Here is a 57671-nt window from a genome sequence, read left to right on the forward strand (position 1 = left end):
CGCGTGACTGTGCGTGGCTGAGGGTGTGCGGGCTGGGGGTGAATGGGGTGCCGGCCGAGGCGCGCGGGCGGGCCGAGACCGGTCAGACGGCGGCACGCTCCCTGGCGCGCAGGTCCTTGCGCAGAATCTTGCCGGACGCCGACTTGGGAATCACGTCGATGAACTCGACCATTCGCACCTTCTTGTGCGGAGCCACCCGCTCGGTGATGAAAGCCATCACCTCGTCGGCCGTGACGGCAGACTCGGCCACGACCACGATGAAGGCCTTCGGAATCTCCTGGCCGTCGGCATCCGCTACCCCGATCACCGCGGAATCCGCGATCTCGGGGTGGGTGAGCAGCAGCGCCTCGAGCTCGGCCGGCGCGATCTGGTAGCCCTTGTACTTGATCAGTTCCTTGCTGCGGTCGACAATGGTCACCTCGCCGCCGGCGCTGACCGTGGCGATATCGCCGGTGTGCAGAAAACCGTCGGCGTCGATGGTCTCCCGGGTGGCGGCATCGTTGTTGAGGTAGCCGAGCATCACGTTCGGGCCGCGCACGAGCAACTCGCCGGGTTCACTCACCCCGCTGTCGGGTATTTCGATCTCCGCACCGGTTTCGGTCGAGACGAGCTTGCAGTCCATGTTCGGCACGGTCACGCCGACCGACGCACGCGAGAGGTGCGGAGCGTCGATGGGGATAAGGTGACTCACCGGGCTGACCTCGGTCATGCCGTAGCCCTGCAGAATACGGCAGTCCAGCCGGGTGGCCACGGTAGTGGCGAGGGCGCCGTCCAGCGGCGCCGCCCCGGAGAGAATCGTGTGCACACTCGACAGATCGTAGCTATCGACGAGCGGATGCTTCGCTACGGCCACCGCAATCGGCGGCGCGATGAAGACGTAGCTGCAGCGGTGATCCTGGATCATGCGCAGAAACTCGACGAAATCGAACCGGGCCATGGTGACCAGGGCAGCACGCTGTTTGAACGCCAGGTTGAGCAGAACCGTCATTCCGTAGATGTGGTAAAACGGCAGCAGCGCGAGCACCTTGTCCTCGGGTACGACCCCGATCAGGTCGCGGGCCTGCTGCACGTTCGCCACGAGGTTGCGGTGGCTGAGCATGACGCCCTTGGGCGCCGCGGTCGTGCCCGACGAATAGGGGAGAACGGCCACGTGCGTGGCCGGGTCGATGCTCACGACCGGGGCTTGGACATCCGCTTCGAGCAAATCAGCCAGCGACGGATGCCCCGGTGCACCATCAATGACCACGATGCACTCGTTCGAGATTCCGGATGCGTGTGCGGCCGCCCGGGCTCCGTCGAGCAGCGGTGAGACGGTCACGAGCCAGGTCGCTCCGGAATCGGCGAGTTGGCGTTGCACATCGTCGGGGGTGTACATCGAATTGATGGTGGTGACCGTCGCGCCCGCCCGCAGAATGCCGTGGAAGACCGCCGTGAACTCCGGGGTGTTCGGGCAGAGCAACCCGACGACCGTACCAGGGCCGACGCCACGCTCGGCCAGGGCGCCCGCCACCCGGTTGATCTGATCGACCAGGCTGCGATAGCTCAGCGCCGCGCCACTGGACCCGTCGATGACGGCGGTGCGGTCGAGGTCGGCCTCGCTGAGGTCGCCGAACAGATAGTCGAAAATGCTCAGTTCGGGAATTTCAACGGGAGCGTAGGGGCTCGTGAACACGGGGGATCTCCTTTGATCGGGTGGCGCCTGCACACGCTACCCCGCGCCGCTGCGGCGAAACTGTGCATCCGATGCCAGTCGGGACTCGGCTGTTTCGGCAGCCGTTTCACCAGCCGCGACAGCAGTCGTCACCGGCCGTTCACCCGCCGGTTACCGTGGTCGCCTTCGTTGTTGGCGTGGTTTCCCTAGCGTGGCTGAACATAAAGCACCCGACTCTGGAAGGTTTCTCGTGGCACTCCGCTCCGCTTCTGCACACTCCGCTTCTGCACACTCCGCTTCTTCACGCTCCGCCTCCGCACGCGGCACCTCGTCACGCAGCACGGCCCTCGCCGCCAAGACGGCGCTCGCTGCCGGTGCCGCCGTACTGCTCACCCTGAGCCTCGCCTCCTGCTCCGCAGCCACGGCCGATGCGTCGGGCAACGACACGACCGGTGTGGGCTACGCGGCCGACGAGAACACCCTGGTCTTCGGCGTGGTTCCCGACTCCGTCGACACCCAGACCAACTACCAGCCGCTGATGGACTACATCGAGCAGGAGACCGGCAAGACCGTGGAATATCACGAGTCCACCGACTACGCTGCCCTGATCGAAGCCGCCATCGCCGGCAAAATCGATGTCGCATCCTTCTCCGGCTTCACCTACATCACCGCGACCAACAACGGCGCGGCCATCACCCCGATCTCGTCGATTGTGACCGAAGAAGGTGAGGCACCCGGATACTATTCGCAGGCGATCGTGCCGGCCGACAGCACCATCAGCTCCCTGGAGGAATTCGCCGGCAAGAAGGTCTGTTTCGTAGACCCGTCATCGACGAGCGGCTATCTGTTTCCGTCGTACAACCTGCTCGAAGCGGGCGTCGACCCGGTTGCGGACGTCACCCCGGTGTTCGCCGGAAAACACGACGTGAGCGTACAGAAGATCGGCGAGGGCAAGGAATGCGAGGTTGGCTTCGCCGAAGACAGTGAGGTCGCCAAGAGCGACAAGGTCAAGGTCATCGCCGAGACCATGGTTCCCGGTGCCCCGATCGTTGTCTCCGACACGCTGCCCGACGAGCTCAAGTCCCAGCTCACGCAGGCGCTGGGTGAGGTCACCATCAATGACATCATCGCCTCCGGTGTGGCCAGCGCCGACACCACGGCCTTTCGTGACACCTTCTACGCGACTGAGCCGGTCGATGACGCCTACTACGACACCATCCGCGACATTTGCGTGAAGACCTCGGCTGCCCAGTGCCAGGGCTGACACAGCGTCCTGGTGTACCCACCGGTTCCGCCCGCGCGGCGGAACCGGTGATCGACGTGCGCGGTGTGACGAAAACTTTCGGGCAGACCACAGCCCTGAATGACGTGTCGCTCACGGTGGCCCGAGGTGAAATCGTGGTCTTGCTCGGACTGTCCGGTTCGGGCAAATCGACGCTGCTGCGACACCTGGATGGTCTGGACCGACCCGACTCCGGATCGGTGACCGTGCTCGGCAGCGCGGTATCACGCCTCACCGGACGCCCCCTGCGTGCGCTGCGCGGGCAGGTCGGCTTCGTCTTTCAGCAGTTCGAGCTGGTCGGTTCGCTGACCGTGCTCGAAAACGTGCTGACCGGCGCCTTGTCTCGGGTGCGCGGGCCGCGCCTCGGCCTCTGGGGATACCGCCGCGAACTGAAGGAGGACGCGCTCGGCCATCTCGACCGGGTCGGCCTGCTCGCCCACAGCTACCAGCGCGCCGATACCCTCTCCGGCGGGCAGCAGCAGCGTGTGGGCATCGCCCGGGCGCTCATGCAGAATCCGCGCATCCTGCTCGCCGACGAGCCGGTGGCCTCGCTCGACCCGGAATCCAGTGCCCAAATCATGGCGCTCATCCGAGACATCGCCGTCGACACCGGCCTCACCGTGGTCTGTAGCCTGCACCAGGTGGACCTGGCACTGTCCTGGGGCGATCGCATCGTTGGGCTGCGCCACGGGCAGGTGGTACTCGACACCGAAACCCAGGGGCTATCGAAGCAAAACGTGATGGAGATCTACGGCCGCGTCACAACCTCGACCGGCGAACTCGATGCGATCGACACCGAACTGGTTACGCCGTTCGCGCAAGCTGGCCAACTGGAGAACGCTGGCCAACTGGAGAACGGCCGGCCGGAGGAGCAGGAGGAGCAGGAGGAGCAGGAGGAGCAGGAGGAGCAGGAGGAGCAGGACGAGCCCGATGAACTCGACGAACTCGACGAACTCGACGAACTGGACCTGGCGACCTTCAGCCTGGCGCGGGAGAACCGCCGATGACCCTGACGCTCGAGCGCCCGACGGCCGCATCGGAAGCCGCGACAGCTCCGACGCAGCCCCCGAAACCGCGCGCCCAACCCGAGAAAATCGCCGCCGGACTGACCCTTGTGGCGCTCGTGGTGGCATCCGTTCTGGCGCTGATCAGTGTGGATATCTCGCTGCCGCAAATGGCGGCGAGTTGGTCAAACGCCGCCCGCTTCTTTGACCGGGTCGGGGGCCTCAGCTTTCCGCCGCTGCCGGAGCTGCTCTATCTGACCGCGCTCACCGTGGGACTCGTGCTGCTCGGCACCCTGTTCGCCGCGGTGTTCTCGGTGCCTCTGGCCTGGCTCGCGGCCGCGAATACCTCGCCCGGCCGCGGCTGGATGGCCTTCGCCCGTTTTCTCGGCGTGCTGACGCGGGCGGTTCCCGACGTGGTGCTCGCCATGGTGTTCGTGCTGATGTTCTCGCTCGGCACCCTGCCGGGCATCCTGGCCATCGGCATCCACTCGATCGGCATGATCAGCAAAATGTTCGCCGATGCAATCGAGCAGATCGACGAGGGACCGCGATTGGCCATCCGCGCCGCCGGTGGTAGTCGCTCGCAAGAGTTCTTCTCGGGCGTGCTGCCCCAGGTGCTGCCGTCCTGGGTCGCGACCGTACTGCATCGCAACGACATCAACCTGCGCGGCTCGGTCATTCTCGGCTACGTCGGCGTCGCCGGGCTCGGGCTCGAAATGTCCTATGCGTTCAAGTCGCTCAATTACTCGCTCGGGCTCGGTATCGCCCTGGTGATTTTTGCGCTGTGCGTGGTGATGGAGATCGTATCCAGCGCCGTGCGTACTGTGATGCTCGGCCTCGCTCCGACCCGCCGTGGCCTCGGCGACCGAATGCTGCGCCGTTTCGGCGTGACCGGTCGCCGCCGTACAGCGGATGTCCCGGCCGCTCGGCTGCGCCGCCCGTTGGACTACTCTCGGGTGCGGAATGCCGTGTGGGGCGGACTCGCCCTGCTCGTCGTCGTGGGCAGCGTCTGGATCTGCGACATTCAGTGGGGAGACTTTCTCACCGTCTGGTCATACCTGCCCGACACCGCCGCCAAATTCTGGCCACCGAGCTTCGGCGCCTACGACGCCACGGTGATGGTCGCGGCAATGGCGGAAACCATCGCGATCGCACTGGCCGCGACGATTCTCACGGTGTTCGCCTCGATCGTGATCGGCTCGCTCGCCGCCCGCAACGTGGCACCGACACCGCGAGTGCGCGCCGCATTTCGGCTCATCCTGGTGACGATTCGCGGAATTCCCGAGATCATCCTCGCCATCGTGCTCATCGTCGTCACCGGCCTCGGCGCCCAAGCCGGCACGATCGCCCTCGCCATCGGCGGAGTGGGGCTGCTGGGCAAGCTGCTGGCTGACTCGCTCGAAGAGGTGCCCGCCGGGCCGGAACACGCACTCACGGCTGCTGGGGCCACCCGCCTGCAGGTCTACGCCGGAGCGACCGTGCCCCAGGGCATGAAGGCGCTCCTCGGCCACAGTTTCTACATGCTCGACACCAACATTCGGGCCGCCACCATTCTCGGTCTCGTCGGCGGTGGCGGGGTCGGTTACTACCTGTTGAACGCCGGGCAGGGATCACGCTACGACCTGGTCACAACCATCGTGCTGATGATTCTCGTCACGGTCGTCGTCGTGGAAGCCCTCGCCATGTGGATGCGCCGGGTGTTTCGGTGACCGGGGTGGACCTGGTGGTCGTCGGCAGCGGCATCGTGGGCCTCGGGCACGCGCTCGCCGCCACCGAGCGCGGCCTGTCCGTTGTCGTCGTGGACCGCGCTGCCGCCATCGGCGGGGCCTCAGTGCGCAATTTCGGGCACCTCTGTTTTTCCGCGCAAAGCGGCCTGGCCCGTGAATTCGCCCTGCGGTCGCGACCGCTCTGGCTGAAGCTGGCTGCGGATGCCGGAATCTGGCTGCGCGACTGCGGCACGTTGGTCGTCGCTCGGCATGATGATGAACTCGCGGTGCTGCACGAACTTGCGGCGCAGCGGGGGAGCGACTCGCTATTCGATATCGACCCGGTTTCTGATCCCGGTGCGGGGAACCAGGCCGCGCGGCCCGAAATTTCGCTGCTCAGCGCCACCGAGGTTGAGACGCGCCTGCCGCTGTCCCCCGGCACGGCGCGGGGCGGAGCCGTTCTGCCGTGGGACCTGCAGGTCAATCCCCGCCAGGCCGGTGCCGGACTGGCCGCACTACTGGCCCGGCGCGGTGTCGAGTTTCGCTATCGCACCGCCGTGACTGGGGCGCGATCCGGTCGGGTCATGACCACCCGTGGAAACATCGACACCGCAACGGTCATTGTGGCGGTCAATCACGATATCGACCAGCTCTACCCCGAGGTCGCCGAACGCGACGGTATTCGTCGGTGCGCGCTCGACATGCTGCGCGTGGATGCGGGCCTCGACGCGCCGCTACCCGCGCCCGTCCTCACCGGTTGGTCGCTGCTGCGCTACGGCGCTTTTGCGTCGCTGGCCAGCGCAACCGGTCTGGCTGAGCGGCTGCGGCGGGAGCATCCAGTTCTGGCCGAACTAGACCTCAACCAGATGTACACCCAGTTGCCCGACGGTTCCCTGATCGTGGGGGACACCCACTATCGCGGGGCATCCGTCTCTCCATTCCAGAATGAGCATGCATTCGACGAACTGCTGCGACTCACCGGCGAACTGTTCGGTGTGCCCCGTCCGCGCGTACTGGAACGATGGCAGGGCCTCTACGCGTCGGGGAGAAGCGACTTTCTCATCGACCAACCCGAACCGGGCGTGTACCTCGTCGCCGCAACCACCGGAATCGGCATGACAACCGGTCTGGGCCTTGCCGAACACGTTACCGCCAGCATCTTCGACTCTTCCCTCCCCTCCCTGAAAGGAACCCGATGAGCACCACACCCCTCCCCACCGATCTCGCCCTTGACCTTGACCTGGAACTCGACGATTTCGACACCGAAGATGTCGACGTGGAGCTCGTCGTGTTCGACATGGCCGGCACCACGGTGAGCGACGACGGACTGGTCGAGCGCGCGTTCGTGCTCGCCGCCGAGCGTAGCGGACTGGCCGACACCGCCGCCGAGCTGGCCGACGCCGTCGCCTTTGTGCGCGAAACCATGGGGCAGTCCAAACTCGACGTATTTCGTGAGCTCACCGACTCCGAAGAAGCGGCCGTGGCTGCCACCGCAGCGTTCGAGTCTGCCTATGCGGAGCTCATCGGACAGGTCGGGGTGACGGCGATTGCCGGTGCGGCCGACCTGTTTCAGGAACTCCATGACGCCGGAGTGAAGGTCGCGCTGGTCACCGGGTTCTCCCGCGCGACCCAGGACACGCTCATCGACGCGCTCGGCTGGAGCGACCTCATCGACGTCAGCCTCTGCCCGGCCGAAGCTGGTCGTGGCCGCCCGTACCCGGACCTGCCGCTCAGCGCCCTGTTGCGCACCGGGGCGTCCAGCGTGACAGCCATGGTCGTCGTCGGTGATACCGCGAGTGACATGCTCTCCGGAACGAGTGCGGGCGCGGGCCTGGTCGTCGGCGTGCTAACCGGCACGCACGACAGCGACAGGCTCGAAGAGGCCGGCGCTGACGTCGTCATCGCCAGCGTCGCGGATCTGGCCGAACTGCTCGGCCTGCGTGAGGATGAGATCGAGTAACCATGCCGGAACACGCTCACCACACCGCACTGCAGTCGTCAGCACTGCAGCCGTCAGCACTGCAGCCGTCAGCACACTTACCGACGGCCGCGCTCCCGGCCAGCGCCAGCCGGCGCGGCTTGTCGGTCGTCCTGCCGCGCACCGCGGAGGCCATGGTGTGGTCGGGGGTCGACCTGCCGTTGGAGCGTGTGGCGGTGCCGGGGGTGCTGCTCGAGCCCGGTGACGTGTTGGTCGAGGTTGAGCTGGCGACCGTCTGCGGTTCCGACGTGCACACGGCGCTCGGCCGGCGCCCGAGCGCGAAGCCGCTCGTGCTCGGCCACGAGCAGGTCGGCCGCATCGTCGCCGTGGGGGAGCAAGCGTATGCCGCAAATGGAATGCCTCTGCGGGTGGGGCAGCGGGTGGTCTGGTCGGTCATCGTGAGTTGCGGAACCTGCCCGCGCTGCCGCCGCGGGCTGCCGCAGAAATGCCTCGGTCTGGCCAAATACGGGCATGAGCGGATGCGGAGGGGCTGGGACCTCAGCGGCGGTTTCGCCACGCACGTGCAGGTGCGGGCCGGTACGGCGATCGTCGTGGTGGACGAACAGGTTCCAGCGTCGGTTCTGGCGCCGGCTTCCTGCGCGACCGCGACGGTCGTGGCGGCGCTCGGTGCGGCATCCGTTCTCGTGCCACTGGCCGGAGCGACGATGCTGGTGACCGGGGCCGGGATGCTCGGCGTGACGGCCTGCGCGATGGCGACGGATGCCGGCGCTCTCGTGGTTGTCAGCGATCCAGATGAGGGCCGGAGGCAGCTGGCGCTCGACTTCGGGGCCGCCGCCGTGGCAGATCCGGGCGCGCTGTGCGAGTCCGCGACCGAAATCACGAGCGTACTCGCCGCGCTGCAGGATGCCGGTGCGGCCGAACCGACCATCGCGCTCGAACTGAGCGGTGCCCGACCGGCCGTGCAGAGTGCTATCGACCTGATCGGCGTCGGCGGCGTGGTCGTACTGGTCGGCACCGTCTCGCCCGGGGAACCAGTATTACTCGACCCGGAATCGATCGTGCGCCGCATGGTCACGCTGCGCGGTGTGCACAACTACACGCCGGGAGATCTGCAGCAGGCGGTGACCTATCTCAGCGGAGCCTGGCACCGGCATCCGTTTTCGGCCCTCGTCGGTGCCACCTTTGCCCTCGAGCGGGCGGATGCCGCCCTCTCATCGGCGGCCACCGGCCGTCATCCCCGCGTCGGAATCACGCCACAGCCGCCCGCGACGCTCGGCTGACGCTCACGATTCGCTCCGCCGGTCAAGCTAGCTTGCGACGGACGGCTCTGCCGCGACGACGACCTTGCCGAGGGTTCGACCGGACTCGACCAGGGCATGGGCCGCGCGGAGGTTCTCCGCGGAGATCGGGGCCAGCGTCGTCGTGAGTGTGGTGCGCACGGTGCCGGCATCAACGAGGGCGGCGACGCGATCCAGAAGGTGATGCTGTTCGATCATGTCCGGGGTCTGGAACATTGACCGGGTGAACATGAATTCCCAGTGCCAGGAGAGGCTCTTGGTCTTCAGTGCCAACACGTCCATTTCGGTCGGATCGTCGATCGCGACGATCTTGCCGAATGGCTGGAGGATCTCGACGTAGGCCGTGAGCTGGCCTTCCGAGTTGGTGCTGAAAATGTAGTTGACACCTTCCGGGGCCACCTTCAATACGTCCTCCCGGAGGTGCTCCCCGTGCCGAACGGTGCCATCGGCGCCGAGGCCGAGAACCCACTCGCGGCTTTCCGGGCGGGTCGCGGAGGCAATGACCCGCACGCCGGGCGCGAGGGCCTTGGCGAGCTGGATCACCATGGAGCCGACGCCGCCGGCCCCGCCGATCATGAGCAGCGTTCCCGTGCTCTCCGCGTGCAGGCCGAACCGGTCGAACAGGCCTTCCCAGGCGGTGATGGATGTCAACGGAAGGGCTGCAGCCTGCGCAAAGTCCAGCGATGTCGGCATCGTGCCGACGATACGTTCGTCAACGGCGTGGAACTCGGAGTTCGTTCCCTGGCGGGTAACGTCACCGGCGTAGTAGACCTTGTCGCCGACGTTGAACAGCGTGACCTCGCCGCCGACGGCGTGCACGATTCCGGCGGCGTCATAGCCGAGCACTTTCGACGCGCCCTCGGGGTCGACGTTCGCGCGCATCTTCGCGTCAGCCGGGTTGACCGATACCGCTTTTACCTCGACCAGCAGATCGCGGGCGCCGATCTGCGGCAGCGGCAGCGTAACGTCTTCCTGGCTCGTCGGCTCGGATACCGGAGCGTTCTTCGTATAGGCAATCGCCTTCATGTTTTCAATCATGGTTCAACCATGACTCATCGATACTAGTTACCGTCAAGGGCCCTTAGTATCTTTTGGATACTATAGAGTCATGATGATCGCCAGCGCGGAGCCAGTCGTCCCGAACGCCTATCCGAATAATGTCTACGCCGCCAATTGCCAGTGCCGGGAGATGCTGGACCTGCTGGCGAGCAAGTGGGCCGCTCTTGCCATCGGAGCCCTCGAGAATGGGCCGATGAGGTTCGGGGTGGTGCGAAAGAAGCTCGAAGGCATCAGTCCTAAGGTGCTCTCGCAGACTCTGCGCAAGCTGGAGGACCATGGAATGGTCGACCGCACCGTGTTCCCGGCCGTGCCGTTGCACGTCGAGTATTCCCTGACACCGCTCGGTCAAAGCGCGAATGCACCCCTGGCTCACCTCCGCGACTGGGTCGAGGCCAACACCGGAATCACCTAGTTCGCCGGTCGATGCGCTCGGGATTTGCGATCGCGTCAGCTGGTGACGCCGTGAAGTACCGAAAACCCCATGAAGTAAAGAAAACCCCATGAAGCACCCAAAGGCACCCTTATGACTACCTTCCCCACTCTCGCCGTCACCGGATCTACCGGCGTCCTCGGCGGAATGGTCGCCCGCGATCTTGCCGAGCGCGGCATCGCCCAGCGACTGCTCGTGCGCACGCCGACCAAGGCGCCCGAGCTGGCGCTCGGCACGGTGCACCAGTTCAGCTACGGCGATCTGGAGGCCTCTCGCGTCGCGCTCGACGGCGTGGTTACCCTGTTCATGGTGTCCGGCCCGGAAGGCGCGGAGCGCCTCGATGACCACCGTACCTTCGTCGACGCGGCGGCCGCTGCGGGCGTGCAGCACATTATTTACACCTCGTTCATCGCCACGGCGCCGGACGCAATCTTCACCCTGTCGCACGACCACTACTTCACGGAGGAACACATTAAGGCCTCGGGCATGCAATGGACGTTCCTGCGCTACAACTTCTACATCGACTTCATGGAAGCATTCGTCGGAGAAGACGGGGTGATCCGGGGACCCGCCGACGACGGTCGCCTGGCGGTCGTCGCACGCGCAGACGTCGCACGCACGGCCGCCGTCATTCTCACGGATCCGGCACCGCACGCCGCGCGCACCTACGACCTCACCGGCCCCGAAGCGCTCACCGTCGCCGAAATCGCCGCCACCATCGCCCGGGTCCGCGGCACGAATGTGCGGTTCCAGAACGAAACGGTCGAGGAGGCCTATGCCTCCCGTGCCGGCTACGGAGTACCGGACTGGCAGCTCGACGCCTGGGTCAGCACCTACACCGCCATCGCCAGCAACGTTCTGTCCGGCGTGAGCGGCGACGTCGAAACGATCACCGGAACGGCTCCCCGGTCGCTTGGGACGTTCCTCACGCAGAACCCGCGCTGAATCACTGCCCCAAACCCGGCCTAGCTGGAGCCGCCGGGCGGGCCGAGTGTGAGCAGGGTGGCCATGATCGAGACCAGGGCGATGGCCATAATGCTGGCAAGCAGCACCGGGCGGGCCAACATCCAGCGCAGCAGGGCGCTGATCCGGGTGTCATCGCGCGGGTCAGCCGTGCGAGTGCGGCGCCATTCACCGTCCAACAGTCCGCGCTTTTCGAGCGCACGGTCGAGGGGGAGAGTCCCGAAGGGAACGATGGCCGTGATCACCGCGAGGGCGGTGAGCCGGGGCCCCCAATGTTGGTTTACGGCCAGGAGCACGGCCGTCATTCCGTAGGCGAGAAAGACGAGACCGTGCAGGAAACCGCCGATCTGCACGCCCCACTCGCCGGCCTGCACGACGTATTTCAGAAGCATGCCGATGATCAGCAGCGACCAGGTGATCGCCTCGGCGATGGACACAGAGCGGTACAACAAGCGGGGGGACACGAGGGCACTCCAAAAGTTCGGCGGGTGGCGGTAAGCCCCAGTCTTCCAGACCGCACGCAGCGAAGCTGGGAGCCCGCCGAAGAAATTGCAGTTGTGTAAAGTTGCAGTTGCGCAAAAACGCACTGTGCGCAAGAATTGCACTCGTGATAATCGACTCAAATCTGGGGCTGCGTGACCGCAAACGCCTCGAAACACGCCGGCGGCTCGAAGACGCCGCGGTGACTCTCGTGCTGCAGGGTGGACTCGAACACACCACGGTCGACGCCATCAGCGAGCTCGCCGATGTGTCGCCACGCACCTTCTTCAACTACTTCGAGAGCAAGGATGCCGCCATTCTCGGCCTGCGTCAGGTCGAGGTCGATGCGACCGAGCTTGCTGAGCAGTGCGCCCAGATGACCGAGCGCGGGCTGCTCGACTCCGTCGTTCACCTGCTGCTCACGGTTATGGGTCCGCCCTCGACCCGACCGACGATGCGGGAGGACCGGCTGGAGATTCTCCGTCGACACCCACACCTGCTCACCACCCAACTTGCCCAGTTCACCCAGCTGACCGCCGCGGTCACCGAAGCGGTCGCCGCCCTCGTGGCGAAAGACGCGCGGTTCGCGAGCGACTCACCCGCAGATCAGGCGGCATCCGCCGATCTGGTGCTCGCCCTCTGCGGCGGCGCGGTGCGCGTAGCCGTGCGGGAGTGGGCCGAAATGAACCCGACCGACGCCACCGACGCGGCCGACCAACTTGAATCACGGGCAATCTCGCTCGCCAGAGAGGTATCAGAAAAACTTTCATGACCACCACACTCACTCCGCGCGAGGCTGCGGCCTCGACCGCCAATCCCGGTAAGCGTCATATTCTGCTGGTTTTCGCCGGGCTCATGGTCACCATGCTGCTCGCATCGCTCGACCAGACCATCTTCAGCACCGCGCTGCCGACGATCGTCGGCGAGCTCGACGGTGTCGACCACATGCTCTGGGTCACGACCGCGTACATTCTCGCGTCGACCATCATGCTGCCGGTCTACGGCAAGCTCGGCGACCTGATCGGCCGTAAGGGCCTGTTCATTGGCGCCATCAGCGTTTTCATCCTGGGCTCCATCGTCGGCGGACTCGCCCCCGACATGACCTGGCTCATCATCGGACGCGCCGTGCAGGGCCTCGGCGGCGGTGGTCTCATGATTCTCTCGCAGGCGATCATCGCCGACGTCGTGCCGGCGCGTGAGCGCGGAAAATACATGGGCATCATGGGTGGCGTGTTTGCACTGTCCTCCGTGGCGGGGCCGCTGCTCGGCGGCTGGTTCACCGAGGGCATCGGCTGGCGCTGGGCGTTCTGGATGAACATCCCCCTCGGTGCCCTCGCCATCGTGACCGCTGTCTTCTTCCTGCGCCTGCCCAGGGTCGACCACGCCAAGCCGAAGCTCGATGTGGCCGGTATGGGCCTGCTGGCCCTGGCTTCAACCGGTCTCGTTCTGACGTCAACCTGGGGCGGAACGACCTACGACTGGGATTCCCTGCTGATCCTGTCCCTGATCGCGGCAACGCTGGTCGCCGCGGTGGCCTTCGTTCTGGTAGAGCGCCGCGCCGCCGAGCCGATCATGCCGCTGCACCTGTTCAAGGACCGCAACTTCAACCTCACGACCATCGCCGGCCTGATCACCGGTATTGCGATGTTCGGCGCCCTCGCTTATCTGCCCACCTATCTGCAGATGGTCACCGGGGCGAACGCCACCGAGGCCGGATTCCTGATGATCCCAATGATGGCCGCCCTGCTCATCAGCTCGATCGGTTCCGGCTGGCTGGTCAGCAAATTCGGCCGCTACAAGTGGATGCCCATTCTCGGTACGATCATCGTCGGCGTCGCCCTGGTGCTGCTCTCGACCATGACCCCGACCTTGCCGATCTGGATCCTGTGCAGCTATCTCGCGGTCATGGGACTCGGGCTCGGCTTGAGCATGCAGATCCTCATTCTGATCGTGCAGAACTCCTTCCCGAACTCGCAGGTCGGAACGGCCACCGCCTCGAACAACTACTTCCGCCAGATCGGTGCCTCCCTCGGAGCTGCCGTGGTCGGTAGCCTGTTCGCGGCCCGCCTGACCGAGCTGCTGGCCGAGCGGATGCCCGCCGGCGGCGCGGGAGCGGCGAATTCGTTCACCCCTGGCATGGTGCGCGACCTGCCCGATGCCGTGCGCGAGGTCATCATCGGCGGCTACAACGACGCGCTCACCCCGGTGTTCCTCTACATGGTGCCGCTCGTGATCGTCGCGGCCATCCTGCTCTGCTTCGTCACCGAGAAGCCGCTCGCCACGACAATCGAGAAGGACATTCTGCCGCAGTCACTCGAAACGGATGGTGGCACCTTCGTCACCCTCGAGACGCACGAGATCGACGTGGTCGACCCGGTTGACGGGGCCGCCCCGGTCGATGTGGCCGACGTGAAAACGCCCCGACCGCGTTAGCTCGACGGCGTGATGCCGGGAGATCGCCGGGGGTCACCCGGCGAGCTCCCGGCAACGATTAGCGGGCGACGAGCGCCCGGGCGATGACCGAGGTGAAGAAGGTGAGGCCGTCGATGCCGCTCGCCATGGCGTCGTCGGTGTCGGGGCCGAAACCGGCCTCGACGGCGTGCTCGGGGTGCGGCATGAGGCCGACAACGTTGCCGCGGGCGTTGGTCACACCGGCGATGTCGTTCAATGACCCGTTGGGGTTGCCGCGGATGTAGCGGGCCACGATGCGGCCCTCACCCTCCAGCTTCTTGAGGGTCTCGTCCGAGGCCATGAACGAGCCCTCGCCGTTCTTGAGCGGAATGACGATCTCGGCGTCGGCGGCGAAGCCGGTGGTCCAGTCACTCGCGTTGTTCTCGATGCGCAGGCCCTGGTCGCGGCAGATGAAACGGCCCTGCTCGTTGCGGATGAGTCCGCCGTCGAGCAGGTGGGCCTCGGTGAGCATCTGGAATCCGTTGCAGATCCCCAGCACGGGCATGCCCTTGTTCGCCGCATCGATGACCTCGGTCATGATCGGCGAGAGGCTCGCGATGGCACCGGCCCGCAGGTAGTCGCCGTAGCTGAACCCGCCGGGCAGCACGAGCGCGTCAACGCCGTGCAGGTCGTGGTCGCCGTGCCAGAGGGCTACCGCGTCGGCGCCGGCCAGGCGAACCGCGCGCGCAGCGTCACGGTCATCGAGCGAGCCGGGAAAAGTGACGACGCCGATGCGCATCAGGCGACCGCGCTCGACGGTGCGTCCTGCACGTGGATGCCGACGACATCCTCGATCACGGAGTTGGACAGCACGGTGTCGGCGAGCTCGCGCACGGCAGCGAGGGTGGCCTCATCCGCGGCGCCCTCGATGGAAATTTCGAAGCGCTTACCGACGCGCACACCGGTGACGTTCGACAGCGCTGGCTGGGTCTGACCGAGGCGACCGAGGGCGCCGGCAACGGCCTTGCCCTGGGGGTCAAGCAACTCGGCCTTGGGCATTACTTCGACGACGATCGTTGGCACAGGGCACTCCGCATACAGTCTGGGGCTTATAGTCGTGGCAAATCTCTCCAATTCTACATGCCGTGCCCGACCGGCCCGGCCCGATTCTCGGGGCTGCGCGGTAATGCCGACGCGGTGATGCCGCTGCGCCCGAGCAAAATGCCGCGCAAGACGTCGCGCACAGCGGCTACGCCGTCGAAGGTCTCGACGAAACTGGTGCTGAGCGGGGCGAGGCCGAGGCGCAAACCGGATGGTGCTCGAAAATCGGGAATCACATCGTTGTCCCAGAGAATTTTTGTCACCTCACGCATGAGCGGATGGTTGATGGTGACGTGGCCGCCGCGATGGGTGTGCTCCCGCGGCGAGGCCACCGTGACGCCCATCGGAGCAAGCCACTCATCGACCAGTGTGATGGCGAACTCGGTCAGCGCCACGGACTTGGCCCGCACCGACTCGATCGTGGCTTCCTCGAGCATTACGATCGTGTCTTGCATGGCGAGCATGCCCAGCACGGCAGGAGTGCCGCTCATAAAGCGACGGATGCCCGTGGCCGGCAGATACCCCGGACCCATCTCGAAGATCGCCTGGGCGCCCATCCAGCCTTGAATCGGTTGAGTCAGTACATCCTGCAGGTCGTTTTTGACATAACCGAACGCCGGGGCGCCCGGACCGCCGCTCAAGTATTTGTAGGAGCAGCCGACGGCGAGATCCGCGTCGCAGTGGTCCAGTTCGATGGCAATCGAGCCGACAGAGTGGCTCAGGTCCCAGAGCACGAGCGCGTCGTGCTCGTGGGCGATGTCGGTGATGGCCTTCATATCGGCGAGATAACCCGAGCGGTAGGCCACGTGGCTCAGCACGACCAGCGAGGTCTGCGGGCCGACCACCGCACGCACCTGCTGCGCGGTGACCCCGCCCTCGGGGTCGGAATCGATCCAGCGCAACGTGAGGCCCCGCTCGCGCGCGATGCCCTCGAGAACGTACCGGTCAGTGGGAAAGTTATCGTTGTCGAGCACGATTTCGGTGCGCCGCGGTCGAGAATCCACGGCTGCACGGGCCAGTTTGTAGAGCAGCACGGTGGTGGAATCGCCCACGAAGACCTGCCCGGCTGCGGCGCCGAGGGCGACCCGGCCGAGGTCGTCGCCGATCTGCAATGGTAGCTCCATCCACTGTTCGTCCCAGCCGCGAATGAGCCGGGTGCCCCAGTCCTGCTCGAGAAACTCGGCGATGCGTTCAGCGCTCGCCCGGAGCGGTCGGCCGAGCGAGTTGCCGTCGAGGTAGGAGCGCGGATTGGCCGTGTCGGCGTCGGCGTCGGTACCCAGAAAGCGGGCCCGGTAGTGTGCCAGACCGTCGATGCGATCCATGCGGCGCGCGAAGGTGAGGTGAGTATCGGGCCCGTTCGTGCCGTTCGTGCCGTTAACGCCGGCAGCGCCGTTGAAATTGGGGGAGGGTGTCATGGAAGAACCTCAAGTTCGGGGCGGGTGCGGGGGCGCGTGACGGCGCGAGCCGTGCAGAGCCAGTCGGTAAAACTCTCGGGGTGTTCAGGCTGTTCGCCGACGAGACATGTCACGGTCTCGTCGGGCAGGGTAAGGCCAAGCGGACGGGGAGCGCAGAGCGCCGCCAAGACATCGTCCGGGGTCAGCCCGACAGCCAGCAGCGCCTCGATTTCGCGGCGATTGACTCCGAGAGCCAGCGGCCCGTTGCCCAGATCGGTGCCGTACAGCACCCGGCCACCAGCGGCATGAAACCGCCGCAGATTGTCGCTGGCAATCTCGAACGCCGTGGTGGGGGAGCCCCAGCCGTGAATATCGAGGGTACTGATCCAGGTCATGCCCACAGCCATGGCGCTCACCAGGTCATCGGCGAGGCGTTCCGAGAACGGCGTGTGCGCGAAGGCATCGACGCCGGCCTCGAAGGCATGGCCGGCCTGCCCGGCGCCCTCGGCGTGGGCCACGACCGGCAGCGAGTGTTCGTGCGCCCGCGCGACGATTGCTCGCAGCGCTTCAGCGCCGAGCACCGGTCCCGCCACCGAGTTCAGGGTGATCTTCACAATGGATGCCCCGGCTGCAGCCTGCAGGTCGACCGCCGCATGAGCGTCCAGCCCCGCGGCATCAGTACCCGTGACGACCTCGCAACTCCAGCCCGGTTCGGCCCAGTCGGCGTGACTCGGGTAGCCGCCGGGCGCGGTCAGTAGCTGGTTCGCATATGCCAGATCTGGCATGGCCGCCGGGAGGCCGTCGGGCCGCCAGCCGCCGAGGTCGAGCACCCGGGCGATTCCGCCGCCGCGCAGGCGGGTCGGGTCGATCAGGGCGAGGTGCACGTGCGCATCGAGAAAGCCCGGCAGCACGGTTGCCCGATCGGAGTGTTCGCTCACGCGCCGATCTCCGTGCGCACCGCGAACAGTTCGGGAAAGAAGGTGAGTTCGAGGGCCTTCTGCAAAAAGGCCGCACCGCTCGACCCTCCCGTGCCGTGCTTCATGCCGATAATGCGCTGAACGGTCTTGAGGTGGCGAAAACGCCAGAGCTGAAAGTTGTCTTCGAGGTCGACGAGTTCTTCGCAGGCCTCATACGCGGCCCAGTGCTCGGTGGCGTTCTCATAGATCTCGCGAAAGGTCTGCACGAGGTCGGGGCGGAACGTCCACGCCTCGGTGACATCGCGCTCGAGCACGTCGGTGGGGATCAAGAAACCGGCCCGATGCAGGTAGCGCAGAAACTCGTCGTAGAGGCTGGGCGCTTCGAGGGTGGCGGTCAGGAGATCGTGCGCCGGGGCATCCGCTTCGAAAACCGTCAGCATGCGCCGGTTCTTATTGCCGAGCGCGAATTCGACCGCACGGTACTGGTACGACTGAAAACCGCTCGAATTGCCGAGAAACTGGCGAAACTGCGCGTATTCGGTGGGGGTGAGGGTCGCCAGCACCGACCACTGCTCGGTGAGGGTGCGCTGGATGTGCTTGACCCGGGCGATGCCCTTGAGCGCGGGCGCGAGCTGGTTCTCGCGCAACGCCTGGCTCGCCGCTTGCAGTTCGTGCAGCATGAGTTTGAGCCAGAGCTCGGTGGTCTGGTGCTGGATGATGAAGAGCAGTTCATCGTGGTGTTCGGGAACGCTGACCGGATGCTGCGCGTCGAGCAGCGTCGGCAGGTCAAGGTAGGAGCCGTAGCTCATCTTCTCTCGAAAATCGGTGACGATCTCGGGGTCGAACTCACGGGTGTTGTTCTTGAGGGTCATCGGGTTCCGTTCGGCTTGATCAAATTGTGCGCAGGTTGCGGCCGTGGGCGCAACACCGGGAGTGAAGCGTTCAGTTCAGAGTTCTACACTGGAGCGCATGACCTCGCCGACCCGAAAGCCTCAGGATGGCGTGCCGGCACCGTCTGCGCCCGAGCGCCCCGCCGCACTGCCACCCCGCCGCCGTGATGCCCGGCAAAATCGTGACCGTCTCATTGTCTCGGCGCGGGTTCTCATCGCGCAGAACGGTGTCGAGGCCTCGCTCGAAGAGATCGCGCGCCAGGCTGAGGTCGGCGTCGCCACGCTGTACCGAAATTTTCCGACCAGGGATGATCTGGTGCGTGCGCTCTACGAGCTCGCCCTCGCTGAACTGCACGCTGTGCGCAGCGAGATCGAGGCTGCGCCGACCCCGTGGGAATCGCTCGTCATCTACACCGAACGGGTCGCCGAATGGCTCGTCGCTGATCCCTCCCTGCCGCCCATCCTGCGGCGCATGGCCTATCTTGATCCCTCGGCCCGGCTGGCGGCCGAATTCGACGGTTTCATCGCGAGCCTCGTGGCTCGGGCGAAGAAAGACGGCACGCTGCGCCGCGACGTCGACGCGGTCGACCTCGCCGTTCTCGTCACCATGGTCGGGTCGCTCGGCGGTCTCGGTGCTCCCTATGCCGGTCAGTGGCGGCGGCAGCTCTCCATCGTGCTCGACGGCCTGCGCGCCGCTGACATACCGCGATCCAAGCTGCCCGGCCGTCCGCTCAACGTGAAGGACTACCAGGCCACCGTGCACGGACTGACTCGGCGGGCGGCTCGCGCCGCCCGTTGAGCGTTACGCCTGGGCGCGTACCAGAATGCGGTTGGCCCACGGGTCGTCAAAGGCGAGGGTCTGACCGTCGTGACGGGTGTCGACGTTGAAGTGCGTCATCCGTTCGTTGAGGGCGCCGAGGTCGTCGGTGTTGGGCACAACGATGCTGACCTCGCCGAGCCCCAGCGCCAGGCGGCGCTTGCCGCTGCCCGAGCTCTGCCAGGTATTCATCGCCATGTGGTGGTGGTAACCGCCGGCTGAGACGAACAGGGCCGAGGAGCCGAGGCTCGCGGTCGCTTCGAAACCGAGCCGGTTCACGTAGAACTCGCGCGCGCTCGCGACATCGCCCACCGAGAGGTGCACGTGGCCGACGACCGCGTGGCCCGCACTGGGCTCGGCCGACAGATGCTCCGAGATGAATGTATTCGGGTCGAGGTAGAGCGTGGCCATTTCGACCTGGCCGTGGGTCCAGCTCCACAGGGTGCGATCACGGTCCCAGTACAGCTCGATGCCGTTGCCCTCGGGGTCGGTGAAGTAGAAAGCCTGGCTGACCAGGTGGTCTGCGCTACCGGTGAATGTTCCAGGGGACTTCGTGCCGATGGAATACACGGCCGCGGCGAGATCGGCCTGGGTGTCGAACAGGATTGCGGTGTGGAATAACCCCGCCGAGCGCGGCTCGGCGGCAGCGAGCTCGGGGGCGTGCTGCAGAATCACCAGCGGGGTCTGACCGCGACCGAGCACGGCGACCGGTCCGTCCTGGCTGAGCAGCTCCAGCGTCACAACGTCGCGGTAGTAGGCGGTCATGGCGTCGAGATTGCCCACGCGCAGGGTCACCGCACCCATCCCGGTATCGGCAGCCAGCAGGTCTTTCGCGGTTAGTGTCACAGTGAGCAGAACACGGCTATCGCCCCGGCTATTCCGCGCGAGGTGGGCATCCGCTCCCCCCGTTCGTGCCGTGCTGTGTACCTCAGGCGCGGGTCAAGAGTGGGTCAAGCGCGGGACAGGCGCTCGAGCAGTTCGCGATACCGGGCCGCGGTCTGTTCGACGATCTCGGTCGGCAACTCGGGCGGCGTGCCGACGCCGTCCCAGTGGGCGGAGAGCCAGTTGCGCACGATCTGCTTGTCGAAGCTCGCCATGCGGGTCTCGGGGGTGGTGCCGGTGTGCCAGGCGTCGGCATCCCAGTAGCGGCTGGAGTCGCTCGTGAGTACCTCGTCGGCGAGTACGGTCACGCCGGTGTTCCGGTCGGCGCCGAACTCAAACTTGGTGTCGGCCAAAATGACGCCGGCCTTCTCGGCGATCGCTCCCGCGGTCTGGAACAGGGCGAGGGAGAGATCGCGCAGCTCGGCGGCAACGTCCGGTCCGACCAGTTCGACCGTGCGCTCGAACGAGATGTTCTCGTCGTGCTGGCCCATCGGTGCTTTCCAGGCCGGGGTGTAAATGGGCTCGGGCAGCCGGTCACCGTTCTGCAGGCCCGCCGGCAGTGCAATGCCGCACACCGACTGGGACTCGAGGTATTCCTTCCAGCCGCTTCCGGTGAGGTAGCCGCGCACGACGCACTCGATCGGGTACATGTCGAGGGTGCGGCAGAGCATGGCACGCCCGGCGACCTCGGCGGGAACCAGACCGCGCACGGTGTTGTCGACGAGTTCGTGGTCGGCCACGAGGTGATTGGGAATGTTGGTCAAGCGGTCGAACCACCACAGGCTCAGGGTGGTGAGCAACTCGCCCTTGCCGGGGATTCCCGGCTCGAGCACGTGGTCGAACGCGCTCACCCGATCGCTGGCGACGACGAGTACGCGTCGCGCGCTGGCGAGCGAGGGAACGGCATCCGCTGCTGTGATACCGCCGGATTCGACACCGCCGGATTCGACATAGAGATCGCGCACCTTGCCCGAATAGACGAGAGTCCACCCGTCAAGCGCGGCGGCAGCGGATGCGGGGGATTCGTCTTCAAAATGGCTCACCCGTTCATTCTCCCGCATCTTCGCAGCATCTTCATCGCGTCTTCATCGCGCATAACTCCTGCTAAAAATCCGTCGGCCCCGTCGCACCCGCGAATTCACGGGGAAGTTCTGGCGCCGGTCAGCAAATTGCAGGAGTTACGCGCGCGGGCGGTGGGACGGGCTGCGGGGGAGGGCAGCCAGACGGGGCAGCCAGACGGGGCAGCCAGACGGGGCAGTGGGACGGGGCTGTGGGATAGGGCTGTGGGACGGGGTTGCCGGCCGGGGCTGCGGGAAGGCCAGCCAGATGGGCCGGGAGGAGTCAGGCGACGCGGGCAGCGATATCGGTACGAAAATGGCCACCGTCGAGGCCGACCATGGTGAGGGCCTCGTAGGCCCGGGCCCGGGCCTTGGCGAACGAGTCACCCACGGCGACGACGCTCAGAACCCGACCGCCGGTCGACACGAGTGTGCCATCCACGATCCGGGTAGCCGCGTGGGCGATCGTCACGCCGTCAACGGCCAGGGCAGCGTCGAGACCCGTGATCTCCCGGCCGATGATCGGGGTGTCCGGGTAGTTCTCGCTTGCCAGCACGACCGTCACGGCCACATCGGTGGAGAACTCCGGCCGCGGCAGCCCGCCGAGCAGACCGGTCGCGGCGGCGAGCAGCAGGCCGGACAGCGGTGTGACCAGGCGCGGCAGCACGACCTGCGTCTCGGGGTCGCCGAAGCGCGCGTTGAATTCGATGACGCGAATTCCGGCATCCGTCAGAATGAGCCCGCAATAGAGGAGGCCGACAAATGGGGTGCCCTCGGTGGCCAGCCGGCGCACGGTCGGCAGCGCGACCGTCTCGATGATCTCGTCGACGAATGCGTTCTCGCTGCCCCACGAGTCGTCGAGCCAGGGCAGCGGCGAGTACGCGCCCATGCCGCCGGTGTTGGGGCCGGCGTCGTTGTCGAGGGCGCGCTTGTAGTCCTGGGCGGGTGAGAGCGGCAGCACATTCTCGCCGTCGCTGAGCAGAAAGAGCGAAATTTCCTGACCGTCGAGAAATTCTTCGATCAGCACGCTGCCGTGTTCCAGCCAGAACGTGGCGTGGGCGACGGCGGCGGCGCGATCCTCGGTCACAAGCACGCCCTTGCCGGCGGCCAAGCCGTCCGCCTTGACCACATAGGGGGAACCGAACTCGTCGAGAGCGGTTTCTGCTTCGGCGAGGGTGCCGGCGCGCACGGCCCGACCAGTGGGAACCCCGGCCTCATCCATAATGCGTTTGGCAAAGGTTTTGCTGCCCTCGAGCGCGGCGGCGGCCCGGTCGGGCCCGAACACCGGCACGCTGCGGGCGCGCAGGGCGTCAGCGACGCCGGCCACAAGCGGTGCCTCCGGACCGATCACGACGAGCTCAACGCCGTGTAATACGGCATAGTCGGTCACGGCCACCGGGTCGTTCGGATCGAGCGCTACGACCCCAACCTCGGCAGCGATACCGGCGTTGCCGGGAGCGCACTCGACGTTCGGGCGCGGCTCCTCACGAAGCAACGCGGTGATGATGGCGTGCTCGCGGGCACCGGAACCAAGGACCAGAATTTTCACCGTTTCAGGCTACCCGATGCCTCAGGCCCGCCTGATCCGGCAGACTAGACCGATGGCACGAGCGAGGATTGACGACGGAGCCGGCCGTGCAGCCGTGCGGGCGGCTCTCGACGCGCTCGCCGATGGAACCAGCGCGAGCCGTTCCAGTCGTGCACAGGCCGTGCGTTACACCCTGCAGCTACTGGCCGAACAGGCTGAGGGCAACACCCTCGAGGTGCGCGTGCCCCCATTCGGTGCCGTGCAGTGCGTGGCCGGCCCGCGTCACACCCGCGGCACGCCGCCCAACGTGATTGAAACGGATGCCGCCACCTGGCTCGCCTTGGCCACCGGCAGCCTGGCCTGGCCGGAAGGCCTGGCCAGCGGTGCCATCCACGCCTCCGGAGCCCGCGCCGACCTGACCGGCCACGTGCCGGTATTGACCCTCCCTGCTGGTTGAGTTTCAACGTTCGGCGGAGGTTTGAGCCCGAGACAAGTTCGTGATGAAAAACCGTTCAATAATTCGACGCGACACGGCTAGTTTCACCCCGTTGCGGCCGGTGAGTCACAGGTGGAGCCTTCGCACTGCCTTGCGGACGTAACACCAACGATGACGCGCTTGGGCATTGTCGGCCGTATTCGCTGCCTCGAATCTCGTTGAGCTTTCCTCGCTTTTATGTTCGATTTGCGGTAGAATTGGGGTGAAGGAGGCACTGACGCCCATGTTCATGGAAAGCCCCGGCGAGACCAGCGTGAACCCCGTTATTCTGGCGGTGGAGCAGGCGCGGGGAATTCTCCTTGAAGCGTTGGGTGGGGTGTCGTTTGGGTTGCTCGGCGACGAAGAATCCCTCACCATGCTCCTCGCACTGGAGAGCGTGGGTCGGGTCATCGACGGAGCACGGGTGCTCTCCACGACGGATGTGTTGCGTCGGTCCGAATATTTCGATGCTGCTGCTGCCCAGGTTGGCGCTTCTACCGCTGTTTCTGCCGCTGCTGCGGGCAGTGCTGGTGCGGGCAGTACTGGTGCGGCGTCCGTGACGCCGGACAGCGCGCCGGCGGCCACGGGCACGGCGATCGCGTCGGGGCTGAGCGCGGCGGGGCTGGGGGCACCGACGCTGGGGGCGCCGACGCTGGGGGCGCCGACGCTGGCTCGTCGGCTGGGCTGTCGCAGCGGGGTTGACCTGGTCTGCACCCTCGCCCGGCTGTCCCGCAGCGAGGTGCGCCAGCGCGCCGCGCTCGGTCAGAAAACCGGTCAGCGGATGCTCCTCGGCCGGCCCCTCGCGCCTACCTACCCCGTCCTCGGCGAAGCGTTGCAGGGCGGAACGCTCGGCGTGGAGCAGGCCCGAGTGATCGTGCAGGTGCTCGACGGCCTCCGCTCTGAAGTCGTGGTCGAGGACCTCGACCGGGTCGAACGCTCCCTCGTCGCAAGCGGTTCCGGCGCGATCACCCCCGAAACCGAGGGGCTCCCCGGCGCCGGCATCGCGTTCGCCCCCGAGTTGCTGCGGCAGCAGGGCATCCAGTGGAAGGCACGACTCGCGCCCGACGGCACCGCGCCCGACGGCACCGCGCCCGGTGACACCCCGCCGGAACGGCGCAGCTGGCTCACCTTCGGCGCCCTGAGCAACGGCGGCTACAGCCTCAACGGCTGGTTCACCACCCTGGACCGCGCCATCATCGGCAACGTCTTCGACGCGTACCTCTCCGCCGCCGCCGCCCACCCCGTCCGCGGCGCCACCCCACGCGCCACCCCAGGCACCACCCCACGAGACACCCCACGAGACACCCCACGCACCACCCCACGCGCCACGGTCGCATTCCGTGAAACGGAACCCACCGACAACGAGCGGGTCGAGCCGATCGAACAAGGCGAACAGGGCGAGCAGGGCGAGCAGGGCGAACAGGGCGAACGGGCCGAGCAGGCCGAACAGGCCGAACAGGGCGAACCGACCGAGCAGGACCAAAGCGAACAGGCCGAGGAGAGCAGGCAGGCCGAGCAGGCCGAGCAGGCCGGGCAGGGCGAGCAGGCCGGGCAGGGCGAGCAGGCCGGGCAGGGCGAGCAGGCCGGGCAGGGCGAGCAGGCCGAGCAAGCCGAACCGGGCGGGCAGTCCGGGCGGGCGGGTCCGTGCCCGCAGGAACCGGGCGATTCCCGCTCGATCAGCGAGAAACGAGCCGGCATCCTCTGCGCGGTGTTCGAAGCCGCAGCCCGACAACCCGACACCCCCACCATGGGCGGCGCCGCCCCGACCGTGCTCGTGCACATCAACATCAACGACCTCCTCACCGGCCGCGGCGCCGGCTGGATCGACGGTATCGACGGCCCCCTCACCACCACACAAGTCGACGAACTCCTCTGCGCCGGCGGCTACCAACCCGTACTGTTCGGCCAGCAGGGTCAGATCCTCCACCTCGGCACCAGCAACCGGTTCTTCACCGCCCAACAACGCCGAGCCCTCGCCGCCCGCGACGGCGGCTGCATCATCCCCGGCTGCACCGTGCCACCCCACCAAACCCAGGCCCACCACGTCAGACCCTGGCGCGAGGGCGGTCTGACCAACATCGACAACGCCGTCCTCCTCTGCAACGCCGCCCACAGCAGCATCGACACCTCCGGCTGGGACATCGACATGCGAGACGGCCGCCCCTGGATCCGCGGCCCGCTCCTGTTCGACCCCACCCAAACCTGGCGCCCCGCCGGCCAAAACCGCGCCGCCACCCCCACCGAAAAACCCACCTGGGAGAAATAGCACCCTCGTCGCACCGCACCAGGCCAACGCAGCCATGCGACATCCCGACTCCACCGGCGAAGTCGTGGAGCTCAAGTCCCTCGGGATGCTGCCCCGAAGTGGGGTGAGCGACGCCCCCGTCTGTTCACCGGGAGGTCACAGACCAGACCGGTGACACGCCTAGCTTGTGAGTCTCCGCCCGTGAAACAAAGGCCTGTCCTGTGCGCATTTTCGCTCGCCCCTTCCGTTCGTCACTGACCGCCCTCGGCTTGGTGCTGCTGATCGGGGGTGGAGCGGGCGCCGTCATGCCGACTACGGCGGCTGCGGCTGCGGCTGCGGTCGCGGCGACCGGCGACCCGATTCCTCCGCTCCTGGTCACCGAGATCGCACCGGACAACGCCGGATACGACAACTTTGAATTCTTCGAGGTCACCAATACGACACAGCTGGACATCGACCTCGACCAGGCCAAAATCGGGCTGTTCTACATTTATGCCGACTCAGACGACCGCACCAGAGATGCTCCCTTCGTCGTTCCGGTCGGCACGGCCATTGCAGCTGGGAAAACAACGGTGTTCTGGCTCGATTACACCACCTCCACTGTGGATACCCAGGCCTTTACCACGGAGGAATTCCGCGCGCACTTCGCCACCGAAACGGGATCCAGCGACGCGTATCCGGTCGTTCGTGTCACCGGGCAAGCGGGTATGGCCAACAGCGGTGGTCGAGGGGTACGCATCACCGACGGAACTTCTGAATCGATCAGTTGGGCCTACTACCCTGCGGGCACGGTCTCGGGCGACGAAAGCGCCCACTTTGGCACTCCCGCAACGAGCGACTCACGGTCACAGCAACTCGTACAGCCCCTCGGATCGCCCACACCGGGTGACCCCAACCCGGGAGTAGCACCCACCGCCACACCCACCGCCACACCCACCGCCACGCCCACCGCCACGCCCACACCCACCGCGGCGCCCTCCAATGCCGATACCGCCCCACTGCAGATCACCGAGATCACACCGGACACCACCAATGTCGGGTCGGCCGACGGCTACGAATTCATCGAGGTGTACAACGCCACGGCCGCCCCGATCAACTTCGGCGATTACACGCTCAACTATCTCTACCCCCTAGCCGACCTCACCAACAGTTCGACCGTGCGCTGGCCGAGCACACCCACCGATGTTGTGGTCAACGCCGGCAGAACGATCGTTTTCTGGATCAAGAACGGCCAAAATGACAGCCTCGGAGCCGGCGAATTCAACGCCGCCTTCGCGTCGAACCTCACGCTCGGCACCGACCTGATCGAGGTCTTTGCCGGCGGGATGGCCAACGGCTCGGCGCGCGGAATCGAGATCCTGACGAACACCGGTTTCAGCGTCAGCACCGCCTACTACAACCTCGCCGGCGTCGACGATGTCGACCCGAACCAGGGCATCCAGTACGGCAACGACAGTTCGATGCCTGGTCGACAGCTCAACCTCGGCCATATCGCAGCCACGCCCGGAGCAGTTTTCTCGGCCCAAGTCGCCGGCGATCTCAAGATGGTCGCCGCCGACACGACGCTGCCGGTCATCGCCGATCACACCCTCGGTCAGATCGACCCCGCACAGAACTTCGCACTCACCGCGACCGTCACAGACGACGTCCAAGCGCGCACCGTTCGCTTGCATCTCGCGAGCAATATGGACACCGACTTCACGACATTCAACCTGTCGACTGACGGCGCTGACGGCTACCGGTACGACCTGCAGCGGGTCGACCTCACCGGCAAACGCTGGTACGAGTACTACTTCACTGCCGGTGACGGCAGCACCGAGGCCAGAACCGCGATTGTGCGCGTCGACCTGACCGGCATCGACAATTCGCCGGTGCGGCTGAACCTCACCGAGGGCCAGTTCGTGTCCGGCACAGCACTGCTCTCGGCCGCCGGCGACAGCAGTGCTGGTTCAACGCCAGTGACACCCCTCTCCCTGAGCATCGACGCACAGACCGTCGCCACGAACCCCGAGTTGGAGTTCGCCCCGCAGTTTGTTTTTGAGGTCACCGCCGTCAACACGTTCTTTCAGAACGGTGTGCTGGTCGGTTCCGACGTGCTCCGCATCTTCGACGACGGCATCCCGGAGGGGTGGGAGACCCTCGCCACGCCGGTGCCGCTGACCTACCTGACGCAGGGCGACGATCTCGTCGTCAGCGTCTGGGCCGGCTCAAAGGTGGCGCCGGAAATCAACCCGAACGAGAACAACGACGACTTTCAAATTCGCAACCCCCGCCTGGTCCTCCCCGACGGCCGCAGCATCCAGCCCGACGGTTATACCGACCCGGCACTCGTGCTCAACATGGGCGACAGCGCCGGCAAACTCGACTTCTACAACGCGAGCTTCACCATTCCCAGCGACGCCTACCAGGCCGTCGCTCACCTCTGGGACACCACCATGGTCTCCGACGGAACCCATTCGGTGCGGGCGAGCAACGGCCCCGACACGGTGATCCGCACGGTGAACGTCGACAACACGGCTCCGGTCATGACCACATCAGCCGTCGCCGGCCAGCTCTACCAAGGCGAATTCATGATCGACGGTGCGGCGACGGATGCCGGTGCCGGTTTCGACACGCTCGTCGCGACCCTCGACGGTCGCGCCATCGAACTGCCCTTTGCGACCTCGTCGATCAAGCTCACTGACGGCGAGCACATCCTGTTGCTGACCGCACAGGATCGCATCGGCAACGTCGGGGAGCTCAGCACCGTCTTCTCCACCCCGGTCGAGGAGCCCGGCAACGAGCTGATCACCCCGCTCGACGGTGCCGTGCTCGACGACGGCCCGCTCGACCTCAGCGCTCGGGCGACGGACCCGACCGGTGACCAGCTGGACGTGACCTTTCGGAGAGGATTCACCGCATCCGCTGCCGACAGCACCGTGCACGGCTACTCCGGCACCACCGCGGTCGCCGACGGCGCCGATCGTGCCGCCAAGACGTTGCTGACCGGCGAGCAGATCACGGCGATGTCCCGACTGGACGGCACGACCGAGCCGATCACCTCCGACACTGACTTTCCGTACCAACTGTTCGAGGTCGATGTGCCGGCGGATGCCGGGGCCGATTTCACCGCGCGCGTGCGCTGGGATGGGACCGCCAACGCTGGCGCCAAGGTCTTGCTCTACGTGCAGAACGTGACGACGGGAATCTGGGAGGAATTCGACCGGCACGTAACCATCGGTGAGGGCGCCACCGCCTTCACCCTCGATGCCATGGTGCCCGCGGTTGATCACGCGGCGAACCAGATCATCACCGTGCTGATCCAACATTCTGAGGGCTTCGCCGGTGTCGACCTCTCGGACCGGGCGAGCACGCTGCCGGTCAATAACGTGAACGACACTCCGCGCTCGGACTATGACTTCACGCTCGCCGTCGAAACCGACACCCAGTACTACAACGACACCTACTACCAGCGTCAGCTCGATATTCACGATTACCTGCTCACGCAGCGCTCGGCCGTGAACCTGCAGTACCTGTTCCACACCGGTGACATCGTCGATAACTCGGAGGATGCGCACCAGTGGACCAACGCCAATGAGGCCTACAGCATGCTCGATGACGCCCAGCTGCCCTACGGCGTACTGGCCGGCAACCACGACGTCGGCCACAAAGACGCCGACTACACCGCGTTCAGCGCTAATTTCGGTGCCGACCGCTACGACAGCAACCCCTGGTACGGCGCCAGCTTCCAGGACAACCGCGGCCACTATGATCTCGTGACGGCCGGCGGAATCGACTTCATCATGCTCTACCTCGGCTGGGCGCCGAGCGACGAAGGCATCGCCTGGCTCAACGAGGTTCTCGCGCGGTACCCCGAGCGCACAGCGATCCTGAACCTGCACGAGTACATGCTCACCACGGGCGGGCTCGGTGCGGTGCCGCAGCGAATTCACGACGAGGTTGTGGCGACCAACCCCAACGTGGCCATGGTTTTCTCCGGGCACTATCACGACGCGTTCACCCGCATTGATGAGTTCGACGACAACAACGACGGCACCCCCGACCGCTCGGTCTACCAGATGCTGTTCGACTACCAGGGTCTGCCCGAGGGCGGTCAGTCCTTCTTGCGGCTGCTGCACTTCGACAATGCCACCGAGCAGATGAGTGTGCGCACCTACTCGCCCTACCTCGACGCCTACGACTCCGACGACCCCACCCTCGACCTGGAACACCAGGAATTCACCGTTCCATACGCGGCGTTCGGCATGAAGTCGATGCAGAAGACCCTAGCGACGGATGCCTTCACGGTCGATCTGCTCACCGGCAGTGATATTGCCGCGTTTGACGCCGTGGAGAGCGGCACCGTAGTCACGGCGAGCTGGAGCCCCGGCGTCGGCACGCACGGCTGGTTCGCCTACTCCGAAGACCCCTACGGTGCCACGGCCTATTCGGAGGTGCGCACCCTGACCGTCAACGCCTCGATCGTTCCCGAGGCGGTTGCGTCCGCGACGGCCTCGCAGGACGCGATCGAACCGGGCACGCCGGCCGGTGAATCGGCCGCGGCGGCACCGCGTGCGGCGTTTGCATTGAGCCAGCAGTCGCAGGCGTTGGCTGACGCAGCGAGCGCGGCCCTCGCCGCAGAAGCAGCCGCAGCGGGTGCCGACTCAGCAGCGGATGCCGTCGAATCGGCGCCGAACGCGGCATCCGCTGACGAGTCCGCCGGCACGGATGAGCTCAGTGCCGTCGACGATACCGTGTCGTTCAACATCTGGACCCTAGCGCTGATCCTGCTCGGCGCCCTCGCCGCCGCAACGGCCATCGTGGTGGCGGTCCGCGTGGTGCGCGCCCACCCCTGACCGCCAGATTAGTGCCGGAGGATCGCTTCGACCTCGGCGAGGGTAGGCATCGAACTCGTCGCCCCTGACCGAGTCACCGAGACCGACGACGCGACCGTCGCATAGCGCACGGCCTCGATCATCTGGTCGGGGGTCACTGCCGTTCCGCGCACAAAATCCACCGCTAGTCGTGCCACGAGCGCCCCGACGAAGGTATCGCCGGCCGCGGTGGTGTCGACCGCGTTCACCGGTCGGGCCGGCGCGAGACCGAGGGCCTCACCGTTGAACGCGACGACCGCTCCTTCCGACCCCAGGGTCACAATGGCCCAGGTCTCGCCGGCGCTGAGCACCTCGGCCGCGCGCACCGGGTCGCTCTCCCCGGTGAGTTCGGCGGCCTCCCCCTGGTTGGGCACAACGAGGTCGACCGAAGCGAGAAAACCGGCCGGCAGCGGCACGACCGGTGCCGGGGTCAGCACGGTGAAGACCCCGGCGGACCGTGCAACGGCGATCCCATCGACCAGCGCCCGGGTGGGCAGCTCGCACTGCATCACCAAGAAGGCCGAGTCGGCCACGATGCCTCGCTGCTGCACACTCAGTGCGGTCACGGTGGCGTTGGCACCCGATACCACCACGATCGAATTCTCGCCGCTGTCCACCACGGCGATGTGAGCGGTGCCGGTGGGGGCATCCGCTGTGGCCAGTTCGGTCGAACGGATGCCCTCGGTCGTCAGCAACGCGCGCAGCTGGGTGCCGTAGGCATCAGCGCCCACCGCTCCCAGAAAAGCCACGTCGGCTCCCAGTCGGGCCGCAGCGACCGCCTGGTTCAGCCCCTTGCCACCGGGAACGGTGCTGAACCCCTGCCCGAAGATCGTCTCGCCGGGCAAGGGCAGCCGCGCCTGACGTACGACGAGGTCCATGTTGGCGCTTCCGAGTACCGCAATCGTGTTCATAGAGTCAGTCTCGCATCTGCCCGTGGAACAATGGGCTGGTGAGTTCTACCGAGCAACCCCAGGACCCGTCCGCCGATAATGTCGCCGCCGGCGAGACCAGCAGCCATGCCAACAGCGAGATCGTGCAGGCAGCGGCGACCGTGACCGTGCATCGGGCCCCGCGCTACCGCAACTTCATGCTGCTCGGAGCGATACTCGGGGTGCTGCTGGCCTTCGTCTTCACGCTCGCGTTCCCCGCCAACGATGAGTACGGTCGCCTGCAGATATTCGGTTTTCTCCTGCTCGGCGGGATCGCCGTCGGCGCCGGTTTCGGCGCGGTCGTGGCCCTCGTCATCGACCAAATCACCGGTCGATCGCGCAAGACGGCCGTCGCCGATAGACTGGGTGTGAATGACCCACGCGCCGCTGAGCCTGGCTCCGGTACCCCCAACGATGATTTTCACACGTTCAACGAGAAGTAAAGAGGCTGAGGCTTGCCCGGTGGCGACGGACTGTTAAATCACGATCTCCTTCAAGGCGAGAAGGGCCCGCAGGATGCCTGTGGCGTTTTTGGCGTCTGGGCTCCCGGAGAAGAAGTGGCAAAGCTCAGCTACTTCGGTCTCTATGCCCTGCAACACCGCGGTCAGGAATCGGCCGGTATCGCCACGAGCGATGGCAGCAAAATCCTCATCTACAAAGACATGGGACTGGTCTCCCAGGTCTTCAACGAGGCCTCGCTGAGCACACTGCTCGGGCACATTGCCGTCGGTCACACCCGGTATTCCACAACCGGATCATCGAGCTGGCAGAACGCCCAGCCGACCCTCGGTCGTACCGCGAGTGGAACCGTGGCCCTCGGCCACAACGGTAACCTCACCAACACGGCTGAGCTGCTGCAACTGGTGCACGAGCGCTACCCGCAGGTTGACGGCGAACTCGCTCGCGGCAACACGACCGACACCGCCGTGGTCACCGCCCTGCTCACCGGCGACCTCGACCACACCCTGGAAGCCACCGCGCTTGAGGTGCTGCCGCGCCTCCGCGGTGCGTACTGCCTCGTCTTCATGGACGAAACCACACTGTATGCGGCCCGCGACCCACAGGGTGTGCGGCCGCTCGTGCTCGGCCGTCTCGAACGCGGCTGGGTGGTCGCCTCCGAGACCGCCGCTCTCGACATCGTCGGTGCGAGCTTCGTGCGCGAGGTCGAACCGGGCGAGCTCATCACCATTGATGAGAACGGGCTGCGCACGCAGCGGTTTGCGGCAGCCGACCCTAAGGGTTGCGTCTTTGAGTATGTCTACCTGGCCCGCCCCGACACCACGATCGCTGGTCGCGGCGTGCACGAGGCGCGGGTTGAGATGGGGCGCCGGCTTGCCGCCGAGCACCCGGTCGAGGCCGACCTCGTCATCCCCACCCCGGAATCCGGTACGCCAGCAGCCATCGGCTACGCGCAGGCGTCGGGCATTCCATTCGGTCAGGGTCTGGTCAAGAACTCCTATGTCGGCCGCACCTTCATCGCGCCGTCGCAGACCATCCGGCAGCGCGGCATCCGTTTGAAATTGAACCCACTCAAAAACGTCATCAAGGGCAAGCGACTGATCGTGGTTGATGACTCGATCGTGCGCGGCAACACCCAGCGCGCCCTCGTGAGCATGTTGCGCGAGGCCGGCGCTGCCGAGGTGCATGTGCGCATCTCGAGCCCGCCCATCACCTGGCCGTGTTTCTACGGCATCGACTTCGCCAGCCGCGCCGAACTCGTGGCGACCGGCCTGGAGATCGATGAGGTTCGCCAGTCGATCGGTGCCGACAGCCTCGGCTACCTCTCCGAAGACGGCATGATCGAAGCCACCGAGCAGCCGCGCGAACGCCTGTGCACCGCGTGCTTCACCGGTATCTACCCGATTCCGCTTCCGGAGTCGCAGCACCTCGGCAAGAACCTGTTGGAACGTCCGGCCGCATCCAACGGGTGCGACCCCGGCCCGGATTCCGATCTGGAAGCCGTGCTGGCACCCGCCGCACGCAAAGAAGAAGCCCTCGCCCGCCTGGGCCAGGTACCGTTCGGTGACCCGGGAAGACCAGAATGAGCAACGCCCCCACAACGTCCAACGCATCGTACGCCGCCGCCGGAGTCGACACCCGGGCCGGCGACCTTGCGGTTGAACTCATGAAGTCGGCCGTGTCGAAAACGCACGGCCCGGAGGTCTGGGGCGGTGTCGGCGGGTTCGCCGGACTGTTCGACGTGTCCTTCCTCACCAAGTTTCGCCAGCCCCTGCTGGCCACGTCGACGGACGGCGTCGGCACGAAAGTCGCCATCGCGCAGGCCATCGACAAGCACGACACCATCGGGCAAGACCTGGTCGGCATGGTCGTGGATGACATCATCGTGGTCGGCGCCCGTCCGCTGTTCATGACCGACTACATTGCCTGCGGCAAGGTGGTGCCGGAGCGCATCGCATCGATCGTGGCCGGCATCGCCCGCGCCTGTTCCGAGACCGGAACCGCCCTCGTCGGCGGTGAAACCGCCGAACACCCCGGCCTGCTCGGCCCCGATGACTACGACGTGGCCGGGGCAGCCACCGGCGTGGTGGAAGCCGACCAGGTGCTCGGCGCCGACAACGTCATCGCCGGCGACGTTGTCATTGCGATGGCCTCCAGCGGCCTGCACTCCAACGGCTATTCGCTCGTGCGCCACATTCTGGCGCAGCGGGGCATCGGCTACACCGATACCTCAGCCGAACTCGGCGGCATGGTCGGCGAGGTTCTGCTCGAGCCGACCCGCCTGTACACCGGTCCGTTGCTCGACGTGCTCGGCGACCCGGACCTGGCCGGCGCCATCCATTCGCTCAGCCACGTCACCGGCGGCGGCATTGCCGCGAACCTCGCTCGGGTGCTGCCGGTCGGCTCCTGGGTTGAGGTCGACCGTTCCACCTGGTCGCCCGCACCGGTCTTCCGCGTGCTGGGCGACATGGCCGGTTCCACGCTGGAAAGCGCGGAGGGAACCTGGAACCTCGGCATCGGAATGTTCGCGGTCGTCGACGCAGCCTCCGCATCATCGGTCATTGCCCGACTGGCTGCGAGCGGCATCCCGGCTTGGGTCACCGGTCGCGTGTCGCGTGCCGCGCACGATCTGACCGGGTTCGAACAGGGAGCAAAGGGCGTCAACGGTGGTGCAGTGCGCCTGGTCGGCGCCTACGCCGACTAGCCCAACCTGCACCAACCGGGGGAAACATCATGCGGGGTACCGACAGTACGATTGACGACGCCGAGCGTATCCCGGCGGAAGCGCCGAAGCATTCCTGGTTGTACGCGGCGCTCTCCAAGCGGATGCTACTCACCGAGGCTTGGCTCCGCTCTCACGGCGGTTTCAAACTACGCCTCGGTATCGGTGCGTTCTGGGGTGTTGTGGCTCTGGTCGGCATGATTTTGCTGGTCGGCCCGGTGATCAACCAGCCGCTCAGCCTGGACGACATCACCGAATCGGCCTCGACCGCAACTGCCCAGTGGATCGCCCGCGATTTTGTCGTCGACTATCGCCTGTCCCGCACCGCCGACGGCGGACTGCGGGCCCAGGTGGAAGAGCGCATCACCGCCGTCTTTCCCGACGGTACCGACGAAGACGGTATTCAGCGGGTGCTCGCCACCCAGTACCAGGGGCACGCCCTCACCCCGACCGCGATTGCGGCCACCCTCGATGGCGACCCGGTCACGGTCGGGCAGTCCGCGAGCGCGACCCAACTCACCCTGACGGTGGGCGGCAGCACGCCGCTGCAGGGCGACCACGAGATCGTGCTCCGCTACGACCTGCAGAATCTGGCCTATGCGGCAACGGACACCGGGTCGGAGCAACCCATCGACCTGCTGCAGTGGGACGTTTTCGGGCCGTCCTGGCCGCAGGGTTTCGCCGGGCTGGACGTGCTCGTGACGATGCCCGGCGATCTTGCCGATCAACTCGTCAGCCAGCCCCGTGGCACCGTCGCCTGGACCCTGCTGAGCGCCGGGGATTGGCTTGAGCCCGAACCCGGTACCGGGTCCGAGGTGAGCTACCGGTTCAGCAGCGAGCAGAACATCCCCCCGCACGCCCAGGCCTGGTTCACCATGAAATTCGAACCCGGCACGTTCACGATGCCCGCGCCGACAGCCCTGTTCTGGGTGCAGACGTTCGGTCCGCTGGCGCCGCTGGCCGTGCTCGGGCTGGTGCTGCTGCTCGCGTTTGCCGCCCGAGCGGTGGCGTGGAGCGATGCTCGCGGCCTGCCCTGGTTCGTGGCCCAGTTCGATCCGCCCAAAAAAGTGACACCACGGATGGCCGCGCAGATTCTGCGCACTCCCGCAACGAGCGAACTTGCCGGGGCTCTCGCCGATGCCCAGGATCCAGACATTTCTCGGGCCAACCGGCAGGCGCTCGTGATCGCTGCCGCGAAGGTCGCGGGGCGCACCGGCCGGCTCGGCGACTGGCCCCGCGCTATTTCCCACTATCTCGCCTCCGGCGAACGCCGCGCCCAGCTGACCCGGGGATTTCGCCGGGTACCGCGTGGTTTTGTTCGTGACCTGTTCATTGCCGCGCCGCTCGCCCTGACCATCGTGCAGTGGGGCCTGGTGCGGCAGCTGTCCCATCAGGCTGAGCTGTCGGTGGTGTGGTGGCCGGTTGCCTTCGTGATCGTCTCCACGGCAATTTCCGCGGTCATTCTGTGGATCGCACTGTCGGTGCGGCCGCTCACGAGCCGTGGTGCCCTGGTGAAACAGCACCTGCTCGGCATCGGTGTGTACGCAGAGCGCACTCGCCTGCTCGCGCGTGGCAGAACGGATGACCCGCTGCTTCCCTACGGCGTGCTCACGGCGCAGCCGAGAACCGCCGGCGCCGGCGTGGTCGCCCTGATCGAGAGCGAGTTCGGGGCTGCGGGGGCCTCAAATGGATGGCGCAAGGGCGGATTTTTGACCTGGCCGCGCATCCTGGTGCGGATGTTCTCTGCTCTTCTCGTGATCGGTGCGTTCACCGTATCGATACTGCTGCCGCCTCCGTACGGGATGGGCAACTCGTACTCCTCCTATTGGGGCAACCTGACCGGGAATCTGTGGACCGAGGTGCACTCCATCGACATGACCGGCGTGTTGACTCGCACCGTGGACGGCGCGGCACGCGTCGAGGTCACTGAGCGGCTCAGCGTTGAGTTCGACCCGGCGGGATCCAGCGTTCCGCAGTTCGTGCAGCAGTGGCCGAACATGATTGACGGGCAGGATCTCGGACTTCGGGTGGAGTCCGTGACCATTGCCGGCGGAGACGTCCCGTTCACAACACAGCAGGATTTCGACACCGTGCTGATGCGTACGACGCTCGCTGACCCCGTGGTGGGCACGCACGACGTGAACGTCCACTATTCGATGGCCTCCGCCGCCGCGGCGGTGGAACGCGACGGCGCCGTGGTCGACAGCGTTCGTTGGGCAGCCCTTCTCGACGGCTGGGAATACAACTCCCAGTGGGGAGGCGGATTGGTGCCCGCAGAGGTCAACATCGAATTTCGGATGGCCGACGACCTCGCGAAACTCGCCGTATCGAGCGGGTGGATCACCAAGGACACCTCCGCAGACGAAGTTCGCGACTGGGCGCCCGCCGTGGAACCGTTCACCGACTCGGCGATCGTGGACGGTGCCGAGTCACACCGGCTTGTCGTGGCGGCCACCGACGGCGGCGGTTGGCCGTTCGACTACACGGTGGACGACGTGGGAGCCAACGTCATTTTTCCCGCCGGAACGTTTGTCGGTCCCGACCAAAACGCGCTGCGCCTGACGCAGTTTCAGCACGCCGCCCCGCTCCCGATTGTGATGGGACTCGGCCTGCTGGGTGCCGCGCTCGGATTGATCGGCACCGTGCTGGGGTTTCGCCGCTCGCGGCGTGCCTTCGCCCCCAGCCTGGGCCGCGATCTGGTGCGGTGGCTGGCGTCGGCCGCGACGATCGCCGCATTCATCCTCTTCATCTGGACGAGCTTGAACATGGCGGGCGACCACCCGTACTTCCCGCTGCTGGGTCTTCCGGCCGTCGCCGCGGTGTTGACGTGCTCGATGAGCCTCGTATTGACCCGAGCGTCGCGCCAGCGCAGCTAGCCTCACCCGGTTGCCGGTTGCCGGTTGCCGTTAGCCGAGTACCGGCGGAGCCTAGGCCCGCTTCTGCTCGTCTTCGGTGGCGTAGTGGTCGACGTAACGATCGTCGTCATCGTCGGGGTCGTCGTCGTCATCGGCGGAATCCGTGGCGCCGGAACCGGCGGCCTGCTTGTTCTTGTCCGCTTCGTACTCGGGCCACTTGGCGAGATCCTCGTCGAGGCGCGGATCGGACGGATGCCCGGTCAGCTCGCGTTCCAGCGCGTTGTAGTTGGTATCCGGGCTGAAATACTTCAGCTCCCGAGCTACCTTGGTGTGCTTTGCTTTTTGACGGCCGCGCCCCATGCGTGACCCCCTTACGATGCCAGGCCGAGCGAGTCGCGAGACCCTCGGGATTTGCCGAACGGAATGTGTAAAAACTAGAGTTTAGTTTAGCATGACGGGCCTAGCGCGCCACGGACACCGTTCGCACGGCAAATCCGTAGGAATGGTCTGGCTGAACGGGGGCTATTTGCGCTTGCGGCGACGCGATGACGAGGGGCGTGAGTGCGGCGGAACGGTTCCGAGAAGCGTCGTCGATTTCGTTGTGGTGTCGATCGTGCCCGGCGCATTCGTTGGTGGCGCGAGTGGGCGGCGTGACACCGGACGCGAACGCACGGGCTCGCCACGACGGTCCTGACCGGGGATAGGTCGGGACCGACGGCCGTAAATGAGCTCAGAGGAGTCCAGCAGCCACGGCACGAGCGCGATGGTGACGCCGTGCACGAGCATCAGCTTCTGACGCAGGCGACGGGCCTTGTGGTTGTGCAGCAGGCCTTCCCACCAGTGGCCCACGATGTAGATCGGCGTGTAGACGGTGATGACCTCGGCGCCGTGATCAGCGCGGCGACCACGAATGTAGTTGATCAGCGGCCAGCTGATGTCGCGGTAGGGCGAGGAGAGAATGCGCAGCGGTACCTGAATATTCTGCTTGACCCAGGCCCGTTTGAGTTCCTTGGTCTCGGCGGTGTCGATGGAAACGTGCACCGCCTCGAGGCTGACGTGGCGCGCGGCAATGGCGTAGTCGAGGGCTTTGAGAACCGGCTTCTGCATCTTGCCCACGAGCACGATGGCATGGTCACCCTGCGACCCGAACGTCGTGATCGGATCGACCTCGATCTCTTTGGCCACGTCACGGTAATAGCGGTTCACGCCCATCATGAGCAAGAACAGGATTGGCATCAGCACGAACACCAGCCAGGCACCGTGGGTGAACTTGGTGATGGTGACCACGATGAGCACCACCCCGGTCAGAAGCGCGCCAAAACCGTTGATCGACAGGCTCAGGATGATTGAGCCCCGATTCGGAGGGTTCTTCTGCAGCAGCTTGAGCCAGTGCCGAACCATGCCGGTTTGCCCGAGCGTGAACGACACGAACACGCCGATGATGTAGAGCTGAATGAGCACGGTGAGGTTGGCCCGGTAGACCACGAGGATCACGCAGGCCGCGAGTGCGAGCAGCACAACGCCGTTCGAGTAGATCAGGCGGTCGCCGCGGGTGCTCAGCGACTTGGGTGCGTATTTGTCCTGGGCGAGCACGGAGCCGAGCAGCGGGAATCCGTTGAACGCCGTGTTCGCGGCGAGCAGGAGCACGGCGGCGGTTGCGGCCTGCAACACGAAGAACATGATCGAGTAGTTGCCGAAGGTGGCGGCCGCGACCTGCGCGATCAGGCTGCGCTGCGGTGCCGTGGCGCACTCGTCCCAGCCGATCAGATCGCAGGGATGCTCGGCGTAGTGCACCTTGGAGACCAGGGCGAGAATGGTCAGTCCGATGAACAGTACGATCGCGATGCCGCCCATCAGGGTCAGCGTGCGCTGGGCATTCTTGACCTTGGGGTGTTTGAAGGCGGGCACCCCGTTGGCGATGGCTTCCACGCCGGTCAGGGCGGAGCATCCGCTGGCGAAAGACCGCAGCAGCAGCAGGATGAACGCGGACTGGGCCAGGTTGTGCGACGTAACGTCGAACCCGGCCGATTCGGCGGTGGGCGCATCGCCGAGGGCAACCCGCACCAGGCCGACCACGATCATGAGCAGAACGCTCGCCACGAACAGATAGGTGGGAATGGCGAAGGCTTTGCTGGATTCACGCACCCCGCGCAGGTTGACGGCGGCGAGCAGAATAACGAAGAATACGGCGAATTCGACCCGCAGCGGCGCCAGAAACGGCAGGGCCGAGATGATGTTGTCCACACCGCTGGCGACCGACACCACCACGGTCATCACGTAGTCGACCAGCAGAGCGGATGCGACGACCAGGCCGGCCTTCTCGCCTAGGTTCTTGTGGGCGACCTCGTAGTCGCCGCCGCCGGAGGGATAGGCCTTGATGAGCTGGCGGTACGACGCGACCACGACGACGAGCAGCACGACCACGACCGCGGCAACCCACGGCGCGAAGCTCAGAAAGGCGAGCCCGCCGAGGGTGAGAATCATCAGGAGTTCTTGCGGCGCGTAGGCCACGCTCGACAACGGGTCGCTCGCAAAGATGGGAAGAGCTAGGTGCTTGGGCAGCAGTTGGCCGTCCAAATGCTCGGTGGGGAGCGGATCGCCGATGATCCACCGCTTGGGTGAACGACTTTCCGGTACTGGGGCGTTCGCCTCGGGTGTCACGAGGGATGACACTACACCTACGACGGCCCCTGTCAAATCATCTGGATGGCTTCGGCGATTTCTCAGTTCGGGAACAGAGCAGTCCGGGGCCACGAACTCCTTCGCGGGGGCCGCGACGGCGGGTCATCCGCTCCCCGCTCAGACCGTGAGGGTAGGCGGATTTTGGGGGTCTGTAGCGTGTTGCGCGGGAGTTGCGCTGGCGGCCCCGAACGGCCAGGCCTACGGGTGCAGGGTGGCGAGGATGCTCGCGCGCACGTCGGCGAGTTGCCGACGCAGCGAGGAGACGGTGTCGGGCGGAACGATCGAGTGGGCGGCTTGCGCGCGCAGGTCTGTGCGCAGCTGCTGCCGAAACTCATTCAGCACCATGTCGGCCTCGTTCAGAGCGCGGCGGGAGTCCAGCCGGGCAGTAGCGTCCTCGTCGGTGGAGGGCGAGGCCGGATCTGTGGCCGGCGGCGTCGAGCGGGGGGTCTCTCCGGTCGACGAGCCCGCGGGATCCCAGGACTGGGGCGTGCCGTCGTAGCCGCGCGGAGCCGTGGGCGACGACACATTGCGGGCTTGGCGTGCGGCCGAGGCCAGATCGGCGCGCAGGGTTTTCATGGCGGAGTTCACGCCGGTACGCACCTGATCGGCCAGGCGCCGCACCGAGTCGGTCACCTCGTCTTCGATCGCGCCGAGCTCGCCGTCGCGGGCGAGCAGTTCGGCACGGCCGGCCTCCGTGATCTCGTAGACGGTTTTGCGGCCGTCGGCCTGCTTGGTGACGAGCCCGTCCTCCTCCAACTTGGCCAGCCGGGGGTAGATCGTGCCGGCACTCGGGCTGTAGGTGCCGCCGAAGCGGTCGCTGAGTGCCTGAATCAGCTCGTAGCCGTGCCGGGGGCGCTCAGCGAGCAGGCTCAACAGGTACAGGCGCAGGCTGCCGTGGGCGAACATGGCGCTCATGCCGGGTCCTGCGGGGTATCGGCGGTGGGCGTGGCGGCATCCGCTGCAGCGGTCGGTGTGGAACTGGCCGGCGCTGGGCTCGTAGAATCGCGCCGCACGACCGAGATATCGCCAGACACCGAGTTGGCGCGCACGTCAAGCCAGCTGCCATCGAGCGCACCGGTGGAGCCCTCATAGCCCTTGCCGAACGCGGTGCGCACGGTGTGGTCATCGAGCTGGAGCGTGCCGGAGATGGTGTTGAGGTGGTATCGCGCGGCGACGTCTGGTTCGAGCCGCACGGTGAGGTTGCCACTGACCGAGTTCGTCACGATCTGGTCCGGGGTGCCGCTCAGGTCGAGAAACACGTCACTCGTCACCCCGTCGAGGGTGAATTGACGGATGCTGCCGCTCGCCGTGATATCGCCCGACACTGTGTGCACACTCAGCGCTCCCACGTGGTTGCGCACCGAGATCTCGCCGTTCACCGCATTGAGCTCGAGGTCGCCCTCGATGTCGTCGACCACGAGGTCGCCGGAGACGGTACTGAGTTTGGCGTCATTGCGCAGGCCAGAGACGAGGGCATCGGCCGAGACGACGCCGAAGCGCAGCGCCACGTCGCGGGGCACCGAGATGCTCACCTCGGCGCGTGCCGTGCCGCGGAACGAGGCGAACACCTCAATGAAATTGTCCCAGCGCAGTTGCGGGTGATCGATCTCGAGGCGGTCGCCGTCCATCGAGATCTTCAGGTCTTTGCCGGTGACGCCGTGCACTTCAATGCGGGCGCCGGGCTCGTCATGGCCGATGATGTCGACGGTGCCGCCGATGAGGCTCACCTTCAGCTTGCGCACCAGTTCGACATCGATAATTTTGGTCTGCCCCGGGGCGACCAGCCATTTTTCCAGTGACACTGGGTTGTCCTTTCAGAAGAATGAACTCGCGCTATATCGCGTGTTCTGACAGACACGATATATCGCGTTACTGAGTGTGGCAAGTGTCTCAGTAAAGAAAGATCGCCAGCCAATCCCGGGTGTGGGCGTGCACGAGTACCAGAAAAACCACCACGTCGAACAGCAGGTGCACGCAGATCACATAGGTCAGCGACCGGGTGCGGGCGAAAGTGTAGCCCTGCAGCAGCGCGAACGGCACGGTCAGCAGCGGCCCCCAACTTTGATACCCGAGCTCCCAGAGAAACGACGAAAAGATTACGGCCTGCAAAATATTGGCCTGCCAGTCGGCAAAATGCCGCCGCAGCAGGGCGAAGGCAACACAGATGAAAAAGAGTTCATCCCAAATGCCCACAAAGCCCACACCCACGAACAATCGGGCGATCTCATCGGGCGCGGTCACCGCCGGCCAGTTCTGATACGCGCCGGAGCCAATGAAGTAGCGCGGCAGAATCAGATACCCGAGCAGGACCACGATCGGCAGGTAAGCGCGCTCCAGCCTGGTCCAGCGCTGGCCGGTGCGAAGGGGAAACCGGATCGCATGGTCTCTGAAGTAATAGCGCGAGAGCAGGTACGGCACGAGCACCGACAGACTCAATACCGTGCCCATCAGCGCAATGTTGGGATAGCTGATGTCGGCCTCAACCGAAATGGTGCTGATGATGAGAAGTCCAACGCCGATCAGCAGCAGATCGCGAAACAGCGCACGATTGAGCACGAAGGCCAGTACGAGGGCCGCGGTCAGCACCGTATAGCCGGGCAGGGGCAGCCGCAGTGCAAAGAGCAGCACAGCGGATGCGCTCACCAGCGCCGCCGGAATCAGCCCCCATCCGGAGTGGGTCACACCGCGAGAGCCCATGCTGCAGCCTATCCAGAACGCTTCCCGAATCGGAGTAGTTGGCATTGGGTTACCGCGCCCCGAAGCGGTGGTTTACCGACCCGGCGCGAGGGCATAGATTCATAGAATGATTCGTCTACCCCCTGCGAGCGACCCGGTCGCAATTTTGCAGCATCTCGTTCGCATCGATTCGGTCAATCCCGACCTCGTGCCCGGCGCCGCTGGCGAAGCCACTCTCGCCGCCTGGTGCGGTGACTGGTTGGTCGGGCAGGGCTTCGACGTCACCGTGCTCGAGCACACTCCCGGACGACCGTCGGTCGTTGGGCGGAAGCGCGGCTCCGGCACGGGCCGCTCGCTCATGCTCAATGCCCACCTGGACACGGTGGGTGTCGCAACCTACGAGGGCGATCCGTTCAGCGGTGATCTCCGGAACGGCCGCGTGTACGGGCGCGGGGCGATCGACACCAAGAGCGGGCTCGCGGCCATCCTCGCGGCGGCGGCGCGGGCATCCGCCAACGGATTAGCCGGCGATGTGGTCGTCACGCTGGTCGCCGACGAGGAATTCGGCAGCATCGGAACCGAAGAGGTGCTGCGCAGCGTTCGCACCGATGCCGCCCTCGTGATCGAGCCCAGCGGTCTCGAGCTCACCACCGCCCACCGCGGATTCGCCTGGTTTGAGCTCGAGCTGACCGGCCTCGCCGCGCACGGCTCGCAGCCCGAGCTCGGTGTCGACGCCATCTGGCACGCCGGACTCGCCCTGCACGCGCTCGACGGGCTGCGGCAACGGCTGAACGCCGTTCCGGCACACGCCACGCTCGGCCACGGGGCCGTGCGGGTGTCCCAGATCTCTGGCGGCGACGATGCGGCCACGGTCGCGGCCCGGTGCGTGCTCACCCTGGAACGACGGATGCTGCCGGGTCAGTCTCCGGACAGCGTCGAGGCCGAATTGCGTGCCCTTTTTACCGAGTTGGCGCGCACCGAACCCCAGTTTCAATTCGCGCTGACACGGCTGGTGGCGCGGGCGGCCTTCGAGGCCGAGCCGCACTGGCCGATCGTGCGTGCACTCACCGGCAATGTCGAGCGGGTGCTCGGCCACCCGGCGAAGACTCGCGGCGAACCGTTCTGGACCGATGCCGGGCTGATTCTGGAAGCCGGCATCCCCTGCCTCGTGTTCGGCGCCGCCGGCGAGGGCCTGCACGCCGACACCGAGTGGGCCGACGCTGCCTCGGTGTGCTCGCTCGCCGACATCCTCACGGGCACCATTGCCGAGTTCTGCGGCCCCGTCGCCTGATTCAGTACCTGCCCGCTCAGTACCTGCCCACTCAGTGCAGAGTCGGGGTCGACTCGGGCGCATCGGTGGTGCGGGCGGTTCGGGCGATGAGCTCAGGGCGCTTGATCGCGAAGAGCGGAAGGGTCCAATTGCACAGTGGGCCGACCAGGACGGCAAAGAGCACGGTTCCGATGCCGACATTGCCGCCGAGCGCCCAGCCGATGCCGAGCACGATGGCTTCGATCAGCGTGCGCACCACCCAGATCTTCCAGCCGGTGCGCCGGTGCAGCCCGGTCATGAGGCCATCGCGCGGGCCGGGCCCGAAGTGCGCACCGATGTACAGGCCGGTCGCGATCGCGAGCGTCATCAGGCCGAGCGCGAACAGTACGATGCGCAGCCACAGGTCGAGGTCGGCGGGGATCAGGTGCAATCCGACATCCGCTGCCGGTCCCACCAGCAGAGCGTTGAAGATTGTGCCGACACCGAGCCGTTGGCGAATCGGGATCCAGAACACCAGCACGACCGCGCTGGTCAGTACCGTGATCAGACCGAAACCCAGCCCGGTGTGCTTGTCGATGCCCTGCGTCAAGACGTCCCAAGGCGCAACGCCGATGCCGCCGCGCACGATCAACGCGATACCCAGTCCGTACAGGAACAGGCCAATAAAGAGCTGAATCAGGCGTCGTGTCATAAAAACCAATCCAATTCTACTCTCGCCCTGTAATCAAGTAGCCAATGTGCTTAGAGTGGCCTCATGGCAGAGAAGCAGCTCAGCGCCCGGGCACTCGACACGTTGCTGGGCCAGTGGCGTGGCACGGGCAGCGCCTATCTGGCGCTGGCGGAGCGCATCCGCTTGCTTACGTTGGACGGTCGCATCGCCCTCGGCTGCCGGCTGCCGGCCGAACGCGACCTCAGCGGGTACCTCGGCCTGAGCCGCACCACCGTGACTGCGGCCTACCGGTACCTGCGCGACGCCGGGTTTCTGCACAGCGTGCGGGGCTCGGGCAGTGTCACGCGGCTTCCTGGCGGGCTGCCGGGCCCCGTCGGCGCCAGCAATGACGGCTTTCTCGACTTCAGCCAGGCCGCGATGCCGGCCTGGCCCGGGCTGGCCGATGTCGCCCTGCAGGCCGCCGCCGACCTCGCCCCCTACCTCGGTGGGTCGGGATTCGACCCGGTCGGAATCCCTGAACTGCGGGCGGCCGTCGCCGCGCGCTATGCCGCCCGCGGATTGCCGACCCGACCCGACCAGATCATGATCACGATCGGCGCCCAGCACGCCATCGCCTTGCTGGCCCGAGTGCTGATCGGCCGCGGTGATCGAGCCCTCGTGGAGATGCCCACCTACCCGCACGCCTACGAAGCGCTGCGCGCAGCCGGAGCGCGACTGGTCTCGGTCGGAGTCTCCGCCGGTGGCCCGGGTGAATCCGACGGCGCACCGGGCTGGGACGAAACGGCCCTGCTGCAGCTCCTGGAGCGGAGCAACCCGCAGCTGGGCTACCTCATGCCCGACTTCCACAACCCGACCGGCCAGACCATGCCCACTGAGCAGCGCGAACGCGTGATCGCGGCTGCGGCGCGGCAGGGCACCGTCTTGATCGTCGACGAGACGATCGCCGAACTCAACATCGACCGTCCGGGCACGTTTTTGCCGTTTGCCGCGCTGGCGGGTGACGGCACGGGCACGGTTGTCACGGTCGGATCGGTCGGGAAGACGGTGTGGGGCGGTCTCCGGGTCGGCTGGATTCGCGCGGAGCCGGCGTTGATCCGTAAGCTCGTCGCCGCCCGTGCTGCCAATGATCTCGGCACGCCTATTCTTGAGCAGCTCATGGTGCTGCGGCTGCTCGATCAGATGCCGGCCATTCTGGAACAGCGTCGAACCCTGCTGCGAACGGGCCGCGCCTACCTCGAAGAGCGCCTCGCCGGTGCTTTTCCGAGCTGGCAGGTGCCGCACGTACACGGCGGAATGACCGTGTGGATCAATCTCGGTAGTCCGCTGAGCTCCCAGCTCGCCCTCGCTGCCCGCAATCATGGGCTTGTGGTGCCGGCCGGTCCGCGGTTCGGAATTGACGGTGCCTTTGACCTGTTCCTGCGCATTCCCTTCTCCCGCACGCCCGACGAGGTGGACCGGGCCATCGACGCGCTCGAGCTCGCCTGGGCGTCGTTGCTGCGGCATCCGCTGCCGGTCAGCGAATACCTCGCCGACGTGGTCTAGCGGTGGGAGCCAGCCGCGCATTGGACTACTGAGCGGGTGCATTGTCTGGCGGTTCTGAGCCTGAAGAATCGGGCGCTAGCCGCCGAGGGATACACCGCGGTTTCGGAAGAATGGTTGCGGATCGATGCGCACGCCGTCCACCCGAACCTCCACGTGCGTGTGACACCCGGTGGAGAGGCCGGTGCTGCCGACTCGCCCGATCTGTTGGCCCGCGGTGACGTAATCACCGACCGCGACGAGGGTTTCGCCGGTGGCGAGGTGGGCGTAACCCGTTTGCACTCCCTCACCGTGGTCGATGAGCACCCAATTGCCGTAACTCCCGACGGAGCTGGCGGCGCGCACGATTCCGGCGGTGGCCGCGAAGACCGGTGTGCCGCAGCGGGCACCGATGTCGGTGCCGTAGTGGAAGGCGCCCACGCCGGGGACCGGGCGAACCGGGCGTGGCCCGTAGTTATCCGTTAGTGCACCGATCGCCGGGTTGGCCCAGCCCTGCGCACTCAGCTGTCCGAAATCGGTGCGGATGATCGGGCGCACGTCGAGTGCGGCCAGCCCGGCGGCGGCGGTCGCCGCCTGCGACGCCGCGGCGACCAGCGCCAGACCCGCCGCCTCGAAGTTGCGGGTGGCCGCATCGAGTGTGGCCTGGCTGGCGTCAACGGACACCGTGCTTGCCGCTTGGCGCGTCTGGGTATCCTGCTGCTTCAGTGTGTCCGCGCGCACGGCATCGGCCTGGGAACGTGCCTGCACGCTCTCAATGTTCTCGGCACCGCGGTCGAGCTGGTCCAACGTGCTCAGCTGGTCGAGAACATTGCTGAGCGAATGCCCGCCGAGAAAGACGTCGGCAACGCCCGCACCATTCTGTTGCTGAGCGAGCTTGCGCGCGAGGATGGCGAAGCTTTGTCTGGACGCGGCGGCAGTCTCCGCTGCCTCAACGGCGAGTCGGTGCACGAGGGAAGCTCGGCCCAAGGCGATCGCCTGGCTTGCTCGCGTTGACTCCAGGTCGCTGCGCGCGCTGTCAAGCGCGACCTGGGCGGCTTGCGAGCGGCTCAGCGCGTTGGCCAGTGTCGCGGCCCGTTCACCGGCCAGTTTCTGGGCTGCGGTGAACCGGGCGGCGACCAGCTCGGCGGCTGCTCGCTGTGCAGCGATGGCCTCGGTCGCAGCCGCTCGAGTGGCCGCCGACGTCTGCGTTGTCGCCTGGACGATTACTCGTGCTGCTGCCGGATCGGAGGGCGCCGCCTGGCTCGGTTTCAGGGTCGGGTCCGTGGTCGGGGCATCGCTGACCGGCGGGATGGGACCGTTGATTGGTTCGGGGGCGGGTCCGGTCGTGGGGATGGGAGCCGGGACGGGAGTTGCGACGGGAGTGGGCAGTGGGGTGGGGACCGGGGTAGCGGGCGGTGTGACTGCGGGCTGCGGAGTTGCGGTGGGATCGGGTGTTGCGGTGGGATCGGGTGTTGTGGTGGGGCCGGGGGGTGCCGTTGGGCCGGGTGTACCTGTTGGGTCCGGTGTAACAATGGGGTCCGGTGTGACTATGGGGCCCGGTGCGACTGCAGGGTCCGGTGTCACGACGGGATCCGGGGCGGGTGCTGGCTCCACGCTCTGTGCCGGTGTCGGTGCTGGTGCTGGTGCCGGTGTCGGTTCTGGCGCGACCGCGGCCGGCGTTGCCTCGCTCCCGAGGTTGCTCGTGGGTTCGACCGCTGCGTCTGGTGCCGGGCTCCCGATCGGCGTCGCCGTGGCGGGAGCGCCCATTGGAGTGACCGTTGGAGCGTCGTTGGCGCTCGCCGCAATCGGTGCGCCGAACAGCAGCATGGCCGCGACGACGACCGCCGCCAGAGCTGCGTTGCGACTGCCGGTCACCCGCCGCGCGGCGGGGTGATGCGGGGGGAGTGCTCGCCCGAATCGCAGGGTGTGCTGGCGATTTTCGGGTAGCAACATTGCAAGACCTGATCCATTCGGGTAATGGATTTGCCTGGCTCGGGCGGGCCAGCGTGGCGCAAGTATGGCACGCCGCCGCCGCTGTCACAACGGGGTAAATTCATCGGTTTACAACATTGCCGTTACGGCCGATCGCTACGCTAAATCGCCGGCCGCCGAGTCGAGCACCGCGCCCGATGCGACGAGGGCTACGACCCCCTCGATTTCGGGTGCGAGAAAGCGGTCGTGGCCGGGGCCGGCAGCCACGGTGCGCACGAGATCGCGCACAGCTCCGGTCGCCACGGCGGGAGTGAGCGGCGCCCGCAGATCAAGGGACCGCGCCGCGGTCATGATCTCAATCGCGAGCACCCGGCCGAGCCCGTCGAGGGAACGGCGCAGTTTGCGGGCGGCATGCCACCCCATCGATACGTGGTCCTCCTGCATCGCCGAGGAAGGAATCGAATCAACGGATGCCGGCACCGCCAGACGCTTCAACTCCGACACGATCCCGGCGGCGGTGTACTGCGCGATCATGAGCCCCGAGTCCACGCCCACCTCGTGCGCGAGAAACGGTGGCAGCCCTTTGTTGCGGCTCGCATCGAGGTGACGGTCGGTGCGTCGCTCACTCATGCTGGCGACATCCGCTGACGCAATGGCGAGAAAGTCGAGCACGTAGCCGAGTGGGGCGCCGTGAAAGTTGCCGTTCGACATGACCCGGCCATCGACGGTGACGACCGGGTTGTCGATGGCGCTGGCCAGTTCGCGACCGGCCACGAGTGCGGCGTGGTCAGCGGTGTCGCGTGCGGCTCCGTGCACCTGCGGGGCGCAGCGCAACGAATAGGCATCCTGCACCGACGTGTCTTCGGGACCGGCGTGGCTCGCCAGCAGGGCCGAACCGTGCAGCAGCCGACGCAGGTTTGCGGCGCTGGCGGCCTGGCCGAGCTGGGGCCGCAGCTGCTGCAGATCGGCCGCGAAGACAGCATCCGTTCCGAGTAGAGCCTCCACGCTCATCGCCGCGGCGATATCGGCGGTGGTGAGCAGGCGGGCCAGATCGTCGAGGGCGAGCACGAGCATTCCGAGCATGCCGTCGGTGCCGTTGATCAGGGCGAGGCCCTCTTTCTCGGCGAGTACGACCGGGGTGATGCCGGCTGCCTGGAGGGCCTCTCCGCCACCGAGCAGGGTGCCGGCCGCGTCGCGGGCCTGGCCCTCGCCCATGGCGACGAGGGCGCAGTGCGCGAGCGGGGCGAGATCGCCCGAGCAACCGAGCGATCCGTATTCGTGCACCACCGGCGTGATCTGCGCGTTCAGCACGGCGGCGTAGGTTTCGGCGGTGGTCGGCCGCACGCCGGTGCGCCCGGTCATCAAGGTACTCAGCCGCAACAGCATGAGGGCGCGCACGACCTCGCGTTCCACCTCGGGGCCGCTGCCGGCAGCGTGCGAGCGCACGAGGCTGGCCTGCAATTGGGCGCGACGATCTGGCGTGATGAAAGTCGTCGCGAGGGCGCCGAACCCGGTGGAGATTCCGTAGTGCGGCTCGGTGTCGGCGGCGAGGGCGTCGATGATCGTGCGGGTGGCCGCGACCCCGGACAGGCTGGCCGGGTCGAGGGTGACGGGCGCGTTGTGCCGAGCGACGGCGACCACATCGGCAAAGGAGAGGGCAGCGGCCCCGACAACGACGGATGCCGGTTCGCCCGTTTTTGGGGCACGTGCAGCGGTGGTCATCCGGGCAGGGGGAGTGGTGGCGAGGCTCATACCTCGATTCGACACCCTTTCGGCCACGGGCGAGTGTCGATACACTGGCAACTGTCCGGTATACCGGACAGTGCTCGTGGGCGTCGCCGCCGGATCACGGCGAGCACGATCGCCCAGCGAAACTGAGGTGCCCGGCATGGTCGTCCCTTCCAAGGTTCCGGCCGCGCAGAACACCTTGCGCGTTCTGACTCATCTCGCCGCCCAGCGCGGACCGATACCGGCCGCCGCCGTGGCCACCGCACTCGGCCTGCCGCGCTCGACCGTCTATCAGCTGCTCGATGTGCTCGCGCAGGAGGGGTTCGTGGTTCATCTGCCCGAGGAGCGCCGTTACGGTCTCGGCATCGCCGCGTTCGAGCTGAGTTCGGGGTTCAGCCGCCAGGAACCGCTCTCCCGGCTCGGCCGCCCGTTGATCGCGCAGCTCGTTGACCGACTGGGGGAGAGTGCGCATCTCGTCGTGCTGCACGGTCGGGACGTGATCTACCTCGTGGAGGAGCGCGCCGCGCATCGGCCGTCGCTCGTCTCCGACGTGGGGGTGCGCCTGCCCGCGCACCTCACGGCCAGCGGACGCGCGCTCCTCGCGGCCCTGCCCGCCGCCCAATTGCGAGCGCTGTACCCGAATCAGGCGGCACTGGAACAACGCGACGGTCGCGGCCCACACACCAGGCTCGAGCTGCGGGCCGTGCTCGATCGCGTGCGAACGGATGGCTACGCCACCGAAAACGGTGAAATCACGCCCGGCATCGCCTCGGTGGCGCTCGCCGCGCGGGACCATACCGGCTGGCCTGCCGCCGCGATTGCCGTGACGTTCGCGCACGACAGGTTCATCGAGGGGGACTGGCCCGCGCTCGCCGCAACCGTCGCCGACACGGCGGCGGAATTGTCTCGTCGCATCCGTGGCCGGCCGGGGACCGCGGCCGAGCCTCCCGGCACTCGGTAGGGAAGGGGGTACTCGTTCCTCGGGTGCCCCCTGCCTCAACGGGGGCCGCGAGTGGCAAGAGGACTACCAGCCCAGCTCCGTGTGCAGAAAACCGGCCACCCGGGCGCGCATGGCCTCATCGAGAATGCCAATGGAGTGCAGATTCCCGGGAACCACCACGAGTTCGTGGCGAATGCCCAGACGTTCCAGCTGCGCCGTGAAATCGGTCGACTGGCGCACCGGGATGAACTCGTCAGACGACGTGCCGATGAATACGGGCGGATCGCTGTGATCGAGCCGGCTCGACGCCGAGGCCTCCACCGACTGCGCGCACCGGTTAATGCTCGCGCAACCGAGGTACGCCCGGCTGATGCGGGTAAGCCCATCGGTGGCGTTGACGAGTCCCGTAGCGCGCAGGTCTACCGGACCAGACAGCTCCGCCACCGCGGCGACCCGCGAGTGTGTCGTGAGCGCGCCCTGGCCACGGGTGCCGAGCAGGGCAACGAGGTTGCCGCCGGCTGACCCGCCGAACGCCCCGATGCGGTCCGGGTCGATGCCGTATTTTTTGGCGTTATTCGGGTCGCGCATCCATTCCACTGCCAACTGCAGGTCATCGATCGCGGCCGGAAAGACGGCGTCGGGTACCAGCCGATAATTGACCGAGTAGGCTACGAAACCCGCGCTCGCGAGCCACTGACAGACCAGTCGCCAGTCGCTGTTTCCCTTGTCGCCGCGAGCCCAGCTCCCGCCGTGCACCGAGATGACGGCCGGCAGTAGCTCCGGTGCTTGCGCATTGACGGAAGCCGCGGCGTTCGGTGGTGCCGCCGCATTCGCGGGCGCGCTCCCGGTCTCAGTACCGGTGCTTGTTGCGGGGCCCGGCAGAACGGCCTCGTCAGGATCGGAATCTCCGACATCCAGATCTCCGACGTCAACTGTGGGCGTCGCGGTGGCGTCGGGGCTGGTGGCCGAGTGCGGGGCCATCGGTGAGCAGACATCCAGGGTCAGCACCGCGCCGTCCGGCTGGATGCCGTAAACAATATCGGTCGTTACCGTCACCGCGTCGCTCGGCGTGAACGTTCGAATCCCCACCACCTCGGTGGTGACCAGCTCGCTGCCCTGGTTCTCCGCGCCGGGCGGCGCCACGTCATACAGGTCAACTCGAAAGCCGGCCACGAGGCCGGTCGTCACGATCGCTAGGGCTGCTGCCGCCAGTGCCAGGCTCCCGCGGGTGCGCTGTAGCCGGCGGCGGCCGGCGCGGGTTGGGCGTCGAGCAGGTGTCACGTCATGCCCCCGGAGTTGTAGCTGGTGGATTCGAGACTAGGCGCATCCGCCGTGCCGATCGAATCCGCTGGGCTCTCGTGGCACGGGGTTGAGAAGGGGGCCCGTGCTAGAACACGTGCCCCCTTCCGCAACGAGTGCCGCGGGCTAGCCCTGGCGGGCCTTGGCTCGAGGATTGAGCTTGTTGATCACGAAGGTGCGACCGCGTCGCCGCACGATTTGCGATCCCGGAACCTTCTTGAGCGCCTTGAGCGAATTGCGAACCTTCATTTTTCTCCACTTCGGATTTCTTATTGAGAATGACTATCAATTAGAGTAACAGGCATGCAGACAGAAACGTATCTTCGAGTGAACGTGGTGAGCGGCCTGGCCGGCGCTGGAAAGACATCGGTTGCTTGCAGCCTGGGGCATCACCCCTTCGCCCTGACCACCTCGATCTCCGACGCCCTGCGCACGGTGCTGAGCGAGGTATCTGACGCCGTTCCGGCTCGGCGAGGGGAGGCATCCGCTATCGATGTCTTCGTTGAGGCACCGACCGCGGTCGGACCTCTCGAGATTGCCAGTTCCCTCGTCGAAACGGGTGACTCGCCCGAGCGTCTGGCCAACGGGCATGCGGTACGGCTCGGGGATCTCATTACCGTGCTCGACGCTGCGCGGTTCTGGCGCGACCTGCGCGGTGAGGCCCTCGCGCCGACCCCGCAGACCGGGGCCGGTGAGGCCTCCGACGACGCGGCCACCACGATCGATACCCCGGGTGACGCCGAACGCACCGTGGGTGACCTGCTGATCGAGCAGATCGAGTGGGCGAGCATCGTCGTGGTTAACAAGACCGACCTCGTGCGCCAACGCGATGCCGCCGACATCCGCGATTTTGTACGCCTGCTCAACCCGGCCAGCCATATCGTGTTCGCCGAATACGGCCAGGGCGGTGCCGACGGCTGGCCGCTGCCGCGCCGGGACATGTTTGCCTGGTTACAGCGCAGCCCCGGCTGGGTGCGTCAGCTCAACGGCGACGCCTTGCTCGCGCGTAGCCCGCAGGGACTGACCTGCGTGGTCTACCGTGACGTGCGACCGTTCCATCCCGTGCGTCTGGCCGAATTCTTTCGGGACCACGCCGAGGAGGCGGGCGAGATTTTGCGCTCACGCGGCCTGTTTCGACTGGCCACGCGGCCGTCAACCGTTGGCTCCTGGAGCAGTGCCGGTCCCACCATCACCTTCGAACCCACCGGTATGCACAGTCATGACCCCGACTCCCCGCTCGGCCAGGAAATCGCCTTTTTCGGACGCAATCTCAACGCGCATGTGCTCAGCGGTAACCTCGATGACTGCCTGCTCACCGACGCGGAGTTTCTCGCCGGGCCCATGTTCTGGAGCACCCTCGGCGACCCGTTCCCCGGCTGGGTGCTCGAAGGTGCTGCTTGACTCAGAGGGTCTTGGCAAAGCAGACGCTGAACTTCTCGCCGACGTATTGGCCGAACAGGTCAATCTGCTCGTAGCCGCGACCGCGGTACAGGGCCATTGCGGCGTTATGCAGCGGGCCGGTCTCCAGCGCGAGAGAGCGGATGCCGCGGCTCGCGGCATCCGCTTCGATACGGTCGAGCAGGTGGCCGGCTACACCGCGCCCCCGGGCATCAAAGTGCACGAACAATCGCTTCAGCTCAGCGGTGAGCACCGCGGCGGGGTTGGATTCACTGGAGCCGAGCGGCACCAGGGCGGCCATGCCGCAGGCCGCACCGTGTTCGTCGCGGGCAATATAGACGTCGACGCCCGCGCGTTCGAGTTCGTCGGTGCTGAGCAGAAAACTGTTCTCTTCCGGGTAGAGCGAGTGTGCGAAGGCGGTGCTGGCGGCCAGCAGCGCCTCGACATCGGCCTGTCGGGGCGGCTCGATACTGATCGAAATGGTCATATCACCAGAATAGAGCGAGGCAATGTGCGCCCTTTCCGTGACATTTATGGGCGCATCGGGTAGCGTAGACAAGTCGGCTCTTGACACCGCGCCGTGCGCGGATGGGTTTGTAAGTCAAGTTGGGCCGGTTTCCCAGTAATCCGCTGGTGAAAAATCACTGTATGTGAACGGCCCCGGCCATAGACTGCCCGGGTTCTCAGTTACGTCGCATGTGCGATGTTGTTCTGCCATGTACTGAACACAACCCAGAAATATCTGTATGCCTCAAGGCAATTCGCATAACTCCACCGTCGGTCGTGGCGGTAAGAACTTCGATCCCAAGTACGCCTCCAAGGGCGGATCGGGTCACGGCGGTTCCAACAACGCCGGCAGCAAGAGCCCCGGTCACCGCGGACACCGCGCTGACGAAGGCGCACCCAAGAAGCAGCGTTGGAACGCCGACGAGCGCGCCGCGCGCGCCAATGAGCGTCCCTCGAGCGAACGCCCGGCCTACGGCTCGCGTTCCGTTCGCCCCGAAAACGGTGGCCGCACCAACAGCGAGCGCAACGAGCGCCCCGCCTACAACAACGACCGTCCCCGCACGGACCGTCCGTCGTACAACAACGACCGTCCGTCGTACGGTGACCGCAACAGTGCTCCGCGCACCGATCGTCCCTCGTATGGTGACCGTGCTCCGCGCACCGAGCGTCCGGCCTACAACAACGACCGTCCCCGCACGGACCGTCCGTCGTACAACAACGACCGTCCGTCGTACGGTGACCGCAACAGTGCTCCGCGCACCGATCGTCCCTCGTATGGTGACCGTGCCCCGCGCACCGACCGTCCGGCCTACAACAACGACCGTCCCCGCACGGACCGTCCGTCGTACAACAACGACCGTCCGTCGTACGGTGACCGCAACAGTGCTCCGCGCACCGAGCGTCCGGCCTACAACAACGACCGTCCCCGCACGGACCGTCCGTCGTACAACAACGACCGTCCGGCTCGCACCGATCGTCCCTCGTATGGTGACCGTGCTCCGCGCACCGACCGTCCCTCGTATGGTGACCGTGCTCCGCGCACCGACCGTCCCGACTACGCCGACCGCGCCCCCCGTCGCTCAAACGACGACCGTCCGCCCCGTCGCGATTTCGGAAACGACCGTCCGAGCCGTTCCGACGATGGCGACAGCAAGTTCTACCCGAAGCGCAGCGAGAACGGCGCCAAGCCCAGCTTCGCCGGTGGCGACGATGTCGTACTCGAACGTCTCGAAGCCATTGCAACGACGGCATCCGATGTTGTCGGTGTGACCTTCGGCGATCTGGGCCTCGGCGAGAACATCGTTCGTGAGCTCGCCGCCCTCGGCGCTCCGACCCCGTTCCCGATCCAGGCAGCGACCATCCCCGACGTGCTCGCTGGGCGCGACGTGCTCGGCCGCGGCAAGACCGGATCCGGCAAGACCATCGCCTTCGGCGCCCCGCTCGTGGAAAAGCTGATGGAGAACAACGGAGCCAAGGACCGCAAGATGGCCCGCAAGCCCCGCGCGCTCATCCTGGCCCCGACCCGTGAGCTGGCCCTGCAGATCGACCGCACCATCCAGCCGATCGCCCGCAGCGTCGGCCTCTTCACCACCCAGATCTACGGCGGCGTTCCCCAGTACCGTCAGGTCAGCGCACTCCAGCGCGGCGTGGACATCATCATCGGTACCGCGGGCCGCATCGAAGACCTCATCGACCAGGGTCGTCTTGACCTGTCCGAAGTCGTCGTCACCGTGCTCGACGAGGCCGACTACATGTGCGACCTCGGGTTCCTCGAGCCGGTTCAGCGCATCCTGCGTCAGACCAAGGCCGGCGGCCAGAAGCTGCTCTTCTCCGCCACCCTCGACAAGGGCGTTGCCTCGTTGGTCAAGGAATTCCTGACCAACCCGGCCGTGCACGAGGTCGCCGGTGAAGACCAGGCCTCATCCACGATCGACCACCGCGTGCTCGTCATTGAGCACCGCGACAAGGGCCGCATCATCGAAGAGCTCGTCAATCGTCAGGGTAAGACGCTCATCTTCAGCCGCACCCGTGCCTACGCTGAGCAGCTCGCCGACCAGCTTGAAGATGCCGGAGTGAAGGCCACCAGCCTGCACGGTGACCTCAACCAGGCCCGTCGTACCCGCAACCTGCAGATGCTCACGAGCGGCCGAGTCAACGTTCTCGTCGCAACGGATGTGGCTGCTCGCGGCATCCACGTTGACGATATCGACCTGGTCATCCAAGCTGATGCGCCCGACGAGTACAAGACGTACTTGCACCGTGCCGGACGCACCGGCCGCGCGGGCAAGACCGGAACCGTCGTGACGCTCATCCCCAAGCAGCGTCAGCGCCGCATGGGCGAGCTGCTCGAGCGTGCCGAGATCGACGCGAGCTACACGACCGCCGCCCCCGGTGGCGCGGCTGTGCGCGAACTCGCCAACATCTAGCATCCGCTCTCTCTAAACCAGAGGCTTAAAGAAAGGGGTACCCGCCAGTCGGCGGGTACCCCTTTCTGCATGTCTAGAGCTGGACGGGTTGCCGAACCCGGCCGCATCTGCCAGAATTACTTTCCGAACGGTCGGTAACTTATTCGTCGTTCCCGCACGCACACGTAGACACCGTCGTCAGGAGAGAACATGGCTGAGGCCTACCTCGTTGGAGGAGCACGCACCCCCGTAGGCCGTTACGGTGGCGCACTGGCCACGGTTCGTCCCGATGACCTCGCCGCGCTTGTAGTCGGCGAGGCCGTACGCCGCGCCGGCATCGACCCCGGCCTGGTCGAAGAGATCATCTTCGGCGCCGCCACCCAGGCCGGCGAAGACAACCGCAACGTGGCCCGTATGGCCGGGTTGCTCGCCGGACTGCCTGACCACGTGCCGGGAATCACCGTCAACCGGCTCTGCGCCTCGGGTATGTCGGCGATCACGATGGCCGCCCAGGCCATTCGCGCCGGTGATGCCGACCTGATGTTGGCCGGCGGTGTCGAATCCATGACCCGTGCCCCCTGGGTGCAGGCCAAACCCGAGCGCGCCTGGGCCAAGCCCGGCGCCCAGTTCGATACCTCCATCGGCTGGCGGTTCGTGAACCCCAAACTTGCCGCCCGCGACAAGGCCACCTTCTCCATGTCGGAGACGGCCGAAGAGGTCGCTAAGCTCGACGGCATCACTCGGGCAGAAGCGGATGCCTTTGCCCTGCGCAGTCACCAGCGCGCAGCAGCCGCGATCGATGCCGGCCACTTCGTCGATGAAATCGTTGGCGTTCCCACCAAGAAGGGTGAGGTTCTCGTCGACGAGGGCCTGCGCCGCGACACCACCCTGGAAGGTCTCGCCGCGCTCCGCCCGATTGTGGCCGGCGGCTCCGTCGTCACGGCCGGCAACGCGAGCTCGCTCAACGACGGCGCTTCGGCGATTCTCGTGGCCAGCGGCGAGGCCGTCAAAAAGTACGGTCTCATCCCGCGGGCCCGCGTCGTCGTCGGAACCAGCGTCGGACTCGCCCCGGAGATCATGGGCCTCGGCCCGGTCGCCGCCACCCAGCGTGCCCTGGAACGCAGCGGATTGAACATCGGCGACCTCGGTGCCATCGAGCTCAATGAGGCATTCGCCACCCAGTCCATCGCGTGCATCCGTCGGCTCGGCCTCGACGAGGAAATCGTCAACCGTGACGGCGGCGCAATCGCGCTCGGACATCCGCTTGGATCCAGCGGCGCTCGCCTCGTAGTCACTCTGCTTGCGCGCATGGAGCGCG

47 protein-coding genes (1 of these 47 only partly in view) are annotated in these 57671 nt (G+C 66.4%); 24 read left to right on the top strand and 23 right to left on the bottom strand.

Features of this window, described 5'->3' with window-relative positions:
• Positions 1–82: 82 nt before the first annotated feature.
• Positions 83–1672 carry an AMP-binding protein gene (locus QMK22_RS13445; RefSeq protein WP_283498159.1) on the bottom strand — a complete coding sequence of 530 codons (1590 nt, stop codon included), beginning with the start codon at positions 1670–1672 and terminating at the stop codon, positions 83–85.
• A 229-nt stretch (positions 1673–1901) separates the two neighbouring features.
• Here QMK22_RS13445 and QMK22_RS13450 point away from each other — a divergent pair, with 229 nt between their 5' ends.
• The 6 genes from QMK22_RS13450 to QMK22_RS13475 are packed head-to-tail and all read left to right on the top strand — an operon-like array spanning position 1902 to position 8862.
• Positions 1902–2915 carry a phosphate/phosphite/phosphonate ABC transporter substrate-binding protein gene (locus QMK22_RS13450; RefSeq protein ID WP_283498160.1) on the top strand — a complete coding sequence of 338 codons (1014 nt, stop codon included), beginning with the start codon at positions 1902–1904 and terminating at the stop codon, positions 2913–2915.
• A gap of 47 nt (positions 2916–2962) precedes the next feature.
• A complete protein-coding gene (phnC, locus tag QMK22_RS13455) occupies positions 2963–3940 on the top strand; it encodes a phosphonate ABC transporter ATP-binding protein (protein WP_283498161.1) in 978 nt (325 codons plus the stop codon).
• Positions 3937–5646 (top strand): PhnE/PtxC family ABC transporter permease, encoded by a 1710-nt coding sequence (locus tag QMK22_RS13460; RefSeq protein WP_283498162.1) that lies wholly within the window; start codon positions 3937–3939, stop codon positions 5644–5646. Before phnC ends, QMK22_RS13460 begins: the two co-directional genes overlap by 4 nt.
• Entirely contained in the window at positions 5643–6842 is a 1200-nt protein-coding gene (locus tag QMK22_RS13465) for a TIGR03364 family FAD-dependent oxidoreductase (protein WP_283498163.1), read from the top strand. The genes QMK22_RS13460 and QMK22_RS13465 overlap by 4 nt, the downstream gene beginning before the upstream one ends.
• A complete protein-coding gene (locus tag QMK22_RS13470) occupies positions 6839–7603 on the top strand; it encodes a phosphonatase-like hydrolase (RefSeq protein WP_283498164.1) in 765 nt (254 codons plus the stop codon). Before QMK22_RS13465 ends, QMK22_RS13470 begins: the two co-directional genes overlap by 4 nt.
• 2 nt (positions 7604–7605) lie before the next feature.
• Positions 7606–8862 carry a zinc-binding dehydrogenase gene (locus QMK22_RS13475; RefSeq protein WP_283498165.1) on the top strand — a complete coding sequence of 419 codons (1257 nt, stop codon included), beginning with the start codon at positions 7606–7608 and terminating at the stop codon, positions 8860–8862.
• Positions 8863–8889: 27 nt separating this feature from the next.
• Here QMK22_RS13475 and QMK22_RS13480 read toward each other — a convergent pair whose 3' ends face one another.
• Complete coding sequence (locus QMK22_RS13480) at positions 8890–9918, bottom strand: zinc-binding alcohol dehydrogenase family protein (protein ID WP_283498166.1); 1029 nt, start codon at positions 9916–9918, stop codon at positions 8890–8892.
• A 70-nt stretch (positions 9919–9988) separates the two neighbouring features.
• On the opposite strand from QMK22_RS13480, the gene QMK22_RS13485 reads away from it, so the two are divergent.
• Positions 9989–10351 carry a winged helix-turn-helix transcriptional regulator gene (locus QMK22_RS13485; RefSeq protein WP_283498167.1) on the top strand — a complete coding sequence of 121 codons (363 nt, stop codon included), beginning with the start codon at positions 9989–9991 and terminating at the stop codon, positions 10349–10351.
• A gap of 111 nt (positions 10352–10462) precedes the next feature.
• Positions 10463–11314 carry an SDR family oxidoreductase gene (locus QMK22_RS13490; RefSeq protein ID WP_283498168.1) on the top strand — a complete coding sequence of 284 codons (852 nt, stop codon included), beginning with the start codon at positions 10463–10465 and terminating at the stop codon, positions 11312–11314.
• Between the two features lie 20 nt (positions 11315–11334).
• Here QMK22_RS13490 and QMK22_RS13495 read toward each other — a convergent pair whose 3' ends face one another.
• Positions 11335–11796: a DUF3817 domain-containing protein gene (locus QMK22_RS13495; protein WP_283498169.1), complete on the bottom strand. Its 462-nt coding sequence runs from the start codon at positions 11794–11796 to the stop codon at positions 11335–11337.
• A 143-nt stretch (positions 11797–11939) separates the two neighbouring features.
• Here QMK22_RS13495 and QMK22_RS13500 point away from each other — a divergent pair, with 143 nt between their 5' ends.
• Positions 11940–12584: a TetR/AcrR family transcriptional regulator gene (locus QMK22_RS13500; protein WP_283498170.1), complete on the top strand. Its 645-nt coding sequence runs from the start codon at positions 11940–11942 to the stop codon at positions 12582–12584.
• On the top strand, positions 12581–14245 hold the full coding sequence (locus QMK22_RS13505; protein ID WP_283498171.1) for an MDR family MFS transporter: 1665 nt from the start codon (positions 12581–12583) through the stop codon (positions 14243–14245). The genes QMK22_RS13500 and QMK22_RS13505 overlap by 4 nt, the downstream gene beginning before the upstream one ends.
• Positions 14246–14303: 58 nt before the next feature.
• Here QMK22_RS13505 and purQ read toward each other — a convergent pair whose 3' ends face one another.
• From purQ to kynA, 5 genes are all read right to left on the bottom strand, one after another.
• Positions 14304–15002, bottom strand: coding sequence for a phosphoribosylformylglycinamidine synthase subunit PurQ (purQ, locus tag QMK22_RS13510; RefSeq protein ID WP_283498172.1), 699 nt, complete (start codon positions 15000–15002; stop codon positions 14304–14306).
• The gene (locus QMK22_RS13515; protein ID WP_283498173.1) at positions 15002–15286 is read right to left on the bottom strand and encodes a phosphoribosylformylglycinamidine synthase subunit PurS; all 285 of its coding nucleotides are present in this window, start codon (positions 15284–15286) and stop codon (positions 15002–15004) included. The genes purQ and QMK22_RS13515 overlap by 1 nt, the downstream gene beginning before the upstream one ends.
• Before the next feature lie 53 nt (positions 15287–15339).
• Positions 15340–16626 carry a kynureninase gene (locus QMK22_RS13520; RefSeq protein WP_283498207.1) on the bottom strand — a complete coding sequence of 429 codons (1287 nt, stop codon included), beginning with the start codon at positions 16624–16626 and terminating at the stop codon, positions 15340–15342.
• 89 nt (positions 16627–16715) lie between these two features.
• The gene (locus QMK22_RS13525; protein ID WP_283498174.1) at positions 16716–17636 is read right to left on the bottom strand and encodes an amidohydrolase family protein; all 921 of its coding nucleotides are present in this window, start codon (positions 17634–17636) and stop codon (positions 16716–16718) included.
• Positions 17633–18487: a tryptophan 2,3-dioxygenase gene (gene kynA, locus QMK22_RS13530; RefSeq protein ID WP_283498175.1), complete on the bottom strand. Its 855-nt coding sequence runs from the start codon at positions 18485–18487 to the stop codon at positions 17633–17635. The genes QMK22_RS13525 and kynA overlap by 4 nt, the downstream gene beginning before the upstream one ends.
• 97 nt (positions 18488–18584) lie before the next feature.
• Here kynA and QMK22_RS13535 point away from each other — a divergent pair, with 97 nt between their 5' ends.
• Positions 18585–19304, top strand: coding sequence for a TetR/AcrR family transcriptional regulator (locus QMK22_RS13535; protein WP_283498176.1), 720 nt, complete (start codon positions 18585–18587; stop codon positions 19302–19304).
• A gap of 3 nt (positions 19305–19307) precedes the next feature.
• Here QMK22_RS13535 and QMK22_RS13540 read toward each other — a convergent pair whose 3' ends face one another.
• From QMK22_RS13540 to purD, 3 genes are all read right to left on the bottom strand, one after another.
• Entirely contained in the window at positions 19308–20126 is an 819-nt protein-coding gene (locus QMK22_RS13540) for a VOC family protein (RefSeq protein ID WP_283498208.1), read from the bottom strand.
• 146 nt (positions 20127–20272) lie between these two features.
• Positions 20273–21265, bottom strand: a complete 993-nt coding sequence (locus tag QMK22_RS13545) for a phosphoribosylaminoimidazolesuccinocarboxamide synthase (protein WP_502857703.1) — start codon at positions 21263–21265, stop codon at positions 20273–20275.
• Positions 21266–21545: 280 nt separating this feature from the next.
• A complete protein-coding gene (gene purD / locus QMK22_RS13550) occupies positions 21546–22811 on the bottom strand; it encodes a phosphoribosylamine--glycine ligase (RefSeq protein WP_283498178.1) in 1266 nt (421 codons plus the stop codon).
• A 52-nt stretch (positions 22812–22863) separates the two neighbouring features.
• Here purD and QMK22_RS13555 point away from each other — a divergent pair, with 52 nt between their 5' ends.
• The 3 genes from QMK22_RS13555 to QMK22_RS13565 all read left to right on the top strand — a co-directional run bounded on the left by QMK22_RS13555 (position 22864) and on the right by QMK22_RS13565 (position 30345).
• Positions 22864–23247: a sterol carrier family protein gene (locus QMK22_RS13555; protein WP_283498179.1), complete on the top strand. Its 384-nt coding sequence runs from the start codon at positions 22864–22866 to the stop codon at positions 23245–23247.
• Between the two features lie 241 nt (positions 23248–23488).
• Entirely contained in the window at positions 23489–25531 is a 2043-nt protein-coding gene (locus QMK22_RS13560; protein WP_283498180.1) for an HNH endonuclease signature motif containing protein, read from the top strand.
• A 200-nt stretch (positions 25532–25731) separates the two neighbouring features.
• Positions 25732–30345 (top strand): metallophosphoesterase, encoded by a 4614-nt coding sequence (locus QMK22_RS13565; RefSeq protein ID WP_283498181.1) that lies wholly within the window; start codon positions 25732–25734, stop codon positions 30343–30345.
• A gap of 8 nt (positions 30346–30353) precedes the next feature.
• On the opposite strand, the gene QMK22_RS13570 is transcribed toward QMK22_RS13565, so the two are convergent.
• Positions 30354–31274 (bottom strand): ribokinase, encoded by a 921-nt coding sequence (locus QMK22_RS13570; protein WP_283498182.1) that lies wholly within the window; start codon positions 31272–31274, stop codon positions 30354–30356.
• Positions 31275–31312: 38 nt separating this feature from the next.
• On the opposite strand from QMK22_RS13570, the gene QMK22_RS13575 reads away from it, so the two are divergent.
• Genes QMK22_RS13575 through QMK22_RS13590 form a run of 4 tightly spaced genes read left to right on the top strand, consistent with a single transcriptional unit; the run spans position 31313 to position 37349 of the window.
• On the top strand, positions 31313–31735 hold the full coding sequence (locus QMK22_RS13575) for an MFS transporter (protein WP_283498183.1): 423 nt from the start codon (positions 31313–31315) through the stop codon (positions 31733–31735).
• 12 nt (positions 31736–31747) lie between these two features.
• Positions 31748–33337, top strand: coding sequence for an amidophosphoribosyltransferase (purF, locus tag QMK22_RS13580; RefSeq protein WP_283498184.1), 1590 nt, complete (start codon positions 31748–31750; stop codon positions 33335–33337).
• A complete protein-coding gene (purM, locus tag QMK22_RS13585; RefSeq protein ID WP_283498185.1) occupies positions 33334–34455 on the top strand; it encodes a phosphoribosylformylglycinamidine cyclo-ligase in 1122 nt (373 codons plus the stop codon). Before purF ends, purM begins: the two co-directional genes overlap by 4 nt.
• A 29-nt stretch (positions 34456–34484) precedes the next feature.
• Positions 34485–37349, top strand: a complete 2865-nt coding sequence (locus QMK22_RS13590; protein WP_283498186.1) for a DUF2207 domain-containing protein — start codon at positions 34485–34487, stop codon at positions 37347–37349.
• 51 nt (positions 37350–37400) lie between these two features.
• Here the strand turns inward: QMK22_RS13590 and QMK22_RS13595 are convergent, their stop codons facing one another.
• The 5 genes from QMK22_RS13595 to QMK22_RS13615 all read right to left on the bottom strand — a co-directional run bounded on the left by QMK22_RS13595 (position 37401) and on the right by QMK22_RS13615 (position 42707).
• A complete protein-coding gene (locus QMK22_RS13595) occupies positions 37401–37688 on the bottom strand; it encodes a DUF3073 domain-containing protein (RefSeq protein WP_283498187.1) in 288 nt (95 codons plus the stop codon).
• A gap of 162 nt (positions 37689–37850) precedes the next feature.
• Complete coding sequence (locus QMK22_RS13600) at positions 37851–39989, bottom strand: APC family permease (RefSeq protein ID WP_283498209.1); 2139 nt, start codon at positions 39987–39989, stop codon at positions 37851–37853.
• A gap of 219 nt (positions 39990–40208) precedes the next feature.
• Positions 40209–40925, bottom strand: coding sequence for a PadR family transcriptional regulator (locus QMK22_RS13605; protein WP_283498188.1), 717 nt, complete (start codon positions 40923–40925; stop codon positions 40209–40211).
• Positions 40922–41812 carry a DUF4097 family beta strand repeat-containing protein gene (locus QMK22_RS13610; RefSeq protein WP_283498189.1) on the bottom strand — a complete coding sequence of 297 codons (891 nt, stop codon included), beginning with the start codon at positions 41810–41812 and terminating at the stop codon, positions 40922–40924. The genes QMK22_RS13605 and QMK22_RS13610 overlap by 4 nt, the downstream gene beginning before the upstream one ends.
• A gap of 88 nt (positions 41813–41900) precedes the next feature.
• Positions 41901–42707, bottom strand: a complete 807-nt coding sequence (locus tag QMK22_RS13615; protein WP_283498190.1) for a CPBP family intramembrane glutamic endopeptidase — start codon at positions 42705–42707, stop codon at positions 41901–41903.
• Positions 42708–42813: 106 nt separating this feature from the next.
• Between QMK22_RS13615 and QMK22_RS13620 the strand changes: the two genes are divergently transcribed.
• Positions 42814–43977 (top strand): M20/M25/M40 family metallo-hydrolase, encoded by a 1164-nt coding sequence (locus QMK22_RS13620; protein ID WP_283498191.1) that lies wholly within the window; start codon positions 42814–42816, stop codon positions 43975–43977.
• Positions 43978–44008: 31 nt separating this feature from the next.
• Here the strand turns inward: QMK22_RS13620 and yczE are convergent, their stop codons facing one another.
• Complete coding sequence (gene yczE, locus QMK22_RS13625; RefSeq protein WP_283498192.1) at positions 44009–44647, bottom strand: membrane protein YczE; 639 nt, start codon at positions 44645–44647, stop codon at positions 44009–44011.
• A 63-nt stretch (positions 44648–44710) separates the two neighbouring features.
• Here yczE and yczR point away from each other — a divergent pair, with 63 nt between their 5' ends.
• Entirely contained in the window at positions 44711–46168 is a 1458-nt protein-coding gene (gene yczR / locus QMK22_RS13630; RefSeq protein ID WP_283498193.1) for a MocR-like transcription factor YczR, read from the top strand.
• A gap of 75 nt (positions 46169–46243) precedes the next feature.
• Here yczR and QMK22_RS13635 read toward each other — a convergent pair whose 3' ends face one another.
• Both QMK22_RS13635 and hutH read right to left on the bottom strand, forming a co-directional pair.
• Positions 46244–48097 (bottom strand): M23 family metallopeptidase, encoded by a 1854-nt coding sequence (locus QMK22_RS13635; protein WP_283498194.1) that lies wholly within the window; start codon positions 48095–48097, stop codon positions 46244–46246.
• Between the two features lie 135 nt (positions 48098–48232).
• Positions 48233–49798: a histidine ammonia-lyase gene (hutH, locus tag QMK22_RS13640; RefSeq protein ID WP_283498210.1), complete on the bottom strand. Its 1566-nt coding sequence runs from the start codon at positions 49796–49798 to the stop codon at positions 48233–48235.
• 166 nt (positions 49799–49964) lie between these two features.
• Between hutH and QMK22_RS13645 the strand changes: the two genes are divergently transcribed.
• A complete protein-coding gene (locus tag QMK22_RS13645) occupies positions 49965–50765 on the top strand; it encodes an IclR family transcriptional regulator (RefSeq protein ID WP_283498195.1) in 801 nt (266 codons plus the stop codon).
• Between the two features lie 63 nt (positions 50766–50828).
• Here QMK22_RS13645 and QMK22_RS13650 read toward each other — a convergent pair whose 3' ends face one another.
• Together QMK22_RS13650 and ykgO are read right to left on the bottom strand one after the other, a co-directional pair.
• Positions 50829–52025, bottom strand: coding sequence for an alpha/beta hydrolase (locus QMK22_RS13650; protein WP_283498196.1), 1197 nt, complete (start codon positions 52023–52025; stop codon positions 50829–50831).
• Positions 52026–52169: 144 nt separating this feature from the next.
• Positions 52170–52292 (bottom strand): type B 50S ribosomal protein L36, encoded by a 123-nt coding sequence (gene ykgO, locus QMK22_RS13655; RefSeq protein WP_035839829.1) that lies wholly within the window; start codon positions 52290–52292, stop codon positions 52170–52172.
• Positions 52293–52346: 54 nt separating this feature from the next.
• On the opposite strand from ykgO, the gene QMK22_RS13660 reads away from it, so the two are divergent.
• Positions 52347–53444 carry a GTP-binding protein gene (locus QMK22_RS13660; protein WP_283498197.1) on the top strand — a complete coding sequence of 366 codons (1098 nt, stop codon included), beginning with the start codon at positions 52347–52349 and terminating at the stop codon, positions 53442–53444.
• Position 53445: 1 nt separating this feature from the next.
• On the opposite strand, the gene QMK22_RS13665 is transcribed toward QMK22_RS13660, so the two are convergent.
• Positions 53446–53928: a GNAT family N-acetyltransferase gene (locus QMK22_RS13665; RefSeq protein WP_283498198.1), complete on the bottom strand. Its 483-nt coding sequence runs from the start codon at positions 53926–53928 to the stop codon at positions 53446–53448.
• Positions 53929–54187: 259 nt separating this feature from the next.
• Here QMK22_RS13665 and QMK22_RS13670 point away from each other — a divergent pair, with 259 nt between their 5' ends.
• On the top strand, positions 54188–56374 hold the full coding sequence (locus QMK22_RS13670; RefSeq protein ID WP_283498199.1) for a DEAD/DEAH box helicase: 2187 nt from the start codon (positions 54188–54190) through the stop codon (positions 56372–56374).
• Between the two features lie 189 nt (positions 56375–56563).
• Positions 56564–57671, top strand: the 5' portion of a protein-coding gene (locus tag QMK22_RS13675; RefSeq protein ID WP_283498200.1) for a thiolase family protein. The gene runs 77 nt beyond the window's last position; 1108 of the gene's 1185 nt are visible here — the first part of the coding sequence; the start codon lies at positions 56564–56566; its stop codon lies off the right edge, out of view.

Origin of the sequence: Cryobacterium sp. PH29-G1 (assembly GCF_030063365.1) — a bacterium.
Lineage (GTDB): Bacteria > Actinomycetota > Actinomycetes > Actinomycetales > Microbacteriaceae > Cryobacterium.

Excerpts from the sequence above, each read along its gene's own strand:
- QMK22_RS13670 (WP_283498199.1), top strand. The coding sequence starts at position 54,188 with ATGCCTCAAGGCAATTCGCATAACTCCACCGTCGGTCGTGGCGGTAAG.
- purM (WP_283498185.1), top strand. The coding sequence starts at position 33,334 with ATGAGCAACGCCCCCACAACGTCCAACGCATCGTACGCCGCCGCCGGA.
- QMK22_RS13545 (WP_502857703.1), bottom strand. The coding sequence starts at position 21,265 with ATGCGGGAGAATGAACGGGTGAGCCATTTTGAAGACGAATCCCCCGCA.
- QMK22_RS13460 (WP_283498162.1), top strand. The coding sequence starts at position 3,937 with ATGACCCTGACGCTCGAGCGCCCGACGGCCGCATCGGAAGCCGCGACA.
- QMK22_RS13480 (WP_283498166.1), bottom strand. The coding sequence starts at position 9,918 with ATGATTGAAAACATGAAGGCGATTGCCTATACGAAGAACGCTCCGGTA.
- kynA (WP_283498175.1), bottom strand. The coding sequence starts at position 18,487 with ATGACCCTCAAGAACAACACCCGTGAGTTCGACCCCGAGATCGTCACC.
- QMK22_RS13590 (WP_283498186.1), top strand. The coding sequence starts at position 34,485 with ATGCGGGGTACCGACAGTACGATTGACGACGCCGAGCGTATCCCGGCG.
- QMK22_RS13645 (WP_283498195.1), top strand. The coding sequence starts at position 49,965 with ATGGTCGTCCCTTCCAAGGTTCCGGCCGCGCAGAACACCTTGCGCGTT.
- QMK22_RS13615 (WP_283498190.1), bottom strand. The coding sequence starts at position 42,707 with ATGGGCTCTCGCGGTGTGACCCACTCCGGATGGGGGCTGATTCCGGCG.
- QMK22_RS13475 (WP_283498165.1), top strand. The coding sequence starts at position 7,606 with ATGCCGGAACACGCTCACCACACCGCACTGCAGTCGTCAGCACTGCAG.
- QMK22_RS13605 (WP_283498188.1), bottom strand. The coding sequence starts at position 40,925 with ATGAGCGCCATGTTCGCCCACGGCAGCCTGCGCCTGTACCTGTTGAGC.
- QMK22_RS13570 (WP_283498182.1), bottom strand. The coding sequence starts at position 31,274 with ATGAACACGATTGCGGTACTCGGAAGCGCCAACATGGACCTCGTCGTA.
- QMK22_RS13660 (WP_283498197.1), top strand. The coding sequence starts at position 52,347 with ATGCAGACAGAAACGTATCTTCGAGTGAACGTGGTGAGCGGCCTGGCC.
- QMK22_RS13505 (WP_283498171.1), top strand. The coding sequence starts at position 12,581 with ATGACCACCACACTCACTCCGCGCGAGGCTGCGGCCTCGACCGCCAAT.
- QMK22_RS13620 (WP_283498191.1), top strand. The coding sequence starts at position 42,814 with ATGATTCGTCTACCCCCTGCGAGCGACCCGGTCGCAATTTTGCAGCAT.
- QMK22_RS13540 (WP_283498208.1), bottom strand. The coding sequence starts at position 20,126 with ATGGGTGCGGTGACCCTGCGCGTGGGCAATCTCGACGCCATGACCGCC.
- QMK22_RS13635 (WP_283498194.1), bottom strand. The coding sequence starts at position 48,097 with ATGTTGCTACCCGAAAATCGCCAGCACACCCTGCGATTCGGGCGAGCA.
- QMK22_RS13665 (WP_283498198.1), bottom strand. The coding sequence starts at position 53,928 with ATGACCATTTCGATCAGTATCGAGCCGCCCCGACAGGCCGATGTCGAG.
- hutH (WP_283498210.1), bottom strand. The coding sequence starts at position 49,798 with ATGACCACCGCTGCACGTGCCCCAAAAACGGGCGAACCGGCATCCGTC.
- QMK22_RS13555 (WP_283498179.1), top strand. The coding sequence starts at position 22,864 with ATGGCACGAGCGAGGATTGACGACGGAGCCGGCCGTGCAGCCGTGCGG.
- QMK22_RS13520 (WP_283498207.1), bottom strand. The coding sequence starts at position 16,626 with ATGGATCGCATCGACGGTCTGGCACACTACCGGGCCCGCTTTCTGGGT.
- ykgO (WP_035839829.1), bottom strand. The coding sequence starts at position 52,292 with ATGAAGGTTCGCAATTCGCTCAAGGCGCTCAAGAAGGTTCCGGGATCG.
- QMK22_RS13535 (WP_283498176.1), top strand. The coding sequence starts at position 18,585 with ATGACCTCGCCGACCCGAAAGCCTCAGGATGGCGTGCCGGCACCGTCT.
- yczE (WP_283498192.1), bottom strand. The coding sequence starts at position 44,647 with ATGACACGACGCCTGATTCAGCTCTTTATTGGCCTGTTCCTGTACGGA.
- QMK22_RS13485 (WP_283498167.1), top strand. The coding sequence starts at position 9,989 with ATGATGATCGCCAGCGCGGAGCCAGTCGTCCCGAACGCCTATCCGAAT.
- QMK22_RS13470 (WP_283498164.1), top strand. The coding sequence starts at position 6,839 with ATGAGCACCACACCCCTCCCCACCGATCTCGCCCTTGACCTTGACCTG.
- QMK22_RS13490 (WP_283498168.1), top strand. The coding sequence starts at position 10,463 with ATGACTACCTTCCCCACTCTCGCCGTCACCGGATCTACCGGCGTCCTC.
- yczR (WP_283498193.1), top strand. The coding sequence starts at position 44,711 with ATGGCAGAGAAGCAGCTCAGCGCCCGGGCACTCGACACGTTGCTGGGC.
- purQ (WP_283498172.1), bottom strand. The coding sequence starts at position 15,002 with ATGCGCATCGGCGTCGTCACTTTTCCCGGCTCGCTCGATGACCGTGAC.
- QMK22_RS13595 (WP_283498187.1), bottom strand. The coding sequence starts at position 37,688 with ATGGGGCGCGGCCGTCAAAAAGCAAAGCACACCAAGGTAGCTCGGGAG.